Source organism: uncultured Nonlabens sp. (assembly GCF_947495285.1).
Lineage (GTDB): Bacteria > Bacteroidota > Bacteroidia > Flavobacteriales > Flavobacteriaceae > Nonlabens.
The window spans coordinates 57,672-115,342 of sequence record NZ_CANLXZ010000004.1 but is presented as its reverse complement, the minus strand read 5'-3'; the positions used below and the strand labels follow the sequence as shown (position 1 = coordinate 115,342).

Below are 57,671 nucleotides of genomic sequence, written 5' to 3'. Positions count from 1 at the left end.
AATGGATTGTTACGATACTGCATTAAGATATGCTAAGGAACGTATACAATTCGGTAAACGGATTGCTGCCTTCCAACTACAACAAAAGAAACTGGCTGAGATGATTACCGAAATTACCAAAGCACAATTACTCGCGTGGAGGCTAGGCGTATTACGTGAAGAAGGAAAAGCAACAAGCGCGCAAATATCTATGGCAAAACGTAACAACGTAGACATGGCTATTAAAATAGCTCGTGAGGCTAGACAAATTCTAGGCGGTATGGGAATTACTGGAGAATACAGTATCATGCGCCATATGATGAATCTAGAAAGCGTAATTACTTATGAAGGTACTCATGATATACATTTGCTAATTACCGGTTTAGACATTACTGGAGAGAACGCATTTAAGTAAAATACCATTAAAATAGTACTAAGTTGAAACCCCTTCACTTGAATTCAAGGGGTTTTAATTATCTTTGATGGTCAATAAAACAAAAAAAATATAAAAAATTTTAAAATTTTAAGTCTCGCAATTTTATCTCTTTTTATTTTCTCCTGTGAATCTGATGATGATAATGGACCTGCATTAACTAGAGCTAGTCTAGCTGGTACTTATAATGTAACTGCTTTTTCTGGAAACGCTACAGAGTCTGACACATCTGGAAGCACACCTGATATTACCGAAGCAGATTTTACCGGTAGTAACTTTAACAATGCGACTATTACATTTACAGAATCTGGACTAGTCACCTCAACGGGAACTTATACTGGAACAATTACTTATACAGAAGATGGAATGACAGAAACAGAAACAGATGTAGAAGATCTAGACATAAATGGCGCTTTTACTATTTCTGGCAACTCTTTAATCCTTCCAAACATCGACGATTTAAGTGTGACTATTAGAAACTTTTCTAGCAACGGTCTAGAGCTACACCTAGAAGAAACTGAAATAGATACTGATTACAGCTATGAGGTAGAGGCTACTTATACTTTAGTAAGACAATAAACGATCTACAATCAAAAAAAATTCAAAGGCTTAAGAATTAAATTTCTTAAGCCTTTTTTTATTATCAATTCGATAGGGTACACAACACTAGTTAATCCTATAATAATTTCTTTTCTGAAGATGGTTAAGATCTCTGCAGCAACTATTTTTGCACTTGAAAACACAGCGATGGAAGCCAATTTAATCTTGAATAAAATAAGTACGGTGCGTGAACAGTTATTGAATCACCAGTTATACAACCATATAAAAAATGATGAAGATCTAAGGATCTTTATGTCTTCACACATTTATGCTGTCTGGGACTTTATGTCTCTTTTAAAAGCACTACAAAACTCACTGACTTGCACCTCTACTCCATGGACTCCAGTAGGTGATCCTGATCTAAGGTATTTAATCAATGAAATAGTTCTTGCCGAAGAAACAGACATAGACCATCTAGGTAACAGAAAAAGTCATTATGAAATGTACTTAAACGCGATGCAAGCAATAGGTATAGATGTAAATATTACAATAAAAGAAATAGAAGGACTATCGATATCTAGTCACATCCTTAACGCCATAAATAACTCGTCGTTACCGCAGCATGTAAAACAATTTCTGACTACCACATTTACCATTATCAACAGAGGTAAAGACCATGAAATAGCTGCGGCATTTACATATGGAAGAGAAGATTTAATCCCTGAGATGTTTACAGAAATACTAGAGGGCATCTCTAGCTCTTCTTTTGATATAGATCTAGAACCTATTAAATACTATTTTGACAGGCATATAGAGCTAGATGGAGATGAACACGGGCCTATGGCTCATAAAATGGTAGCTATGCTTTGCGACGATGATCAATTAAAATGGGAAGAAGCTATACAAGTTGCAAAAGAGGCTCTACAATCAAGAATAGAACTATTTGATGGCATTTTAGAAGAAATAAAAGAGTCTGAACCAGAGCTAGTTTAAACAACAAAGCCGATTCTCACGAATCGGCTTTGTTGTTTAAAAGAACTATAAATCAATACTATCTCGCTGTTCTTCATTTAATTCTTGACCTGAAATATCGGTAACGGTTTCTATCTGTGGAGCATGCTTTTTAACAGTGAGCTCAACTCCAGACTTAAGAGTCATTTGATTTACATGACACCCTACACAAGTCCCCAACAAACGTACTTTAACAAACTTATCATCTTCTATAGAGACTAATTCTATGTCACCGTTATCCCTTTGTAAAAAAGGTCTTATCTCTTCTAATCCTGCTTCGACCGCTGTTTTTAATTCTGATCCAGTCATAATATTACTTATTTACGGCGCTACACCCTGCCATGGTAGTAATTTCAATTGCCTTTGTAGGTGGTAAAGCATCATTTCTACGTACCGTTTCTGACACTACTTTTTTAGTAATCTCGATAAATGCATTTTCTATATCTGTACCATCTTGCATAGCTGCAGGACGGCCTACATCTCCTGCCTCTCTAATAGATTGTATTAATGGTAATTCTCCTAAAAACGGAATCTTTAAATCATCAGCTAGGTTTCTTGCACCATCTTTACCAAAAATATGGTATTTATTTCCTGGCATATCTGGTGGTGTGAAATAAGCCATGTTTTCTATTATACCTAAGACAGGCACGTTGATACTTTCTTGTTGAAACATTGCTACACCTTTACGAGCATCGGCCAGTGCGACAGTTTGAGGTGTAGAAACTACAACAGAACCTGTTAACGGTAATGATTGCATGATACTTAAATGTATATCTCCAGTACCAGGTGGTAGATCTACTACTAAGAAGTCTAAATCTCCCCATGCAGCATCAAAAATCATTTGATTCAAAGCTTTGGCAGCCATAGGTCCACGCCACACTACCGCCTGGTCTGGCTGTGTAAAAAAGCCTATAGAGAGAATTTTAACACCATAGCTCTCTACTGGTTTCATTTTTGATTTACCATCTACCGTCACCGATAGTGGCTTCTCATTAACGATATCGAACATTATAGTAGCACTAGGGCCATAAATGTCTGCATCTAGAAGACCTACTTTAAAACCCATTTTTGCAAGAGTCACAGCTAGATTTGCCGTTACAGTAGATTTACCTACTCCACCTTTTCCAGATGCTACAGCAATAATATTATCTATTCCAGGAATAGCCTTACCTTTAATTTCTGGTTTTTTATCTATCGTTTCTGGTGCTTCTACCTTTAGGTTTACTTTGATTTGTGCTTTTTCATAAACTTCTTTATGAATAGCCTGTAAGATAGAGACTTCTGTTTTTTTCTTAGCTTGTAAACTATGGTTATTAATAGTAACATCTACCACAACCTCGTCACCAAAAACAAGTACATTTTTAATTGCTCCACTTTCTACCATATTTTGTCCTTCTCCAGGAACCGATATGGTTTCTAGTGCTTTGAGAACATCTTTCTTTTCTATTTTCATTTTGCCATTTAGAGTATTACAAAGATAACGATCAAAGACGTTAATTAAAAACCATTCTAAATAAAAGAGATAGATAAAAATATTCCGCTTTCGCGAAAGCGTATCACATATAAGAATACTCACATCTAATTATACAAAAGCGTTTAAAACAAACACTTAAAGCAACAGTTCTGTGTACACTATTCATAAATAGCAGTATTTAAAACGTATCAAATTACATATTTGCCCACGCAACATAAGTATGGCTGTAAAAACAAAATAAGAATGAAAGCTTTTAAAATCTAGAATTAATCCAACTAGAAATTAAATTTAATGTTCTTTGATCTATCGTCTCTTCTAACTGTCCGTACTCACCGGCACTACCTGTTTGCGCATTTTGAAAAAGATGGTTAAGTCCTTTTATTTTTTTAATAGTTACGTCTTTATTTTTAGAAAGTGCTGTTTCAAAACCTGGTAAATTGATTTCTGGGATTACTTGATAATCTAGAGATCCGTTAATAGCTAGAACTGGGCATTTTATTTTACTCAAATTAGGAGCTGGATCATAACTTAAAAAGAATCGCATCCACTTTTCAGAAAACTGTTTACTGAGAGCTGATATAACTTGATCAGTATATTTGGATTTTATTACATCTGGAGCGTTTGCAACCAGCTGCTTCATAAAGATAACAAGCTCATTTTCTAATAATGGAGAGGATAACTTTTTTGAATCTATTATTTTTAAAAACATAGCGTCCATAAGATTTTTTTCAAAATCCAACTGATGGCCCATCACACCTTGAAATCTGAGGCTTTTCTCTATTTGAGGTAGTAAAACATGATACCCATCAACGCCTGGTCCAGCTAGAGACACAAAAAATGCTACATCTCTTTTATTATCTGCTATAACCATAGGCGCGATTAAACCGCCTTCACTATGTCCTATAAGTCCGATTTTTTTTGCGTCTACATCTTTACGAGATTTAAGGTAAGTAATAGCTGCTTCTACATCTGTAGCAAAGTCTTTACTAGTTGCTCCTTTTTGAGCCCCTTGAGATTGTGCTACTCCACGGTCGTCGTACCTAAAAACAGCAATACCTTTTCTAGTCAAATGGTCTGCAAGAACTAAAAACGGTTTATGATCAAAAAGCTCTTCGTTACGATCTTGAGGTCCAGAGCCTGAAATAAGAATAGCAACTGCTGGATTGTTATTATTTTTAGGTAATGTTAATGTACCTGCTAGTTTAATATCATTTGCTTTGGGATTAGTAAACACCACGTCTTCTATATGGTAAGGAAAGGGTGCTTTAGGTTCTTGTGGCCTTTTAGGCTTTACTTCTACATATTCTTTTTTCTCTAAAATCATTTTTCCTGAGCCACTACCTTGAGTAAAGATCCCGATAAGTTTATCGTCCACTAATTCTCCTTGATATTTTATTTTATAGGCATCTAGCAGCATAGTAATTTGATTACCGTCTACCACAATACTATTCATAGGAAGGTAAGTTTTAGATTGGCTAGGGCTTTGCATCTTTGCTGAGTACTGACCATTAATATTTGAAATTTCAAAAACCAACGGCATTCCATAAATCCCTCCTGTCCAAGAACCGTTAAAATCTTGTGCATGGGTGATTGATGAGAATAATAGGCTTACTACCCATAAAACAAAATAGACAACAGTTTTCATAAATCTAAGATTTTTAATTTATATTGAAACTAGAGCATGAAGATAGTTATTTGTTACATAAAATTTAAGAAGATTAAATAAAGGGCATGGTATGCAACAAACTATTTACCAGAATGTTTATGCTTTTTGAATCTGCGCTTTTAATTCATGTAAGGGTTGTATTCCTGCAGCTTTCCATACTTGCTTACCATTTTTAAAAATCATGAATGCTGGCACGCCTCTGATAGCAAACTTTGTAGCAAGTGCTTTATTTTTATCCACGTCTATTTTAAGAATACGTACTTGATCACCTAGATCTTCTTTTAATTTATCTAGAACTGGCATCATGGTCTGGCATGGCCCACACCAGGTTGCAAAAAAATCTATTAACACTGGTGTATCACTATTAGTAAGTTCTTTAAAGCTAGACATAAAATTTTTATTTTAGATTATAAATAAACCTCGATACATTGCGCATCTATAGAATCTAGAGTGACTAAGTTAATTCCTGCAGGTAATAAAATACACTCTCCTTGTACCAGTGAATAATTTTCTTCTTTATATATTAAGGTAGCACTACCTTTTACACACATATAGATAGTAAAGGAATTGATTTCTGATAAGTCTCTTTCTAGCGTGCCTTTAATCTTCAAAAAATTAGTTTTAAAGTAAGGTGAATCAATAAGCTTATTAGGTTGATTTTTTTTACGGCTGTAATCCGTGTGATATTGCGTTTGTAAATTAAAATCTATTGCATCTAGCGCTAGATCGGTATGTAATTCTCTAGTTTTACCAGTTCTCACGTCTTTACGGTCGTAATCATAAATACGATAGGTCACATCAGAAGACTGCTGGATTTCGGCCAGCATTACTCCTGCTCCTATGGCGTGTATTCTACCGGTAGGTATGTAAAAAGCATCTCCCGCTTTTACTTTAAACTCATTGAGAACGTCTGTAAGTGTGTGATTTTTTAAATGTTTTTGATAAGAATCTTTGTCCACTTCTTCTTTAAAACCGACTGTTATAGTTGCATCTTTATAAGAAGGCATGATGTACCACATTTCATTTTTACCAAATGAACCGTGTCGTTCTCTAGCTATTTCATTATTAGGATGTACCTGTATAGAAAGTGGTTTTTTTGCATCTATAAATTTAATAAGTAATGGAAATTCTCCATTAAACTTATCATACACGGACTTCCCTAAAAACGCTTCTTTAAATCGCTCTATTAAATTATTGATAGTCGCACCAGCATAATCACCGTTTGCAACAACAGTTTCACTATCTGGAACAGCACTTATCTCCCAAGATTCACCTATGGACTCTTGATCGTATTCTTTATTAAGGCTAGTCTTCAACTGGTCACCACCCCAAATACGGTAGTGAAAAACAGGTTTAAATTTTAAGGGATATAATTTCATTAATGACCAGATGTTTCCATTGAGCTGCAATTTAAGATAACCGAGTGAATTTATCTATGTGATACCTTTAAATTGAAGATATCAGATACATTTTACGCAACCTTTTTCAATTTCTAGCATCTAAAAGAAGAATAACATAAATCATACATATGAAAATTAAACCTATAGTTCTATTATTCATCTTTGCAATAAGTTTTTTTTTAGTAAGCTGCAATACTGATGACGATGTAAATCAAAACTCTTTTAATGTTACCGTACTTAGACAAGGTAATAAATGTGGAATCGTTGATAATGATAATAGTACAGTTGACTATTTAATCGAGTTTGATCAAGTAACCACTAATCTACCTCTCTCAAATCATTATGTTTATTATGCTGCAAACCTTCCTCAAAACTTTAAGGTAGATGGACTTCAAATAACAATAGAGTACAGGGATTTAAATGACGATGATGCTGTAATTTGTGATGCTGCAATAGGCGGAGATGATTACCCCTTTGTTTACATTTTAAACGTCAATTAAATCTCGTGTATAGAGACTTTACTAGCATCATCCTACTTTATTTAGGTGAAGAATTATTAATTATTACGGTTGTATAAGAGCAAGTTCTACATAAACTTCTATTAAAATATATTTAACCCATTAAGCATAATACCTATCTTTACTGTGCTATGGAAATACCACCTTTAGAGGTTCAGATTAAAACCCTACCCTTATCACCTGGAGTTTACTTGTACTTTGATAAAAAAGACAAGCTACTTTATGTAGGAAAAGCTAAAAAACTTAAAAAAAGAGTCTCCTCTTATTTTAATAAAACACATGACAGCTATCGTATAAAAACGATGGTAAAGAATATTTATCGCATTGAACACATAGTTGTTGAAACAGAAACCGACGCTTTATTACTAGAGAACAGCTTAATTAAAAGTCGCAACCCCAGGTACAACATCATGTTGCGAGATGACAAAACTTATCCATGGCTGGTCATTAAAAAAGAACGTTTCCCAAGGGTATTTTTAACACGTAAAATGATCAAAGATGGCAGCGAGTATTATGGACCTTATACGAGTGTTAGAACAGTAAGAACACTCCTAGAACTAGTTAAAACATTGTACCCTATACGTACCTGTAACTACGATTTACAACAGGATAAAATAAATGAGGGAAAATTTAAACTTTGCTTAGAATACCACATAGGCAACTGTAAAGGACCATGTGCAGGACTGCAGCATGAAGTACAATACAACAGAAGTATAGAAGCTATAAGAGGCATCGTAAAAGGAGACTTTAAAGAAGCGGTACGTTATTTTACAGACTTAATGCAAGAGCACGCTGCAAATATGGAATTTGAAGAGGCGCAACTACTTAAAGAAAAATTAGAAATACTAACCAGATACCAGGCAAAATCTACGGTCGTAAATCCTAACATCTCAAATGTAGATATTTTTACCATAGTTAGTGATGAAGCCGCTGGATATGTAAATTACTTGCAAATTAATCATGGTGCGATTACACGATCACACACCATGGAACTTAAAAAGCAACTAGAAGAAGATGATAAACATTTACTTGAGCTTGCTATCGTAGAATTGCGCAATAGATTCGACTCTCAGTCTACCGAGATCTACACACAATTTGATGTAGATGTAGGTGAAAATATAAAGATTACAATCCCTAAATTAGGAGATAAAAAACGTGTAGTAGACCTATCAGAGCGCAATGCAAAATTCTTTAGGCAAGAACAATTTAAAACTATTAAAATAGTAGACCCTGATAGACATGTTACCAGATTAATGGCGCAAATGAAAGCCGATTTGAGACTGGGTGAAGAACCTAGACACATGGAGTGTTTTGATAACTCTAACATTCAAGGTACTAATCCTGTAGCTGCTTGTGTAGTTTTTAAGAATGGAAAACCTAGCAAGAAAGATTATAGAAACTTTAATATAAAAACGGTAGAAGGACCAGACGACTTTGCTAGTATGGAAGAAGTAGTTTATAGACGTTATAGAAGACTACTAGAAGAAGACCAGCCATTACCACAACTAGTCATAGTAGACGGTGGAAAAGGACAGTTATCTAGCGGTGTCACCGCATTAGAACGACTGGGTCTGAGAGGTAAAATACCTATAATAGGAATAGCAAAAAGACTAGAAGAGCTATTTTATCCTAATGATCCTGTACCTTTATATCTAGATAAAAGATCTGAAACACTTAAGGTTATTCAACAAATGCGTAATGAGGCACACCGTTTTGGTATCACCCATCACAGAAATAAACGTAGCAAACAGGCTATAGAAACTGAGCTAGATGAGATCGTTGGGATCGGAGAAAAAACAGTTGTTGAATTATTAAAACATTTTAGGAGTGTAAAACGAGTTAAAAATGCTACAAAGAAAGAGCTTACAGAAATAGTAGGCGTTTCTAAAGCACAAAAAATAATAGACTTTTATAAAGATGAAGAAGAATAGATTATTATTATTTTTTATTGTTCTCGCTTTCGCGAAAGCGGACTTCACACTAGCACAAGAAAAACAAAATAATCCTCAACCTAAAATAGGACTTGTCTTATCTGGCGGTGGTGCAAAAGGTCTAGCACATATAGGAACACTTAAAATAATAGATTCCCTAGGAATAAAAATAGACCACATAGCAGGAACGAGCATGGGTGCGATAGTTGGGTCGCTTTATGCATCTGGCTATACCGGGCAACAGTTAGATTCTATTTTCAAAACTATAGATTTTGACAAAATTATATCTGATGACATACCTCGCAAATCAAAAACATTTTACGAGCGTAGAAATACAGAACGTTATGCGGTCACCTTGCCTTTTAAAGATTTTAAAGTACAATTACCTTCTTCCTTAAGTAAAGGACAAAATATCTATGACCTTCTATCCAGGTTGCTCGCCCATGTAAAAGATGTTGACGACTTTAATCAATTGCCCATTCCATTTTTATGTATCGCCACAGAGATCACCACTGGAGAAGAAATCGTACTAGACAGCGGCTATTTACCCAAAGCAGTAAATGCAAGTGGTGCGCTGCCGTCACTCTTTGCCCCTGTTGAAATAGATGGCAAACTACTCATAGACGGTGGTGTAGTAGATAATTATCCTATAGAAAAATTAAAAGCAAAAGGTGTAGATATTATTATAGGTGTAGATGTACAAGATGATTTAAAATCGAGAAAAGAACTTAGTGGGGCTCTCGATATATTATCACAGATCAACAACTTCCTTACCATTAATGCAATGAAGTATAAAGCCCCCAAAACAGACATTTATATTACTCCAGACATTAATGATTTTACTGTTGTCTCTTTTGACCTAGGAAAAGAAATCATTAAAAGAGGTGAACAGGCCGGTAGAGATAAAATAGATCAACTTAAAAAGCTTGCCATAGACAGCTACATAAAACCAAATTTAAAAAACACGATAGGCGATAGCATATACCTTAACAAAATCAATGTAAAAGGAAATAAGAATTACACAAGAGCATTTATAGTAGGTAGATTTAAAATAAAGACACCAGGTAAGGTAGCGTACACCGATTTAAACACAGGGATTCAAAATCTACAAGCTACAGATAATTTTGCAAAGATAAATTATGAGATCCTTAATCAAGACAAAGGTGCGACTCTAGAAATAGATCTAGTTGAGAGTGAGGTACGTAACTATTTAAAACTAGGCTTACATTATGATGAATTAACACGCAGTGCCGCATTAGTTAATCTTTCTAGAAAAAAAGTGCTTTTTGATAACGACATAGTATCTGCAGATTTTATCGTGGGCGATAATTTGAGATACAACTTTGACTATTATATAGACAAAGGCCGTTACTGGTCTATAGGAATACACAGTGAATTTATAAGATTTGAAAAAGACGTGAATGCAAAATTTGCTGAAGATGCCGGCTTTCTAGGCCCATTAGGCGTTAATAGTCTTGAAGTGAAATATAGAGACTGGACTCAACAAATTTTCTTACAAACCAGACTCAATAGATCTCTAAACCTAGTAATCGGTACCGAGATTAAATCCCTCCATATATTTACAAAAACTTTGATCACTGCAGACCCAGATGATAGTGTTACAGATTTTACAAATGGCACTCTAGGCAGTTTATATGGCAAAGTATTACTAGACTCATATGATAACGCTCAGTTCCCATCGAGTGGCTGGAAGCTTGATGGTGACTTTAATCTTTACCTCTTAAACTCTCAATACAAAGAGCGTTTTAAAGAATTTTCTGTCGCGCAATTACAAATAGGTCATGCGCACAATTATGGCGATTTTACCCTGCGTGGTAACGCACACATAGGTATAACTATAGGTGATACTAATGATTCTTCTATGGATTTTTTGCTAGGAGGTTATGGGTCACGTAGAATTAATAATCTAATACCATTTTATGGTTATGATTTTCTAAGCATAACTGGTGACACTATGATAAAAGTACTACTAGAGGCAGATTATGAAGTATTCAAAAACAATCACATCATATTCAGTGCCAACATAGCAAATGCTCAAGATGATTTATTTAAACAAAACAAATGGTTTAGTGAGGCTAAATATACAGGATATGCGATAGGTTATGGATTAGAATCTTTTTTAGGACCTATAGAAATAAAATACAGCTTCTCTCCACAACAAAATGACGGACAAGTCTTTGTTAATTTAGGGTTTAAGTTTTAAAAACAAGGCAGAGAGTCTTTTAATCGTCCAGTTGCTTATTTCCCATAAATCATGAATAGCACTCACTGTATATATTCATTATAAAAATAAAATTACTTAAAAGATAAATAATCTCGGTTAGACATGGAATGGTCTCAAAAATTCACGAAATTTGAGAGATTCAACTTTTAACTATGCCTTTCTACCATAAATTGGGTAAAATACCACCCAAAAGACACACACAATTTAGAAAACCTGATGGCTCTCTATATTCAGAACAGCTTTTTGGAACTATAGGTTTTGATGGTATGTCTACAAATTCTTATCATGAATATAGACCTACCATGGTTAAAGAAATACGTAATCAATACAGTGTAAAGCCTGAGATTGCATTAGAGAATCATATGAAATCCTACAGGTTAAAAGGATTTAATATAAAACCAGAAGCAGACTATCTAGAAAGTCGCAAGACCGTTCTTATAAACAGTGATGTTGCAATTATACTTGCAGCACCTCAAGATGCTACACAAGACTATTTTTATAAAAATAGTGATGCAGACGAGTTGCTTTTTATCCATCGTGGTAGTGGAACCTTAAGAACTCATTTAGGAAATCTAGAATTTAAATATGGTGATTACCTTTTAATACCACGAGGTGTTATTTATAAGATAGATTTTGATACGACAGCAAACAGGCTGTTTATAGTAGAAAGTAGAAGACCTATCTATACACCTAAAAGGTATAGAAATCACTTCGGACAACTTTTAGAACACTCTCCTTTTTGTGAGCGTGATTTAAGAAGACCAGAAACACTAGAAACACACGATGAGAAAGGTGAGTTTTTAATTAAAGTAAAAAAACAGGACGATGTTTTTGATATGATCTATGCTTCACATCCATTTGATGTGGTGGGCTATGACGGTTATAATTATCCTTATGCATTTTCTATTCATGATTTTGAACCTATCACAGGACGCATTCACCAGCCGCCGCCAGTTCACCAGACGTTTGAAACAGACGCTTTTGTAGTATGTAGTTTTGTGCCTAGACTTTATGACTACCACCCTAATAGTATTCCTGCACCCTATAATCACAGTAATATAGATAGCGATGAAGTCCTTTATTATGTAGATGGAGATTTTATGAGTCGTAATGATATCGAGGCTGGACATATAAGTTTACACCCTGCAGGTATTCCACATGGACCACATCCTGGAACAGTAGAAAAAAGTATTGGAAAAATTAAAACAGAAGAACTAGCTGTTATGGTAGATACATTTAAACCACTTATGGTAACTAAAGAAGGACTGGAAATTGCTGATGATAGTTATCACAAAAGCTGGTTAGATTAATTAATATTGTAAAAAAAATAACATTGGAACAGAACAACCCAAATTACTCAAATCAACCACAGCAGTCTAATAACTTTGGACAGCAGCACCAATTTCAAAATCACAATCAAAACCAAAATAATTATCAATTCCCTTATCAAGGAGAGAAATTAGCAGGTGACCCTAGCGCTATTACACTGGGTATTATTTCATTAGTTCTTTTCTTTGTAGGGTGCTGGTGTTATGGACTCGTTGCTATAATTACATTAATCCTTAGTTTAATAGGACTCATTATAGCAAACAGAAGTTTAAAAGTTTATAAATCTAACCCTAGTAATTATAGTCAAAGCTCTTATAAGAGTGTAAATATTGCAAAAATTATAAATATAGTAGGAGCAGCTATTTCAGGTTTAGTTTGTTTAGTTCTATTGATAGTTGCTTTATTTTTCGGTAGTCTACTTGTAGCGGCAGTAAATGGAGAGTTAGATGGTTTTGACGATTTAGACCAGTACAATAACGAGTCTTATTATGAAGATGATTATGAAGACTCTTCAGAAGATGAGGACTGGCAGTATTATGAGGAAGAAACTGACTCTATAAAAACAGATCTAGATTCTATAGAAATAGAACAAATCGATATAGAAGAAATAATCTTAGAAGAAGCAGAAGGATAATGATTTTTAAAAGGAAAACAATAACGTTTCCTATAAGAGTAATGTGGTAATAAAGACTAGCACAACACCACCGATATCACAATTTATTTATACTTTTAAACAACTATCATGGCAGCTGGAATCAAAAACTTAAAAGACCTACAAAACACTGAATATTCACTAAAAAAACTTTTCAAAGAAGCAGAAGATTTTCTTCCGCTTTTAGGGACAGATTATGTAGAATTATATGTAGGGAATGCAAAACAAAGCGCACATTTTTATAAAACTGCATTTGGATTTCAGTCAGAAGCCTATGCTGGATTAGAAACAGGATTAAAAGATCGAGTTTCTTATGTTTTAAAGCAAGGTAAAATAAGACTTGTACTCACCACTCCTCTACAAAAAGATGGTGAACTTAATGAACATATCAACATACATGGAGATGGTGTTAAAGTGGTTGCTCTCTGGGTAGAAGATGCTCGTAAAGCTTTTAAAGAAACAACAAAAAGAGGTGCAAAACCATATTTAGAACCTACCGTTGAGTCAGACGAGCATGGAGAAATCGTAAAATCTGGAATCTACACTTATGGAGAAACAGTTCATGTGTTCATAGAACGTAAAAATTACAACGGTTTATTTTTACCTGGTTTTCAGAAATGGGAATCTCATTATAATCCAGAACCTGTAGGACTTAAGTTTATAGACCACATGGTAGGAAATGTAGGTTGGGACCAGATGAATACCTGGTGTAAATTCTATGGTGAAGTAATGGGCTTTGCTCAAATTATCTCATTTGCAGACGATGACATCGCTACCGACTACACGGCTCTTATGAGTAAAGTAATGAGCAACGGTAATGGTAGAGTGAAATTTCCTATCAATGAACCTGCAAAAGGAAAGAAAAAATCTCAAATAGAAGAATATCTAGATTTCTATAATGGCCCTGGTGTACAGCACATAGCTGTCGCTACAGATGATATAGTTGCTACCGTAAGTGCCATGAGAGATAGAGGTGTAGAATTTTTATACGTCCCAGACGAATATTATGACGACCTCATAGAACGTGTAGGAGAAATAGACGAAGATGTGGAGGTGTTAAAAAAACACGGTATTCTTATAGATAGAGACGAAGAAGGTTACTTATTACAATTATTTACAAAAACAGTAGTTGATAGACCTACTATGTTTATAGAAGTAATACAGCGCAAAGGTGCTCAATCATTCGGTGTAGGAAACTTTAAAGCATTATTTGAAGCTATAGAAAGAGAGCAAGCATTACGAGGTACCTTATAATGCGTTGATAAGAAATAAGTTATCGTTTTGGAACAGACTTTGCTTTAAAAGATCGTGACCTATTATTCACCATCAACTTTTATAGATATGAAAAAAATTATTTTTTTAATGATAGCTGTATTTGCAACTACTACAGCCTTTACTCCAGGAGTAGAATCTAACGGTATAGAGCAACAGGCTTTTAAAGATGGTGAATGGTTCAAATTTAGAATACATTACGGTGTCTTTAATGCCAGCTATGCAGAAATGAAAATAGAAAAAGCGAGATTAAAAGGTAAACCTGTCTATCACATTAAAGGTAAAGGAAAATCTACAGGACTACTGCACCTATTCTTTAAAGTAGATGACAAATATGAAACCTACATAGATCGTGAAACTGTAAAACCATATCGCTTTATACGTAAAATAAACGAGGGCGGACACACAAAAAATATTCAAATAGACTTTGATCATGAAGCAGGTACCGCCATGATTAATGATAAAAAACATAAGAAAAAGACTACTATAGAGATTAAGCCAGCTACACAAGATATGATGAGCGCCTTTTACCATTTAAGAAACATGGTAGATATAGAAACTATAAAAGCTGGTGATGAGTTTACACTACCTATGTTTTTTGATAAAGAAAACTTTGATTTTAAACTTAAATATCTAGGAGAAGAAGTCCTGGAAACAACATTAGGTGACGTAGCTTCTTTAAAATTTAGACCATACGTACAGTCTGGACGTGTGTTTAAAGAAGAAGAAAGTCTTACCGTATGGATATCAAAAGATAAAAATAAAATACCTCTAAAAATAAAAGCAAAACTAGCTGTAGGATCTCTTACCGCAGACTTAGAAGCCTATAAAGGCCTCAAACATCCCTTTAAAGCTATTCTAGAAGAATAAAAACTGCAATAACCTATAAAAATATTTTAAAAACTGCCTATTTATTTTATCCCTTAAGGTGAACTCTGTGCCTTGTAAAATTGATAGTGACCTAGAGGTTGATTACTTTTGCTAGTTATTATAAAAGAATTACATGTCTCAAGGATTCGACCCAGAAATAGCGCAGCGCATTAAATTATTAGAAAATAAATTTAAACACTCTGGTCAGGACATGCTATCCTACCTAGACGGCTTACTTTATGACAGGTACACAACCTATTGGGATTATATACGACTAGACACTTTACTAAGCCTACAAGTACCCTCTACAGATTTTCCTGACGAGATGATTTTTATAGGCTACCATCAAATTACCGAACTTTATTTTAAGCTTATTATACATGAGCAAACGCAAATTATAGAAAGCGATCAATTGAGCGGTAAGTTTTTTGAAGAAAAAATACTACGTATTAATCGATACTTTACCGTTTTAATCAATTCTTTTGAAGTAATGATTAACGGTATGGAGCGAGAGCAATTCTTAAAATTCAGGATGTCATTACTACCTGCGAGTGGTTTTCAAAGCGCACAGTATAGAATGATAGAGTTTTACAGCAGTGATTTAATAAATCTAGTTCATCCTTCTGTTAGGTCTCGCTTTCGCGAAAGCGAGAACAACACCACCATTGAAGACCTATTTGAGAACATCTATTGGAAAAAAGGTGGCATAGACATGAATACAAGAGAAAAAACACTCACACTAAAACAATTTGAAAAGCGTTACACACCTAGATTTTTGAGAATAGCAAATGAAGTAGAACACACAAACCTTAATCAACGCTACTTATCCTTACCTCAAGAAGAAAAAACACCACAACTCAAAAAAGCCCTGCGACTACTAGACCAAAACGCAAATATCAATTGGCTACTTATGCACATGGGTGCAGCACATAGATATTTAAGAAAAGAAGGAAAAGCGATAAAGGCAACAGGAGGCACTAACTGGAAAGAGTTTTTACCACCTAGTTTCCAGAAAATATCTTACTTTCCTACCTTGTGGACACAAGAAGAACAGGAGAACTGGGGTAAGCAATGGGTGGATCACATTTTAAACACAAAGTAATCATGTTAAAACATTTCATCGCTAGTGCGCTACTAGCACTAAGCTTTACCTCTTGTAAAGAACATGTAAAAGCTATTAAAGAAGTTCAAGAACCTATACCTGTAGTTATTGAACCAATAATGAAGTATGGCTATGACCTTAATGATTTTGAACTAGTTGCCGACACAGTAATTAGTGGCGCCACATTCAACGATTTAATCTCTGACCACATAGTCGAAGGTCAAAGCGCCTATCAAACCGCAAATAAACTTAATGAAGTCTACGACCTACGTAGAATACAAGCTGGAAAACCCTATAAAATCTTAAAAAGAAAAGACAGTCTAGGTACACCAGAAGCATTTATTTATGAGCCATCTAAGCTAGATTATGTCGTTGTTCATTTCAACGATACACTTGCCGCTTATAAAGATAAACACCCTATATCCTTTAAAAGAAAAACCGCAAGTGGAATTATTAACTCCACTCTATCTGAAGCTATGGCTCAAGAAGGACTGGGACTAAGTGCTATCTACGAATTATCTGACATATACAAATGGTCGATTGACTTCTTTAAACTTCAAAAAGGAGATCGATTTAAGATGATTTATAATGAACGTTATATTAACGACTCGATCTATGCTGGAATAGAATCTATAGAAGCAGCCGTTTTTGAAACTGATAAAACACCTTTTTATGCCTTTAATTATGTGACAGATTCCATTACTGGAATGAGCGATTACTATGATGAGAATGGTAAAACATTACGCAGTTTCTTCTTAAAAGCACCTGTTAATTATTCACGTATTTCTTCTAGATTTACAAGAAGACGTTTTCATCCCGTTCAAAAAAGATGGAAGGCACATAAGGGAACCGACTATGCAGCAGCATATGGAACACCTATAGTAGCTACCGCAAGTGGAATAGTTACAAAATCAAGTTACACCAGTGGTAATGGTAATTATGTAAAGATTAAACATAGCGGCACCTATTCTACACAATATTTACATATGACTAAGCGCAAGGTAAAAGTAGGACAGCGTGTAAAACAAGGTCAGGTAATAGGTACGGTAGGAAGTACTGGCCTGGCATCTGGACCACATGTTTGCTATCGATTTTGGGTAAATGGAAGACAAGTAGATCCTTACAAACAAAATTTACCTAGCGCAGACCCATTACCGCAAGAAAAAATGGAAGATTATTTGATGTCTATAGAATCTTTAAAAGAAGAAATAAATAAGCTTCCATTCAAAGAACAAGAACCAGTTCTATAAATTATTAATAAGCATATAGCAACCACCTATTAACTCTACCTGAGAATGAAAAATATCAATCCTACAACAACAGCGGCATGGCAGGAACTTGCAAAGCACTCTAAGACATTTCAAGATTTTAATCTAAAAGAAGCATTTGCAAATAATAACAGCAGGGCACAAGATTTATCTATAGAACAGAATGACTTCTTTGTAGATTTCTCAAAGAATTTATTTACTAAAGAAACACAACAGAAATTAATAAACTTAGCTGAAGAATGTGATTTAAAAAGTGCTATCACTGCATATTTTAATGGAACCGCTATTAACGCTACAGAAAATCGCGCGGTACTACATACAGCTTTACGTACTGAAGATGTTTCTACTGGCATAGCTGACAAAGTAACCGCAGCACTAGCAAGTAAAAAGAAGATGTTCACTTTTGTGGATGGAATAAACGCTGGAACGATTACTGCTGCAAATGGTAAAAAATTTGATACCATTGTAAATATAGGTATAGGAGGTAGTGATTTAGGCCCAGTGATGATTTATGAAGCCATGCAAGCCTATAAAAATGACCTCACCTTACACTTTGTTTCTAACGTAGAAGGAGATCATGTAGAAGAAGTACTGAAAAAAATAAATCCAGAGACCACACTTTTTGTCATCGTTTCAAAGTCCTTTGGTACTCAAGAAACCTTAACTAATTCTACTACTATAAGAAATTGGTTTAAAGAAAAAGTAAGCACAGAAGCCGTTGCTAAGCATTTTATAGCGGTAAGCAGCAATGTGGACAGAGCAGTAAACTTTGGTATTGATCAAGAAAACATTTTCCCCATGTTTGATTGGGTAGGTGGACGTTTTTCCCTTTGGAGTACAGTAGGAATGAGTGTTGCTTTAGGTATCGGGACTAAGAATTTCCAAAATCTACTTGATGGAGCTCAAGAAATGGACTCTCATTTTAAAACAGCTTCTTTTGAAAAAAATATCCCTGTACAGTTAGCCTTATTAGCTATCTGGTATAACAACTTCTTTAACGCTCAAAGTGAGGCCGTAATTCCTTACACTCAATATTTACATAGATTACCAGCATACTTACAACAGGCTATAATGGAAAGTAACGGTAAAAGTGTAGACCGTAACGGTAATCCAGTGTCCTATGAGACTGGAAACATAGTATGGGGAGAACCTGGAACTAATTCTCAACATGCGTTTTTTCAATTAATTCATCAAGGAACAAAATTGATTCCTGCACAATTTATTGCTTTTGCAAAAGCAAAATACGACCATCCTGATCACCATAATAAGCTCATGGCAAATTTCTTTGCACAAACTGAAGCATTAATGAATGGTAAAACACAGGAAGAAGTAATAGCAGATTTAAAGGCCTCAGGAAAATCTGCTACAGAAATAGAAAAACTAGCACCATTTAAAGTATTTACAGGTAATAAACCTACAACTACCCTATTAATAGATGAACTTACACCTAGAAGTTTAGGTAAGTTAGTAGCAATGTATGAACATAAAATATTTGTTGAAGGAGTAATCTGGAACATTTATAGTTATGATCAATGGGGCGTTGAATTAGGAAAGGTACTTGCTGACAGTATACTAAAAGACATAGAAAATGACAAATATGACGGTCATGATGCTAGCACAAGACAACTTTTACAGAGATTTTATCAAAAAAAATAGTAACACTCTTATTCACAGTTGCTTATAATTTACAAGAACTTTACTTCTTAATGTTAGCTTAATATTAGAATGGTTGTTTGCGATGTACTTTTGCAAAATCAAACTATAACTCATTCTGAAATGAACAGAACATTAAAATTTTTATTTGCAATTGGGCTTTTATTAAGCACCATGGCAGTTAATGCGCAGGTTACCACCTCAAGCATTAACGGGCGTATCATGGAAAACGTTGATAATAGCCAGGAACCCCTTTTAGGAGCCACTATCGTTGCGGTACACGGCCCAACAGGAACTAACTACGGTACTTCTACAGACATAGAAGGTTTTTATCGTATAGCAAACATGCGTGTAGGTGGACCTTACACGATTACTATTTCTTACGTAAGCAAGAAAGTAGAAAAATTAGAAAACATTTACCTACAGTTAGGAGAATCTGAAAAAATCAGTCTAACCTTAGTAGATGAGTCTAATGCGCTAGACGCAGTTGTTATTAATGCAGTAAGAGATGGAGTTTTTGATTCTGGAAAAACAGGAACTACTACTAACATTTCTACTCGTGAAATCAATACTATGCCATCTGTAACCAGGGGAATTGGTGATTTCTTGAGAAAAACTCCTCAAGCTCAGGTAACTGAAGGTGGAGCTATATCTATAGGTGGACAAAACAACCGTTACAACTCGATCTTTATTGATGGTGCGGTAAATAATGATGTTTTTGGTCTTTCGGGATCAGGTACAAATGGAGGTCAGATAGGTGTTAACCCTATCTCTATCGATGCTATCGAGTCTTTTCAAGTAAATATCGCTCCTTTTGATGTACGTCAGTCTGGATTTACTGGTGGTGCTATTAATGCAATTACTCGTTCTGGTACAAATGAATTTAAAGGAAGTGCTTATTTCTACACACGTAATGAAAAACTAGCTGGTAAAACACCTCAAGCGATCGTAGATCAAATAGATAGAAACAATGGTACAGATCCTGCTCCAGATCGTGAGAGACTAGATGAGTTTACAGCAAACTTGTATGGTGCACGTTTAGGTGGACCAATCATCAAAAACAAATTATTCTTCTTCGTAAATGCAGAGATTCAAAGAGAGGAAACTCCTAGAACTTTTGATCCTAATTTATATAGTGGAGATACATCTATTGCTGACCTACAGCAATTCAGACAAAATTTAATCAACACTTTTGGCTATGATCCAGGAAGTTTTGGTAATACTATTAGAGAATTGAATAGTGAAAAGTTTACAGTAAAACTTGATTACAATGTAGATGATAAAAACACATTAACATTTAAACACAACTATGTAAATGGTGAGTCCATCTCTCCTGGAGGAAGTGGATCAAGATCTATCAACTTTTCAAACAGTGGTATCTTTTTCCCATCTACTACTAACTTCTCTACTTTAGAGTGGAACACTTCCAACGGAAGTAACCTTTCTAATAACTTAATTTTAAGTTACACGACGGTAAGAGACGATAGAGATCCTATAGGGAATCCATTTCCTAGAGTATCTATCGGTGATGGTAATGGAAACATTACTTTAGGTTCTGAAGCATTTTCTACAGGAAATATTTTAGATCAAGACGTATTCACAGTAACAAATAACTTTGAAATCAATAAAGGAGCTCACAACATCACATTAGGTGGTAACTTTGAGCACTATGACATGAGAAACGTTTTTGTAAGACAAAACTTCGGACAATATACGTTTAACACATTAGCAGAATTTAATACTTATTTTGACAACGATGCTACTAATGATGCAGCGGCAGATAGTTATGACTACTCGTATTCTCTTCTTGATCCACTAGGAACTTCTGGAGATGATATCGTGAATGCAGCAGCAGCATTTGGTTACTCGCAGTTAGGTTTATATGCGCAAGATCAATGGGATATTACGGATAACTTCAAGTTAACTTACGGTGTACGTTTTGATGTTCCTTTCTTTGAAGATGGACTTGCAAACGAAGACTTTAATACAAGAACTGTAGATCTTCTTGAAGCAGCAGGTAGAGACTTACGTGGTGCAAGAGTAGGTAAAGCGATTAAAAGTCAGATACACGTGGCTCCTAGAGCAGGATTTAACTGGGACGTGAATGGTGATAACACTACACAAATACGTGGTGGATTAGGTATTTTTACTTCTAGAATTCCTTTAGTATGGCCAGGTGGTGCTTACAACAATAACGGACTTTCTGTAGGTGGTGTGGATGAGCGTAATTTTGTTGATGGGGCTTTCTTTGTAGCTGACCCTAATAACCAGCCTATCGGTGATGGTGCAGCTCCAGGTAGTGGGCAGCTAGGTGGTCAGATAGATATTTTTGATCCTAATTTCAGATTACCTCAAGTAATGAAGTACAACATAGGTATTGATCAAAAAACTAATGTTTGGGGATTAATCGCTAGTGCAGATTTCTTATATAACGATAATATCAATAATGTTACTTACCAAAACTTAAACATTGAAGGCGAAATAGGAAGATTAAATGGGGCTGATAATAGACCTTACTTCTCAAGAAGAACGATAGACAGAACCTATAGAGGTGTTTATTTAGGTACTAATACAAATGAAGGCTGGTCTTATAACGCTAGTTTTAGCCTAACTAAACCTTATGAAAACGGTTTCTCTGGTCAAGTTTCCTATACCTACGGACAAGGTAAATCTATTTTTGAAGGAACTTCATCTCAAAACAGTTCTCAATGGAGAAACGTGGTTACGGTCAATGGTAAGAACAATGCAGCTATCGGAAACTCAGCTTTTGCTTTAGGACACAGAATATCTGCAAATGCTTCATATGAGTTAAAATGGAATAATAATTTCAAAACTACGTTTGGTGTCTTCTATAATGGACAACAAGGCGGTACATTAAGTTACACTTACAACGACTTTAGAGCATCTGATTTATTAGGTGATGATTCACGTGATAACGCACTTATCTATATCCCTAGAGATGCTAGTGAAATTAACCTTATTGATGATGGAAGTGTAACAGCAGCTGAACAATGGGCAGCACTGGATGCATTTATTGAAGGGAATGATTACCTAAGAGAAAGAAGAGGAGAATATGCAGAAAGAAATGGAGATAGAGGTCCATGGAATCATATCGTAGACTTTAAAGTTTTACAGGACTTTAGTTTAGACTTCGGTGGTAAAAAACATACGTTCCAAGCATCAGTAGATATTTTTAACTTCTTCAACTTTTTAAATAAAGATTGGGGTAGACAAGAACGTATCAACAACCGTTTTGGTAGCGTTCAACTTCTTACTACAGAACGTGGTGGTCCAGATCCTGAATTTACATTTGACACTGATTTTGCTGAAGACTTTAAAGGTTTTGATGATGCTGGTACACGTTCTTCTAGATGGCAAATGCAAGTAGGTCTTAGATATATCTTTAACTAAGAAATACTTTTTACTTTTTATTTCAAGAACCCTACTCAAATCGAGTAGGGTTCTTTTTTTTGAAGTATTTTTGAATATAAAATAGTCATCATGTACAACATATTGAAAAACGCCCATTCTGGTTGGGCTTATTTACTTCTATTAGTTCTAGCAATTGCAACAATAAACGCTATTATAGGCTTTGCTGGTAAAAAAGAATTTGGCAATAAAGACTTTAGTCTAGCTCTAGTAGGACTTATCGTTACACATATTCAACTTTTATTAGGACTTGCTCTATGGGCATTCTCTCCGTACTCTAGTATGTTATTTAGCGATACATCTACCGTAATGAGCACTCCAGAGATAAGACTACTTGCTATAGAACATCCTTTCATGATGATCATCGCGGTTGCCCTACTCACAGTAGGATACTCTAAACACAAAAAGAAAATCGTAAGTAACAGTAAATTTAAAGTTCTTGCTATATTTTACACTCTTGCATTTTTAGTAGTTCTCTCTAGACTACCATGGAAACAATGGATGTAAGATTTTCGTAGTCTCGCTTTCGCGAAAGCGTAACTAATAAACAAAAATGCCTCGATCAGTAAATTGATCGAGGCGTTTTTATGTTAAAAGATATCTATAGTTTTCTACTTTTCTGAAAGCTGATTAGTAACCTCATATAATGAAATAGCAAGGCTATGAATGACATTCATACTGGAGTTCTTACCATACATGGGTATAGAAACCGTATGGTCTGCAAGGCTAGTGTTTTCAATGCCATTTCTTTCACTACCTAAAAGCAATACTATTTTTTCATAGTTTTTAAAATCAAATCCTTGAAGAGCATCACTCTTATCGGTAATTTCTATTCCTATAATCGTATTTCCTTCATTCTTTAATCTCAAAATTAAGGCTTCAAAATCAGAATAGATGTCATGCGCGATGTGAAGCTCTGTATTTCTTGCCGTGCGTTTTACATTTCTATTTTGAATAGTAGGAGAATCTTCATGTAAGTATATTTTCTCCACCCCAAAACTCTCTGATATACGGAAACACATTCCTATATTCTCAGGAGTTCTAATCGCATCACAAACGATGGTGATAGGAAATTGTTTCTTCTGGTTCTCTATGTCGTAATGTGTGAGTTGTTTCAAAAGTTTAATTTAAGGTAATTAGATATTCTGATGCTCTTTCTTATTCCCGATTTTCTTTATTAAAATCGATTGTCATTCCAGAAAATCTGTTTCTTAATATCTGTTATTTACAAAGGTAATTGATCAGATTTATCTGGAATCTGCTGGTCGTACCTCAGAGTTAGTAATTTATTTTACCGTATTTAAGAAGTCGTTACCTCAACTGGCATAATCACACTCAAAATATCATAAACACGATCCACGGTTTTTACATTTTCTACGGTAAGTAATAAGCGTAATCCAGCTCGTGTTTGTTTTTCTTTCATTTTTAAAATCTTAGGATTGTTTTGTACCGCTTTTAATACTTTCCCAAATGATTCACTTTGATAAAAACCACTTTGCTGGTCAGAGACAAAGTAACCTATAAACTTACCTTGTTTCATCACTATTTTTTCTAGTCCCAATCGAGTAGCAATCCATTTAACCCTAACACTAGTTAATAAATTCTCTGCCTCTTCTGGAAGCTCGCCAAAACGGTCTACGAGCTCCTTTTTATACACCTCCAGACCTTTTTCATCTTCTACATCATTGAGCTTTGCATATAAGGATAAACGCTCTGTAATGGAGTTGATATAATCATCTGGAAACAACAGCTCAAAATCAGAATCTATAGTTACCTCAGTAACATGCTTCTTCTCTTTATCGTTAGTCTCATAAAGGTCTGCAAACTCATTTTCTTTTAATTCTGTAATGGCTTCACTTAAGATTTTTTGATACGTATCAAATCCTATTTCATTAATAAAACCACTTTGCTCACCACCTAAAATATCACCAGAACCACGTATTTCTAGATCTTTCATCGCGATATTAAAACCGCTTCCCAGCTCGCTAAACATTTCTAATGCCTGGATGCGTTTACGTGCATCTTCTGTCATGACATCATACGGTGGTGTTATAAAATAACAAAATGCTTTTTTATTACTACGTCCCACACGCCCACGCATCTGGTGTAAATCTGACAGACCAAAGTTGTTTGCACTATTAATAAAAATGGTATTTGCATTAGGCACATCTAGACCACTTTCAATAATCGTGGTAGAAACTAATACATCAAACTCTCCATTTATAAAAGCAAGCATGAGTTCTTCTAGTTTCTTACCATCCATCTGTCCATGACCGATTGCTATTTTTGCTTCAGGAACAGATCGCTGGATCATCCCGGCTACTTCTTTAATATTTTCAATACGATTGTGCACAAAAAACACTTGTCCACCACGAGAGATTTCATAGCTCACCGCGTCCCGTATGATTTCTTCATTAAAACGCACTACTTTAGTTTCTACAGGATGCCTGTTAGGCGGTGGGGTTTTTATGACACTTAAATCTCGTGCTGCCATCAAGGAGAATTGTAAAGTTCTAGGTATAGGAGTGGCAGTTAAGGTAAGCGTATCAATATTTTCTTTAAGTGTTTTAAGTTTATCCTTAACAGCTACACCGAATTTTTGCTCTTCGTCTATAATTAATAATCCGAGATCTTTAAATTGAATGGATTTACTAACTAATTGATGCGTTCCTATAACTATATCAATAGAACCATTTTCTAGACCTTCTAGAACACCTTTGCGTTCTTTTGCTGTTCTAAAACGGTTGAGGTAATCAACCTTAACAGGTAAATCTGCTAGACGTTCTTTAAAAGTTTTGGCATGTTGAAAAGCTAGAATTGTAGTTGGAACCAGGACAGCAACTTGTTTTCCATTTACAGCTGCCTTAAACGCGGCACGTATTGCCACTTCTGTCTTTCCAAAACCTACATCGCCACAAACTAATCGATCCATAGGTCGGTCGCTTTCCATGTCTCTTTTTACATCTTCTGTAGCGCTGCTTTGATCTGGGGTGTCTTCATAAATAAAACTTGCCTCTAGTTCGTTTTGTAAATAACCATCTGGAGCGTACTGGAATCCTTTTTGCGCACGACGTTTTGCATAAAGTTTAATTAAGTCAAACGCTATTTGCTTGACCTTCGTCTTGGTTTTGGCCTTTAATTTTTTCCATGCTGGACTACCTAATTTGTATACCTTAGGCGCTTTTCCATCTTTACTGCTGTACCTAGTTATTTTGTGCAAAGAGTGAATAGATACATAAAGAATATCACGCTCGCCATAAATAAGTTTTATCGCCTCTTGCTTTTTACCATTTACATCTATCTTCTGTAAACCACCGAATTTACCGATACCATGATCGATATGAGTTACATAATCACCTATTACTAGAGTATTTAATTCTTTTAAAGTAATCGCCTGCTTCTTTGCATACCCATTCTTTAAATTAAACTTATGGTAACGCTCAAAGATTTGATGGTCTGTGTAGCAAACTGCTTTTAAATCATGACTTATAAAACCTCGATATAAAGACATAACGATAGTTTCATACTGTACCTGAGCATTCATATCTTCAAATATGTCGTGAAAACGTTTTGCTTGTTGCTCACTACTACAGTATAAATAATTCTTATAGCCTTTTTCTTCATTCTCCTTTAAATTTTCAATAAGTAAATCAAATTGCTTATTAAAAGATGGTTGTGGAGAGGTTTTATACACTAATACACCTTGTGCGGTGGTAAATTCAAAATGGTTAAATGACTTCAGTTGTGATTTAATCAACTTGCTATCACTAAATATTTCTTGAGGTGTTAACTGTCTTATTTCACCTTGCAACTCGTTGTATGCTTGTTCCGCTTTCGCGAAAAGCGAATCAACACGACCATATAATAGATCCATATTCATCGAGAATATAGCTGTGCTACTAGAAATATATTTTAAGAAGCTCTCTCGAGTTTCTTCTGACTGTTTATTCTCCACATTAGGAATAATGGAAATCTTTTTAGTTTGATCCTTTGATAATTGTGTTTCTACATCAAAGACCCTTATGGAATCGATTTCATTTCCAAAAAACTCAATACGATAGGGCTCATCATTTGAGAATGAAAAAACATCGAGAATACCACCTCTCACAGAAAACTCCCCTGGCTCGGTAACAAAATCTACACGTTTAAATTTATATTCAAAAAGGACCTCGTTTGCAAATTCGATGGAAATCTGATCTCCTACCGTAATTTTGAGCGTGTTTTTTTCTAACTCTTTACGAGTAACTACTTTTTCAAAAAGAGCATCTGGATAGGTAACTATCATTGCTGGCTTCTTGCGCGAGTTGATGCGGTTAAGAACCTCTGCACGCAATAACACGTTTGCGTTATCTGTTTCTTCTATTTGATAAGGACGTCTATAACTACCTGGATAAAATAGGACTTTATCTTCTCCTATCATCTTTTCTAGATCGTTTAAATAAAAGGCGGCTTCTTCTTTATCATTACAAATAAGTAAAAAAGGCTTATCTGCCTCTTGAAAAGCTGTTTTTAAAAGAATAGATATAGAACTCCCAAGGAGACCACTTATAGTAGTAGAACCTTGAGACTGCGCGACGATTTCCTTTAAGCTTTGCGTTTGCTCAGCTTTTGAAAATTGATTAAGAATAGTAGTAAAACTCATAATATAGTCACAAAGATACGTCCTGAATAAAGCATATCAAGAATATTGAGAATTCTTTAATACAACGACAGGATACACACACTTATCTTTAAATCATGAAGAAATTTGATGTGTTTATTTTTGGGACCGGTACGGCAGGAAAATTAGTAGCTACTAGATGTAAAAAAGCAGGGATGAGCGTGGCCATAATAGATAATCGAGCATATGGAGGCACTTGTTCCCAGCGAGGTTGTGATCCTAAAAAACTTATTCTTGCATCTGTAGAAGCATTTCATTTTGCAACAAATATGACCGGTAATGGTATCGATGGCAACATTAACATCAACTGGAATGATGCAATGAATTATGCTCATAAATATACCAAGGACATACCAGATAAGACAAAAAAAGAGCTCAAAAAGAATGGAATTACTTGTTTACATGGAGAAGCTACTTTTATAGATCCTGAAACTGTTATTCTAGATGGAGAAAAAATAAAAGCCACGCATTATGTTATTGCTACAGGAATGACACCTTTAAAACTAGGCATACCTGGAGAAAAATTCATGCGTACCTCAGGAGATTTCTTTAATTTGAAAGAAGTACCAGAGAAGGTAGTTTTTGTAGGTGCTGGATACATAGGTATGGAGTTTGGACAAATTCTAGCTAGAGCCGGATCTAAAGTTACCATGATACAAAAAGGAAAACAAATCCTTGCGCCATTTGAAGAATTTACTGCCCAACATGTTGAAAACACTTCTGAGCAATTAGGTATTAAAATAATTAAAAACGCCCAAGCATCTAGTGTTGAGCAAAAAGGCAGCCGTTATATCGTTAACTATTACATGGAGGACGGCATGCATCAAATCACTACAGATTGTGTTTTCAATACCGCAGGAAGAGTACCTGCAACGTCATCTCTAGATCTAGAAAAGGCAAATATAGTAAGTGATAAAAATGGCGTGGTAGTTAATGAATTTTTACAAAGTACTAGTCAGCCCCATATTTATGCTTGTGGTGACGTATCTAGTAAAAACCTACCCTTAACACCGTTAAGTAGTATAGAAGCAACCGTAGTCGCAAAAAATCTTACCGGTGAGAAGGTAAAAATAGATACACCAGTCCTACCTAGCACTGTATTTACCCTACCACAGTGTGCAGGTATAGGTCTTACAGAAGTACAAGCTGAAAAGGAAAACACAAAATACAAAGTATTAAAAGAAGATGCAAGCGAGTGGTTTAATAACAAACGTATCAATGCCACAGCATATGCTTATAAAATAATTATAGATAAAGACAACGGACTTATTATAGGCGCTCACATCGTAGGACCAGAAGCTAGTGAACAAATCAACATGATCGCTATAGCAATGAAAGCCAAAATGACTTTTAAAGAACTAAAAAAAACCATTTTTAACTACCCCAGTTGGGGAAATGATTTTAAAGGAATGTAACTTTTATCGAGAGGCATTCCACTCTTTCATTTTTTTCATAGGATTAGTTTTTGCATTTTTTATAGCATGAAAAGTTATTGCTAGCGTTAAAAGTATGGCGCAACCTAGAGAAAGGTATGCTATCTGATTAGTTCCTAACTTACTTATTCCTTCCATAGGTGATTTAAACCTCATAAATATAGCAACTAGCGCCCATACTCCTACTAGAGCAAATTCACGCATATTGCGATAAATAAGCATACTGATGTTTATCATAAAAGCTACAAAAATCATGACTAACGTGACATATACCTGTGTAGTTATAGCCATTTCATAAATCCCATTTAACCATGCAGCTATATTTGCAATAGTGGCGACACTTATCCATCCAGAATATAAACACAGTGGCCACCACACAAAGGCTATTACTGGAAATGGCGCATCCCATATCTCCATATCTAACTGTCGCACACACATTAATAAACAGAAAAGGATCCCTAACATCATCACTACAGATGCTGCAATATGTTCATCTAACCATAAAGCCACCCATAGGGTACAAAAAACATTTGCAGCTAGAAACCACGGACTCGTAGTTTTTACAAAGTCTGTTTTATAATCTTTATTTACCGCGAGATGCTTTTTAGCAAATGACACATAAACTCCATAGACAGCAAAGACTAGCAGCATTAAAAAAATTATACCCCAAATAGAAAACGCATACGATGCTGGAGTAAATAAATTATCATACTCTGCACTCAGTTCACCTACACTTTTACCGTTATAATTACCAGTATTTGCATACCCATTCCAAGCTATTAAAATGAGAACACTTATTAAATTTAGTATGGAGATTAATTTTCTAGACATCTTATAAAGATAGATCTTGCCGTTAGAATACCCTAGTAATTACAGAAAATTAGAATTATTTTAAGTAAACCGACCTAATGAAGCTCTATCACCTCATCACCTGCAATTGCAAAAACTCTATTACCTTTTTTAGGTTGTAAAGTGTAGGTGCCTGTAAAATCACCAAAAGCTGGTAAAATCATCCCGTAATCTGTACAAAAAAAACAGGACAGTTTTAATTGCTGTCTACCTTTACCACGTAATTTAACTGATGGATGTATGTGACCAGCTATGTTATAACTTCCTTCTACTTCTTCTGGATGATGGGTTAAAAGTACCTTTCCCATCTGTAAGGAATCATAGGTCTTCATACCCAAATTCTCAAAAGAATCCCGAGATATAACATCATGATTTCCCATTACCAGACCTATTTCTATGGTTTGGGACTTGACCCATTGTTCAAAGAAGTCCCATTCTGCATTTTTATATGAATGAAATAAATCGCCTAGAAACCATAATCGAGATGGTTTAAACTCTTCTATTAACGCACTTAATTTATCATATTCTTTGTCGTCTGCTTGCGTAGGTACAGCCATACCGTGTATTCTAAAATGAGCACTTTTGCCCAAATGAACATCGGCAAGAAGAATAACATCTTGTTCTACCCAATAGCATGCGCCACTGCGGTGCAATTGAAATGTTTGATCTTGGAGTTTTACTTCTAGTGCCAGCTTGCAGGGTAATTATTAATGATTAAAAGTATTTAGTATATAAATGGTTGGTTCATAATTCCGCTTTCGCGAAAGCGAAATAATTACAAACAATTATCTAAAAAGCATACCTCAACGCGAGTATAAGATTGCGACCAGCAGCTGCTATTCCTGATGAATACGTGCGGTAACGCTGGTCTGTAATATTTTCTAAAATTGCTGTTGCGGTAAGTCTGTTGTTAATTTTATAGCTAGAACGCAAATTTGCCGTGTACCAACTAGGTGAATAAGGATTACCATCCCTATCAAGTGCATACAAATGAGGACGTGATTGCTGGCTAGGCGCAAGATCATTAAAATCAAACTTGCCGTTAAACATCATATAACCATCCAGTTGCAGACTATTATTTTCAAAAACTACATGAATATCGCCAAAACTAGGCGACACGTGCCGCACAGCTACTTTAGAACCGTCTAATTCTTCCTGCTCGCCATCTAGCCAGTTGTAATGACCGTACAATTTAAGGTTTTTATTAAACTCATATTGAGTGCCTATTTCTATACCGTAAACAGTAGCTTTTTCTGCATTTTGAATGGCTTGTACCTGACTTAGTTCACCTTGATAAATAACCATATCCTGACCGTTAAGTTGAAAATCTCTAGCGACTAGTGCGTCTTTTAATTGCGTATAGTATGCAGAAATATCAAAGGTGAATTTATCATTCATACGTTTTTTAACCGCTACCTCTATATTATAAGAGTACTCAGACTCTAGATCTGGATTAGGAACAATAATGGTCCCAGGGCTAGGGTCAAATATTTTACCGATATCATCTACATTAGGTGCTCTAAATGCAGTACTAAAGTTTGCTCTAAGCTCCCATGTGTTATCTGGTAAATAGGTAGCGCCCAAAGCACCAGTTAATGCACCTGTACTGATACTTGCCTCTTCAAAAGGGAAGTTAAAAAAAACATTATCAAATTGTGTGTCTAACCATATATGATTATAGCGTAATCCTGACTGTATGGTAAGTTGAGAATCTAGTCTCCACTGGTAATTTCCATAGGCAGCGAGAGATCTCCATGAAGCGCCGTCTGGATATCTACTGGCAGCATCCTGACGTTCTTGAGTATCTATATTAAAAACACTACCTACTGACGCTACTCGGTTATGTAAAAATTCTGCTCCATAAAAAAGAACATTATTCTCGCGATTGCGTCTTTCAAAATCTATAGATGTAGTAAAAACATCTACTTTTTCTTTATTCTGAAAAAGCTCGACATCTTGAAAAGAGCGGTTATTGCGACTTTCTTCAAACTGTTGATATGCTTGAGAAAAGATCATTTTATCATACCACTTTCCATTACCTCTATGAATAGCTTTGGCATTTACCATTAACCATGTCTGTGGTCCATAATACCATTCTGACTCTCGAGGGATACCGTTATCATCAAATCTACTCAAAGAATCATACCTAGGAAAATCGCCTGTAGCGGTATAAATGATACCTAGATCAAACTCCCAGTTTTGCGTTACTTTGTATCTAAATTTTTGTAAGAGATTAATCTGGTCGTATCCTGTAGGAACTTGCTCTTTTGGATTTGGGTTATTAACGATCACATCTACTCCATCGATACGGTCTACATATTGATTTCTAAGATAGTCATCTGGACCGTGAGAACCCATCTTAAGGTCGCCGAAGGAATTAACACTTATACTCGTAGCAGATGCAAATCTTTTTGTCCCATAAATAAAATCTAGATGTGCGGTTTTTTCATTATTTGCTGTGGCATATCTCATCAGAGTATTTCCTGAGAATAAGATGGAATCTTGAGCAAACTTAGGTTTCAGCGTATAGAAATTCATGACACCACCTATGGCATCGCTGCCATAAACCACGCTACCTGGACCTAAAATAACCTCGGTACGCTCTATACTTAAGGGATCTATAGAAATTACATTTTGAAGATTACCACCCCTAAAAATGGCGTTATTCATACGCACTCCATCTACAGTTAACAATAACCTGTTAGTAGAAAAACCTCTTATTAATGGACTACCTCCACCTTGCTGAGATTTTTGCACGTAAACCTGCCCAGATTGTTGTAATAAATCTGCACTGGTCTGTGGATTATTAGATCGTATCTGAGCACTATTTTGTGAAATGATCTTTTGAGGTATGTCTTGTTTGCGCTGTGCAAATTTAGATGCAGATATAACAATAGGATTTATCTTCTCTGACCTAGGGACCATTTCTATTATTGTACCTTGCGGTAGAATATTTACTTTATAAATTACATAGGTCTGAAAAGCCATGCTTTGAAAATAAATACGATCTGTATCTGAAAAATTCTCTAGGGAGATTTTTCCATTAAAATCTGTAATACCACTAATGCTTTTATCTTTATTATAAACAGCAACAGAGAATAGCTTTTCCTTACTAATAGCATTGACTACAGTCACTGTTTGTGCCGTAGTATAAAAACATATAAAAAAACAAAGTATAGCGATTAATCTCACTGGTCGAATAACTGTTTTAGTATTGATAATGAATTAGGTTTTTTAAAGATTTGCAAATGTATTTGAAAATACTCAATGACCAAATTTAATAAGCCATTACGCTCTTCTCTATTCATTTTTACCTCATTAATTTGATCAAATTTCATGCCTAGAAAAGGCTTTAACAAGTTACTCTCTATGTCTGTTAAATGATATGGCTGCAACCCATTATTATCAAAGTTACCATTAAGCATATTAAAGTATGGTAAATCTATAGTATTAACATCTGGTTGGAAACCTAAAAAACGAGTCATATCTAGCAGCACTTTTATAGAAAAGTTTGCTACTTGATCAGATTGATCTAAAAATTGAAAAGCTGTAGAGACGTAATCAAAAAGCTCTTCGTCTGGTTGCTGCTCAGTTAATAGTTGTGACAGTACTTCAGAAAAGAACAGAGTAATACTAGTCTTAATAATATTCGTATGAATATTTTGATAAGGAAACAAAACTCTCGCCTCTTTAATGTATTCTAACGCACCTTTTCCCTTATGCTGTGTTTCTAATTCTAACTGAGTGAGTGGTTGAAAAAAAGAAATGCGCAATTTTCCTTTTCTAGACTTGCGTACTCCTTTTAAGATATAAGATTGTGTGCCTAACTCTTTAGTATACAATCTTGTTATAAGATCTGACTCTCCATATTTAAGGGAGGATAAAACAATTGCTTGTGTTTTTATAAGCATTTACCTCACTATCATTATTTTAGAAACAGCAGTCTCAATATTATCACTAGTAGAAATGAATAATAAATAGACCCCAGAGGCTACTTTATCACCAGAAAAACTTCTTGTGTCCCATGGTATGCTACCACCTTGAGAAACTGCTTCATAAACTAAGTTACCTTCTATGTCTGTTATTTTAACTCGTGCTCTATCTGTTAATCCATCGATAGTGACGTTTCCATCAAATCCTGGACGTACTGGATTAGGAAAAGCTCTCACATTTTCTAAATCATCTTGGGGCTTACTAGATCTTTGTCCTTGAAATGCAACAATGCCATTATTAGTTGCAAAATACACTTTACCAGTAGCCTCATCTATTGCGATATCATTAATAGAATTTGTAGGTAATGGAGAGTTATCTGTAGTAAACTGAAATAACGTCTCTCGTCCTGAAGGAGAAAACAAGAAAGCTCCAGAGCTAGCAGTAGCAACCCATTTATTATTATTACCATCTATCTCTATATCTAGTACTGCCTCATCCTGGAGTAACTCTCGGGCAATGCCGTTAGTATCTTCAATTATCACAGATCTTGCATCCCTAGGCGTGTCTGTAAACATACTATTAGGATTAAAGAGTATACGTAGTCCCAGATTAGAACCTATCCATAACTGCCCGTTAAGGTCTAATCTTAATGAGGCTATATAGTTGTTAACAAGATTATTATCTTCGTCAATATTTACCGCGACTGATGTTTCTGGATCAAAACCAACCAGACCAATATCTATAGTACCATAAATAATTTTACCATCATCTGTAATCACCATTTTTGTAGTACTTTGAGCTATTTCAGGTATCTGATCACTTAAATCAAAAGCTCTCCACTGACCAGATGGAGATCTTCTATGTAATGAATTATCTTCAAGACTTTGAGACACCCATAAATTACCTTGATTATCAAACTCACTATCTGGTAATCTTTGAAAATTAAAAGGACCATTATTAGTAGGAACTTCTGATAGGATTAAAGAGCTATTTGAATTATCGAACAGAGTGGCCGCTGCTCCGTCTACCAACTGTACTAAACCGTCATTCATAGAATTAAGAAAAATCTCTGATGAATTTGTTGGGTTAATAGTTATACTACCTAAACTTCTAACGTTAAGAATATCGTCAAATGAGAGGTTTTCCCAAGGGGCATCAATCGTTAAATGACTGATCCCAAACCTCTCTAATGGAAAGGGATTATAAAAAACATCATAATCACCATACCCTACCCACAACTCATCTGGAGATGTAGCTACTGTAAAAGCTGCGTTGCGAGCTGGCCCATCTGCCACGACAAATTCAAAATCATTTTGATTTAAAATATCTACGCGTATCATACCAGCGTCTTCTGTACCTATAAACAAGTCATTATCTACAGTAATCGCTTGTGTATAATTATAAGAAATACCTTCTACTGTTGTTATTCTAAGAATTTCTGTAAAACTTAAATCATACACTAGAACAGCACCTCTAGTGGCCACCGTAAAATATTGACCTGAAGAATGAAAATCTAGTGCTCTACCTGGAAATTGTAAAGGGGTTATTAAAAAATCTACTGGCCCTTCTTCATATAAAAATCTATTTACCGCTGTAGCAAATAGTCGGTTATTAAAATTCTCTACTTCGTCCCAAGAATTACCATTAATTTGGGTCCAATTTGCAAAGTCAATTAAAAAAGGATCTATAATACTGGCCCGTCTAATACCTCCATTAGCAGTACCTGCATATAGAAAATTATCAAATAACTCGATGGTTTTCACCTCTAATTGCTCTCCGTTATCTCCTATAAAATAAGTATCATCAAATTCTAGACGCTCTAGATTATAGATTGCGATCCCAAAATCTGTAGCCATGTAAATGAGATCACCACTCTCTTTAAACTCGTTAATCCTTTTATTATCTGGCGCTATAACCTGTTTATCTTGTATAGCCACAACGCTAGTTACATTCCCACGTGCATCAACTACTTGCAGCAGCCCATTTTCATACCCTATAACTAGCGTAGATTGAGACTCACTGTAGTGAATTTGACTTATATTATCGCCGCTCAATCCATTAACCGTAGTTAGAGTTGTAAAGGTTCCAGAACTAAGGTCATAAATAAAAACAGCGTTTTCACTAGCAGCATAAACGGCATCATCAGAGTCGACTATATCAATAATATTAGTGAACGAAAAAAGACCTTCCCAAGAATCAGAAAAATCTTGAGCCGCGCAATAATTGCTCACGAGGATTAATAAGAGTATTAGCTTTTTCATATATCTACAACGTACCCATCTTTATTATATGATGAATAAGAACAAAAATAACTTAATTAAGGGCCTGAAAAAACCTCTGTAGATTTTACAGAGGTTCTTGTTGATTATAATAACGCTTTCGCGAAAGCGATACTTATATAAATAAATAGTTCTTATACAATTCCTTGAGCTAGCATAGCGTCTGCAACTTTTACAAAACCAGCAATGTTTGCACCTTTTACATAGTCTACAAAACCATCTTCTTGTGTTCCATAAGTAACACAAGCCTCATGAATATCATTCATAATTGAGTGTAGTTTATTATCTACCTCTTCAGAAGTCCAGCTGTAACGCATAGAATTTTGAGACATTTCTAGACCAGATGTTGCTACTCCACCGGCATTAGACGCTTTACCTGGAGCAAATAATATCTTACTATCTACAAAATGCTCAACTGCATCTGGCGTGCTAGGCATGTTTGCTCCTTCACTAACACAAATACAGCCATTAGAAACTAATGTTTTTGCTTCATCACCGTTTAACTCATTTTGAGTTGCACATGGAAGAGCTATGTCACATTTTACAGACCATGGACGCTCACCTGCATGATAAGTAGCGCTAGGATATTGCTCTACATATTCAGAGATGCGACCACGTTTATTGTTTTTAAGGTCCATTATAAATTCTAGTTTAGCCTCATCGATACCATCAGCATCATGAATGTAACCACCAGAATCTGACATAGTAACGACTTTACCGCCTAGTTGCAATATTTTCTCTGCGGCATACTGTGCTACGTTTCCAGATCCAGAAATAACAACTGTTTTCCCTTTGATCTTTTGGTCTCGTGTCTTTAACATGTTTTGTGCAAAATATACGTTTCCATAACCTGTTGCTTCTGGACGAATTAAAGAACCTCCATAAGAACGTCCTTTACCTGTAAGAATACCTGTAAATTCATTTCTTAGTTTTTTATAGTACCCAAAAAGGTATCCTATCTCACGTCCACCTACACCTATATCTCCTGCAGGCACATCAGTATCTGCACCGATAACACGTTGCAACTCTACCATAAAGGACTGACAGAAACGCATCACCTCACGGTCTGACTTCCCTTTAGGGTCAAAATCAGCACCACCTTTTCCACCACCCATAGGTAGAGTAGTCAGACTATTTTTAAACACTTGTTCAAATGCCAAAAACTTAAGAATACTTAGGTTAACAGATGGGTGAAATCTCAATCCTCCTTTATAAGGACCGATAGCACTATTCATTTGAATACGGTATCCACGATTTACTTGTACCTGACCACTGTCATCAGTCCATGGCACTCGGAACATAGTTACACGCTCTGGCTCTGCCATTCTTTCTAACAGTTTATCAGACTGGTATTGCTTATTCTTTTCGATGAATGGTATAACGGTTTCAGCAACCTCTGTTACTGCCTGTATGAATTCAGGCTCGTTAGAATTCTTCTTTTTTATCAAATCGATAAAATCTTGGATGTTTTTTTCCATTATCTTTAATTTGTTCCTTTAAGAAAACGTTTGCGTTAATTATGCAAATATAATATTATCGCTGAACGTAATTTTTTTTTTACCAATAATTTAAGCTAACTTACGTTGTTATTACTCAATACACACATAAAAAACATGTATTTTATCTAATCTATTTAGTTTAAACACATCTAATAATGTCTCTATGAACTACATTTTGTTATATTTGTTCCCATCACTTAAGTCCTTATATTAATGACGTATCCACAAAAACACATTACAACCATTATCATTCTTTTGGGAATGGTTGTTACTAGTAACGCTCAATTAGGCTTTTCTCACGAATTAGGTTTTATCACTGGACCAGTTGCTTTTCAAAGTGATTATGGTGAGCGACATGACTTTGATACTAACAAAGGTAATGTAGGTATAGGAGTTGGCCTGATTCACTATATCAATTTTGCTTATCGCGCAGAATGTGATTGTTATACCGGTGACACTTACTGGAATGACCACTTTAAAATACGCAGTGAGATTAACTACCACGTAACGACACTTAATCACTTAGGTGATGAAGCTGATAAAAACTCTATAGGAGGTCTTCAATTAAGATCTATGCAAGGAAAAGCAAAAGTCTTTGAGTTAGGTGCACAAATAGAATGGTACCCTTTAAGCATTAGAGATTTTCAAAGCGGCCAACCTAAGATTGCTCCTTATGGAGGTTTTGGCGCACATTATGTTAATTATAGACCAGAAGCAACTAGCTCTTTAGGGCCGCTAGGTAATCCAGTCACTACATTCCCTACATTCTTAGACCGTATAGACACCTCACAAGGAAGCGCAATTGCTCTTGTAGGCGACCTAGGTTTTAGGTATAAAGTAAGTACTCTAAGTGATATATTAATATCTTCTAAGTGGCATTATTATGTAGACAGTAATTATGTAGATGGATTAAGCCCTAATAATGTCAACAATAGAGTAAATGACTGGATATGGTGGTTTAACGTAGGTTATATATTTTATCTATAAAACAAATTATTTAAAAAAAAGCCTGTCTATTAAATTTAATAGACAGGCTTTTTTTATACTTGAAACCCAAGCTCTTCTACTGGGTCCCAGTAAATATCTTTAAAGTTCTTGATTTGATCTTCTTCAATAACTAGCCCTTCACTTTCTAAAAGTTGTTGCATTAAGTTAGTGCCCGCAAAATGGTGTTTACCAGTCAACACTCCATTACGATTTACTACTCTATGCGCTGGTACATCTGGATTATTATGTGCCGCATTCATGGCATAACCTACAGTCCTACTACTACGTGGGGTCCCTAGTACCTTTGCTATTGCTCCATAACTAGTGGCTCTACCATATGGTATTTGTTTAACTACCTCATAGACTCTTAAATAAAAATCTTTTGTATTCATAAGTATAATCTAAAAATGGTAAATACCGCAATACATAAAGTAAGGCCTCCTAATAGGTAATTAATTTTACGGGCAAAGGTATTGCTCTCAAAGGCAAATTTATTCACAAAAGTAATATAGGATAATAACATTAAAAATGTACCACTAGCGGCGCCTAGAATAAATAAATGAGCCATAGGATAAGTAAACTCAAATAAACCACGACTGGCCAGAAAAGAACTAAAACCTATATAAAATGGAATAGGAAATATGTTTAAAACCGATAATACGATTCCTTGCGCAAAAATTTTAACAGGCGACCTGTTGACCTCTTTTACTACTGGTGCACCAGAATCACGTAACGCTTTAATAAAAAAGAAAGCAGATAATGCTAGAAAAACAACTACTGCAAATTTCTCTAACAGCAATAGGGTATCAGGGTCGTTATTCAATAATTTAGAAAAGAAAACCCCTACATAAACCTGAGCCACTACTATGAGTGATGCTCCTAGTGCAAATATTACAGCAGCTTTCTTATTTTGTTTCACACTAATTTTGGCCGCAGTAAGATTTAATAAACCAGGTGGAATAACACCAATAAAACCTATAATTAAACCAAATAATAAATGTAAAAGTCCTGCCATTACTTTAATTTAAACTTAATATAAGTTATCGCTTTACCTGTTTCTAGGTACTGCTTCTCATAAAAAGTCTGTGTACTGGTAACCTCTTCTGGAGATTCTGTATTTGAGTAAACATCGTGGTGCGCATATAATATTTGTTCTCCTCTAGCTTGCAGCAGCCCTAAAGTGTAGCCATGCATAAATTCAGAATCTGTTTTAAGATTCATAATTCCGTCAGCTTGTAAAATATGCTTATACTTTGCGAGAAAATCAGGATTAGTCATTCTATGTTTAGTACGTTTATATTTAATTTGTGGATCTGGAAAAGTGATCCATATCTCTTGTATTTCCGCTTTCGCGAAAGCGTCATCCACCAACTCAATTTGAGTACGTAAAAAAGCTACATTAGTAAGACCTTCTTCAATAGCTGTTTTTGCACCACGCCAGAAACGCGCTCCCTTTATATCTATACCTATAAAATTACGTTCAGGATACTTACGAGCTAGTGCAACCGTGTATTCTCCTTTACCGCAACCCAGCTCTAAGGTAATAGGGTTATCATTACCGAAAAATTCATTCCATTTACCCTGGTGTTTAAAACCAGCGGTTACTTCTTCTCGAGTAGGCTGTATAACGTTGTCGAATGTTTCGTTTTCGTTAAATCGTTTGAGTTTATTCTTGCTTCCCAATACAATTATTTAAAGATTAATTAATGACTACAAATATACCTGATTACAAAGTCATTGTATATTTACTGCATGCAAAAATCCAAAAACATTTTGGTCGCACCTTTAAACTGGGGCTTAGGTCATGCCACAAGATGCATTCCTATAATATTAGAAATTATTAATAATGGAGACAACCCTATTATAGGTAGTGATGGACAGGCACTTGCGTTACTTAAAAAGGAATTTAAGGGCTGTACTTTTATAGAATTACCATCTTATGACATTGAATATGCAAAAGAAGACCGCAGTTTAAAATTAAAAATGCTTAAATACTCTCCTAAAATATGGAAAGCTATACGCAATGAACACAAAATATTAAATCGCCTAATTCTAGAACATGAAATAACAGGTATCATATCAGATAACAGATTAGGACTATACAGTAATTTAATACCATCGGTAATCATAACACACCAGTTACAAGTTTTATCTGGAAGCACGACATGGTTCAGTACACAACTACACCTCCATTATATTAAAAAATTTGACTATTGCTGGATACCTGACGTTAGTAGTGTGGAAAATTTAACTGGTAAATTATCGCATAATGATGATTGCGATCTAGACAAAGTCTACCTAGGACCACTTTCTAGATTTAAAAATACCGGCCAGTATCAAAAAAAGTATGACCTACTTATTTTGTTATCTGGACCAGAACCTCAACGAGGACTTTTAGAAAAGAAATTACTTTCTGAAATTAAAAGATACCACGGTAAAGTTCTATTTATAGCAGGAAGAATAGAAAAAGAACAAAAAGTAGAAAAGAAAGGAAACGTAACTTTTTACAATTACCTCTCTACAGAAAGTTTACAAAAAGCTATGGATTTAAGTGAATGTGTGTTAAGCAGGAGTGGATATACCACTATTATGGATTTAAATGAACTAGGTAAAAAAGCGTTTTTCATACCAACACCTGGTCAGTATGAGCAAGAATACTTAGCACAATCATTAGAGAAAAAAGGTCTTGTTCCTTGTGCTACACAAAAAGAATTTAAAATAGAAATGTTATCTAGAATACCTAATTATAAAGGTTTAGGTACTATTCAATCCACTGCTACATCTATCTCTTCTATACTAGAAGAAACTTTTTCTAGAGTAAATGAAAACTCAGAACCTATCCCTATTTCACTATCTACATAAATACGCTCTTCATGAGCCTCTACTATATGTTTAACTATGGCTAGCCCAAGTCCAGAACCGCCTTCTCTGCGAGAGCCCGTTCTATCCACTCTAAAAAAACGCTCAAATAACCTAGGTAAAAACTCTTTCTTTATACCTTCTCCATTATCAGTAACACGTACTATTACTTTATTATTAATAAGATCCTCAATGGCAACCTCTGTGGTACCATTTTGCTTACCATATTTAATCGAATTAACTATAAGATTAGAAATTACTTGCTGTATACGTTCCTTATCTGCATGAACTTTAATTTTATTGTTATAATTCATGTCATAGACTAAGGAAATATTCTTTCTAGCAGCCTTCATTTCAAACTGATCAAACACTTGTCTAATCAGTTTTACTATATCAAAGTCATCTTTCTCCAGACGCATATCACCTACCTCTAGTCTAGTGATCATATCCATATCTTTTACTATATAGGTAAGGCGTTCTACCCCTTTTTGCGCTCTTTCTAAGTACTTTTTACGTATCACCTTGTCTTTATGCGCACCATCAATAAGAGTGTCTATATAACCTTGAACAGTGAACAGCGGTGTTTTAAGCTCGTGAGATATGTTACCTAAAAATTCTTTGCGATAATTTTCACGCACTTGGAGTGTTTCTATTTCTGTTTTCTTATTTCTAGCAAATCGCTGCACTTGATCCTTAAGCGTACGCATATCTGTCGCAATTTCTCTGTCATTAAAATTGCTCGATTCTAACAGCGCCACATCTTCATAAATACGTTTAATACGTCGGTAAATAAAACGTTGTACCCTAAATTGTATAATTGTAAAGCATATTAAAAAACTCGCAAAAGAAAAACAAACGATTATATACCAAGGTAACCTTACATGATCCATGGATGCTACACTTAATAAAAGAAAAAAGAGCAACATCGCGATATAAAAAGAAGATCTAATCGCAAATCGGTAACTATTTTTTTGAGGCGCGGTATTATTTGACATATTTATAACCTACACCTTTAACAGTCTTAAAACTGTCATCACCCAACTTTTCCCTTAGTTTTCTAATATGCACGTCAATGGTACGACCACCTACTATTACCTCATTGCCCCATACTACATCAAGAATCTCTTCTCTTTTAAAAACCTTACCAGGCTTAGTAGTCAATAAAGAGAGTAATTCAAACTCTTTACGAGGCAAGATCATTTCTTCCTTTTTATAAATAATCTTGTATTGATCTCTATCAATAACTAGGTTACCTAATTTGAGAATATTAGATGTTTCTGGAGCAACATTCTCTCTACGTCTTAAAAGCGATTTTACCTTAGAAACAAGAACTCTAGGTTTTACAGGTTTTGTAATATAATCATCTGCTCCTACATCAAAACCGGCGATCATAGAATAATCTTCACCTCGCGCAGTTAAAAATGTAATCACCGTATCGTCTAATTCTGGCATTTTACGCATTTTCTCACAAGCCTCGATCCCATCCATAACAGGCATCATTACATCTAATATTATAAGGTCAGGCTTTTTCTTCTTTGCAATTTTGAGAGCTTCCTCTCCATTCTCTGCCGTAAACACTTGATAACCTTCATTTTTAAGATTGTATCCTACGATCTCTAAAATATCTGGCTCGTCGTCTACTAGTAGAACTTTCGCTTTAGCGTCTTTCATTTCTTCTTTCATATTCTTAATGGGCTAAATTAAAAAGATAGCTACTCAAGCATTTTAAATCCATGTTAGCTTTAGGTTAACTCAATGTATTAAAAAAATAAAGTTAATAAATTATTTGTGATGATCTCGCTTTCGCGAAAGCGTAATTATTAAATTTATCTATACAGTTACAATTACTTAGCAAATCAAAGTACTATACAGCATGTTACCTAATGGTTAAATAACTGAAAGCCAAATATTACCCTGTTAAAGAAATTGTATATTTGCAAAAAAACTACATCAAGATGAAACAAATTTACTTTAATGTCGTAATGTTCTTTATTGCGGCTACTTCTTTTGCTCAACAACCTATAATTACCTCTATTGTAGACGGTGATTGTACTGGTGGAAACCCTAAATTACTAGAGATTTATGCCAGCGGTACAGTTGACTTTACTTTATTCTCATTAGAAAATCAAACTAACGGAAACACAACTTGGGGTAATGCATTTGATCTTTCTGAATTAGGTACTGTTACAGATGCTTTTATCTATGTAACAACTACAGATAGTGCAGGAGCGTTAACTACTGAATTTCCTGGTGTAGCAAGTGCTACGGTACTTACTGATAATGTAATTAACCTAAATGGTGATGACCGTATTAGAATTATTGAAACAGCTACTAGTACTGTAATTGATCAATATGGAGTAAGCGATGTGGACGGATCTGGTCAGGCATGGGAATATGCAGATTCTTCTGCAAAAAGAATTAACGGTACTGGACCAGATAATGGTTTTGTAGAAGCTAACTGGGTATTTGGTGGTGCAGGTTCTTTAAACAACCTTGGAATTTGTCAAGGTGGTGCAGATACTTTTGAAACTTTAATAGGTGGAATAGGAACCTACACAACTGTTATGTCTACCGTTCCTGCTGTTACCATTACTGCTCCTTCTGATGGATCTACACTTGCTGGTGGTACAACTACAACTGATATTACATGGAACTCTATGAACCTTCCTGCTGGAGCAACATTTAATGTATCAGTAAATGGTACTGATAATCTAGATGTTACTTCTCCTTATTCCATAACCGTAATAGACGGCGCTACTTATAATGTAACTGTCTCAATGGTAAACGGTGCTATGTTAGTCACTACTGACTCAACTAGTTTTGACGTTGCATTCCCATGTGACCTACAATTAGGCACAATCACTGAAACGTGTCAGACATCTACAGCTGGTGTAGATTTATATGATGTAACTATAGATTTTACAGGCGGTAGTACTTCTACTTATGTTATTGACACTGCTGGTAATGGAACTGTAGCTGGAGATGATCCTTCTACTGTTGCAGCTGGACAGATTACAATTACAGGTGTTACTGAAGGTGTAGACTTTACAGTTACAGTTACTGGTGATGCAGCAAATAGCTCATGTACTTTAACTCGCAACATCTCAAGCCCTGCGTGTCTAGGTAATGTAACTTGTGCAAACCCTGGAGATTTAATAATAACAGAAATCATGCAAAACCCTGGTGCGGTAAATGATAATGTTGGTGAATACTTTGAAGTATACAACACAACAGGAGCTGCAATAGACATGTTAGGTTATGAGATTGTAGATTTAACAAGTCCAAACGAAAATTTTACAGTAATTCTCTCTGTAGTTGTTCCTGCAAATGGATATGCTGTATTTGTTGCTAGCGCTGATCCACTTGCAAACGGTGGAATCACTCCTGATTATGTTTATGATGGTACTTCTACATTTTTAGGAAATGGATTTGATGAATTATCTATTCAATGTGGAGGAACTGTTATCGATGAAGTTTCTTGGGATAACGGTGCAACTTTTCCTGATGAAGTTGGTGAGAGCATGGAATTATCTCTAAACAGCTATAACTCTACAGATAATGACTTAGGTACAAACTGGGGTCTAGCTGTAACTGCTTATGGTGATGGTGATCTAGGTACTCCTGGAGCAGTAAATGACTTTACATTATCTAACGATACTTTTAACGCAAATACTTTTAAGATTTATCCTAATCCTGTAAATGGTTCTACAGTAAACATAGTTTCTACAAATGGAGAAGCCGTTGATGTAATTATCTACTCTACTTTAGGGCAGAGAGTATTAACTGCAGCTGGACTTACAAATGAATTAAATGTGAGTAACCTCAATTCTGGAATGTATATCGTTAAGGTTTCTCAAGGAGACGCAACTCAAACACGTAAACTAGTTATCAAATAATCGGATAACTTACCTTTATAATTTACTAAGCGCTGCAGTTTTACTGCGGCGCTTTTTTATTTACTTTTGTTTCAAATTCTTGATGTGATATTTTCTGTTTTTGATATAGACTCTAATGAAGCCTTTGAACAAATCGCTTTAAAAATTTACACATATCAAAGACAACACAATCCAGTCTATAAACAGTATTGCGATTTATTAAACATAAAAGAAGTGGACTCCATAGAAAAAATCCCTTTTTTACCAATTCAATTTTTTAAATCTCATCAGGTAATAAGCGATAAGAACCCTGCGCAAATTACATTTACCAGCAGCGGCACAACAGGCAGTATAGTTTCTAAACATCTTGTAACGGACTTAAAAGTTTATGACGACAGTCTAGATAACAGCTTTAAAACTACCTATGGAGAGATGGAAGATTATGTGGTTCTGGCCTTACTACCACATTATTTAGACCGTACAGGCTCTTCATTAGTCTATATGGCACAGCGATGGATTAATACATCTGGACACAAAGAAAGCGGTTTTTACCTCAACAATTTAGAGGACCTAGCAGCTGTTCTAAAAAGCTTACAAAAAACCAATAAGAAAGTAATTCTTATCGGTGTTACATTTGCTTTACTACAACTTGCAGAGCAGTATGCCATGCCGCTCGATAATGTCATTATTATAGAAACTGGCGGTATGAAAGGTATGCGCAAAGAAATCGTAAAACCAGAACTACACCAGATTCTAAAAACAGCTTTCCCACAAGCGAGTATTCAAAGTGAATATGGCATGACCGAACTTTTATCACAAGCCTATGCGAGTGATGGCATCAATTTTACCACACCGCAATGGATGAAGGTAATTACTAGAGACACAAATGATCCCTTATCGCTTATAGATAATAATAAAACAGGCGGCTTAAATGTTATAGATCTAGCAAATTACAATTCCTGTTCTTTTATCGCAACACAAGACTTAGGTAAAAGTTTTAAGAACGGCAGCTTTCAAGTTTTAGGAAGGTTTGACCACTCTGATATACGTGGTTGTAATTTAATGGCAGTTACTTAAGGTAGTAAATGAAAATATTATAAAATGAAAAAGATCACCTATTTCTAGATGATCTTTTTAGTGTAGTTGTAACGTAAGTTTACTTCAGTATAACCAAAAAGTAATTCTTCTTACCACGTTGTAATAAGATCATGTTTCCAGCAATTACATCTTCCTCGGTTATCACCTTATCTTCTACGATCTTATTTTTATTAACGCTTAGGCTATTTTCTTTAAGCGCTCTACGTACCTCAGCATTAGAGCTAAGAAAACCAGTAGTTTCGTTCATAAATGTAATGACATCCACACCATCTGAGATTGTAGTTCTTTCTATTTCCACTTGTGGCACTCCATCAAAAATCTCTAGTAAGGTTGCTTGATCCATTTTACCCCATTGCTCTGGAGTTACTTTTTTAGAAAATAATATTCCAGAAGCCTCGACGGCTGTTTCATAAGCTTCTTTCCCATGAACTAAAGTAGTTATTTCCTGGGCAAGGCGTTTTTGTAACACACGGTAACCAGGATCTTTTTGATGCTCTTCAATTAAAGCCTCACAAGTTTTTTGATCTAAGAATGTAAAAATCTTAATCCAGTTTACCGCATCGTCATCAGTTGCTGTAATCCAGAATTGATAAAATTTATAAACACTTGTTTTATCTGCATCTAGCCAGATATTACCTCCTTCTGTTTTACCGAATTTAGTTCCGTCAGTTTTAGTAACAAGAGGAGTTGTTAGAGCATATGCTTTACCTCTCGCCACGCGACGTACTAACTCTGTTCCGGTAGTAATATTTCCCCATTGATCAGAACCACCTATTTGTAATTTTACACCTTCATTTTGATAAAGGTGCAAGTAATCATAACCTTGAAATAATTGATAAGTAAACTCAGTAAAACTCATTCCATCACCTTCTCCAGAGACACGTTTCTTTACAGACTCCTTTGCCATCATGTAATTAACTGTGATGTGCTTACCTATATCACGAGCAAAATCTATAAGACTAAAATCCTTCATCCAGTCGTAATTATTCACTAATTTAGCTCTAGTTTCTTCTTTACCAGCTTCAAAATCAATGAATCTTGAAATAACACTTTTTACTCCTGCAATATTTTTATCTAGAATATCTTGTGTAAGTAAATTACGCTCTGCACTCTTACCACTAGGGTCACCTATCATACCAGTGGCACCACCTACTAGAGCTATAGGTCTATGACCAGAACGTTGTAAATGCATTAAAAGAATGATTTGCACCATACTACCTATATGAAGAGAGTCTGCAGTAGGGTCAAAACCTATATAACCAGACACCACTTCATTTTGTAACATTTCTTCTGTATCGGGCATGATATCGTGTATCATACCACGCCATTTTAACTCTTCTACAAAGTTGTAAGCCATAATTCCATTTTTACGATTGCAAATATATGTGTTTGGCTTTTTTTAAAGGTTTTTTAAGCCTTGTATTGTGTACTTTTACCGCATGATTTTAATCACAGGTGCAACAGGATTAGTAGGTGGACATTTGTTATACCGCTTTCGCGAAAGCGGAAACAATATCATTGCTCTTTATAGAGATCTAAAAACTCTTGATAAAACGCGTGAGATTTTTGAATCTTATGAAAAAGGCGCAAGTGTACAAGTCGATAATTTTCAGTGGCTACAAGCCGATATTCTTGAGATTCCAAGTCTTGAAAAAGCAATGGAAAACATCACTACCGTTTATCATTGTGCTGCCGCAATTGATGGGCTAGATTTTGAACACCTCAAAAGCATAAACATGCGCGGCACAGAGAATGTGATCAATGTAGCCATAGCGAGTGGTGTGAAGAAATTATGCCATGTAAGTAGCATTGCTGCTCTAGGAGAATCTATAAATGGTAGTACGGTAAATGAAGACGACTATTTTAATCTAGATGGCCTAAATACAGAATATGCGATCACAAAATTTGGCGCAGAAATGGAGGCCTGGCGGGCGACACAAGAAAAGCTAGAAGTAGTTATCGTTAATCCTGGAATTATTCTAGGGGAAGGTAATTGGGAAAATGGTTCTGGTCAACTATTTAGTAATACAGCGCGTAGCAACCGTTTCTACACAACTGGCAGTAGCGGTTTTGTAGATGTGAGAGATGTAGTAAAAGCAATGCAGGAGCTTACCGAGAGTGGTTATACTAATGACCGCATGATATTAGTGTCTGAAAATAAATCCTACAAAGATATCTTAGACTATATAGCGATCTCACTGAATAGAAAGAAACCTAGCATAAAGCTATCTAAAAGTTTGCTCACCGCTATTTCTTATTTATTGAAAATCCCCAATCTTTTAGGCTTAAAAAGAAAACTAAACACGGCAACTGTTAATTCACTTAGTTCAAAAACTTCGTATTCTAATGAGAATGCAAAAAAAACTCTAAGCTTTGATTTTATATCCACTCAGGAAACCATAGAAAGGGTTTGTAAATTTTACAAGCAAAGAAAGTACTAGAGCTCTTCTTCTATATTTTTTACTCTCTGCTTTTTACTATCTTTATCAATCTTGCTCTTAGGAATTAAGTTTTCTTGTTCTTTATTGATTCTTTCTTGCCTTGAATTTACAGAGTCCTGAAGGACTTTTAAATTATCTTGTACCTTTTTAATTACAAGCATGTATTCTTCTACCCTGTCTGAATAATAATTTAAGTTCTCTTGAAAACTTATACTATCCATATTGTATTTATTAAAAAGATAAGAACTGGGTTGCACACCTTTTTTAATAAAAGCAGCTCTATTAGAAGATATCGCTCCTTCAACAATGTATAAATCGGTGATAATAGCTGCCATTTTATCTTGATCAAACAGATTATCTGGCGCTACCGATTTCTCTACATTAGAACATGATAGAATAAAAAGGATTAAGAATAGGGCAGTTATTTTTTTCATCGTTTAAAAAAAAGTTCTTGAGCACTTTTATGATCGCTCACTTTAAAATTTTTATAAGCTTGCTCTCCATTTACAAAGGTTTGCATAACACGACTTTTAAATGTAACACCTTCAAATGGTGACCACCCACATTTTGCGAGCACATTTTCTTTAGTTACTGTCCATGGATTATTAGTATCTACTACCACAAGATCTGCTTTATAACCTTCTCTTATGAAACCACGTTTATCTATATCAAATAGTAATGCTGGATTATGACACATTTTCTCTACTACTTTTTCTATAGAAATTTTTTCGTCGTGAACAAATTGCAACATGGCAGGTAATGCATGCTGTACTAATGGGCCACCACTAGGACAACTAGTGTATGGATTTGATTTTTCTTCTAGCGTGTGTGGTGCATGGTCTGTAGCGATCACGTCTATACGATCGTCTAGTAGGGCTTGCCACAACTCATCTCTATCTTTAGATGTTTTCACTGCTGGATTCCATTTTATAAATTTGCCCTTTGTAGCATAATCCTTGTCACTAAACCATAAATGATGTATGCACACCTCTGCAGTGATTTTTTTATCTCGAATAGGTTTTTTATTAGAAAAAAGTGACGTCTCTTTTCCTGTAGACAAATGGAATACATGTATTCTAGCGCCGGTCTGCCTAGCTAGCTCTACGGCACCACTACTACTTATGTAGCAAGCCTCTTCACTTCTTATTTTAGGATGTTGGTCCATAGGGATATCATCTCCATAGGTATCCAAAGCTTCTTTGAAGTTAGCTTTAATCGTAGCCTCATCTTCACAATGTAGAGCGATACGCAATTTTACTTTAGAGAATATCTTGCGCAGCACCTCTTTATCATCTACAAGCATATTCCCTGTAGAAGATCCTAAAAATAATTTTAAAGCAGGTACTCTAGAGGTGTCGACTTTAAGAATTTCTTCTAGGTTATCATTAGTCCCACCAAACATGAAAGCATAGTTAGCATGACTATCATTTGCAGCCGTTTCCATTTTTTTCTCCCATTCTCTAATGGTAGTGGTTTGTGGGCTTGTATTAGGCATTTCCATAAATGTGGTGATTCCACCTGCTACAGCTGCTGCACTTTCTGTGAGTATAGTTGCCTTATGTGTAAGACCTGGCTCTCTAAAATGCACCTGGTCGTCAATTACTCCAGGTAATAAGTATTTACCTTCTATATCGATAACAATAGTATCTGCATTTTTTGCACTTATACTTTCTGCTATTTCTTTGATTGTATCTCCTTCTATATAAACATCACCTTCTTTAGTGACACCATCGGTTACGATTCTAGCGTTCTTAATTAATGTCTTCTTCATAATTCAAGCTTCCCTATTAAACTTTTAATTTTCATAATAAATACTCCAGTAACAGCTTCATGTATAATACCACCGCTCATTTTAGATTGCCCTTTAGAACGATCTGTAAAGATTACGGGAACTTCAATAATATTAGCTTTTAATAAAAAAGCTTTGAACTTCATTTCTATTTGAAATGCGTAACCTACAAATTTAATCTTATCTAAATTGATCTTACTTAGTAGTGATGCTTTATAACATTTAAATCCTGCAGTCGTGTCGTGAATCGACATTCTGGTTATGAATCTCACATACTTCGAGGCAAAGTAAGAAAGTAAAACTCTAGACATGGGCCAGTTAACAACATTCACACCACGTACATATCTACTACCTATAGCGAGGTCTGCACCTCTATTTTTACAAGTATTATACAACACAGAGATATCATTAGGATTATGAGAGAAGTCTGCATCCATTTCAAAAATGAATTCATAACCTCCTTTAAGTGCCCACTTAAATCCATGAATATATGCCGTACCTAAACCCTGCTTACCTTCTCGTTCTTCTAAAAATAATCTACCAGAATAATGAGAAAGATTATCTTTAACCACCTGAGCGGTACCATCTGGTGAATTATCATCTACTATAAGCAAGTGTAAATCATCACTTTGACTTAAAACAGCATCGATAATCAACTTAATGTTATCGATCTCGTTATAAGTAGGAATAATAATTACTGTATTTTTCATAACCAGCGGCAAAAATAGACAATTATTCTAGCAGCATACCCAACCTTTGATAAATCATATTAATTTTGCTAACCATTATGAACTTTGAATTACGCAACATATTAACAAATGACTGGATAACACTTACATTATTAGTAAGTATAGCGTTTCTAGCAATAGCAAAATGGTTTTCTTCTATTCTATTAAGTGATTTACTCAGTTCTTATTTTAAAGATAGATTCATAAAAATATCAAAATCTAATGGCGAGGGTACTAGTTTACTTATAGTATCTAGTCAGGTAGTTTACGGTATAAATCTCTCTTTATTTATCTATCTATATTATCAATCTAGGATGGCAAGCTCGCCACAATTTATCAACTTTATTCTAACCTTAACCCTTATCACTACTTTTTTATTAGGCAAACAATATCTAGGAAAACTAATTGCAAACTTGTGTGATTTTGAAAATATCGTTGAAGTGATAGATCATCATAGAAATATGAACAGGTCTATATTCTCGTTCGGACTACTTCTAATTAATTCTATGGTTATCTATGCCTTTCATATGGAGCAAATTCCATTCTTAATAGCCTTGATAATCGTTGCGATATTCTTGCTTACTTACAACTTAATTTTAATTTACACCTATCGTTCCTATTTAAAAACGGCTCCTTTATATTTTATTTTGTACCTTTGCGCGCTTGAAATCGCACCCTATCTACTTTTATATAAGTATTTTATGCTGTGAGGACTTGTGTTTAATAGAAAAATGAGTTTATGAAAGTGAAAACAATTTTGGTTTCCCAACCTGAACCTAAAATGGAAAATTCACCATACCAGAATTTGGTCGATAGAACAAAGGTGAAAATAGACTTCCGTTCCTTTATTCATGTTGAAGGAGCTGCAGCAAAAGAAGTGCGAGAGCAAAAGATTGATTTATCTCAGTTCACAGCTATTATTCTAACCAGCCGTAATGCGGTAGATCACTTCTTTAGAGTTGCTGAAGAAATGAGGTATAAGATACCTGATTCTTTAAAATACTTCTGTCAGAGCGAGGCGGTTGCTTATTATTTACAAAAATATGTGGTTTACCGTAAACGTAAGATTTATGTAGGTAAAAGAACTTTTCCAGAACTTTCTCCTCTTATTAAAAAACATAAAAACGAAACGTTCTTAGTGCCTAGTTCTGATAAATTAGGAAATTCTACTCCTGCAGAGTTAGATAAACTAGGTGTTAAATGGACTAGTGGTACTTTTTTCCGTACGGTAATTAGTGACCTTTCTGATCTTGCTGATGTGAAGTATGACGTATTAGTATTCTTTAGCCCTAGTGGTATAGAATCTTTATTTAAAAACTTCCCAGAGTTTACTCAAGAGCAAACTAGAATTGCAGTTTTTGGAAACACTACCATGAAGGCTGCCGAAGATAAAGGCTTAAGAATAGATATTCAAGCACCTACACCAGAGTCTCCATCAATGACTATGGCTATCGAGAATTATATTAAAGATAAAGCATAAGATAATATTCCCGCTTTCGCGAAAGCGGAATCACAACAAATAAAAAAGTCCTGAATAAATTATTCAGGACTTTTTTTATGCCACCTTATTAAAGGGTAAGCTTATAATTTTCTAGGTGGACCACCAGCTAGAATTTCTTCTGATGCTTCACTCTCAAATTGTTTAAAGTTATCGATAAAGAACTGTCTCAATTTTTCGGCAGTTTCATAATAACCTTTATCATTATTCCATGATTTACGTGGACTCAACACCTCTGTAGGTACATTAGGACAGGTTCTAGGCTGCGCTACACCGAACATAGAGTGTATATGGTAATTACCTTTATTAGCTTCTTCTAACGACCCATCTAACGCGGCAGTAATCATAGCTCTAGTATATTTTAACTTCATACGAGAACCTACACCATAAGGACCGCCAGTCCATCCTGTGTTTACTAACCACACGTTCACACCTGCTTCTTTCATTTTCTTACTCAACATCTCTGCGTATGCAGTAGGGTGTAATGGCATAAACGGCGCACCAAAACAGGCAGAAAAACTAGGCATAGGTTCTGTAACACCTGCCTCTGTACCAGCTACCTTTGCTGTATAACCGCTTATAAAATGATAGGCAGCCTGGCCAGGTGTTAATTTTGAAATAGGAGGCAGTACTCCAAAAGCATCGGCAGTAAGAAAGAAAATATTTTTAGGATTTTTTCCTTGAGACGGTACTTTTATGTTATCAATATGATGTATAGGGTAACTTACTCTTGTATTTTGAGTAATAGAAGTATCAGCAAAATCAACGGTGTTATCTTCTTTAAAAATAACATTTTCTAGAATGGCTCCAGGTCGTATTGCATTGAAAATTTCTGGCTCTCCTTTTGGGTCTAGATGAATCACCTTTGCATAGCAACCACCTTCAAAATTGAAGACTTGATTATCCTCGGTCCATCCATGCTCATCATCACCTATCAAAGCTCGATTAGGGTCTGTCGAGAGTGTTGTTTTACCAGTACCACTAAGGCCGAAGAATATTGCTGTACTACCATCCTTACCCACGTTTGCACTACAGTGCATAGGTAACGTTTTTTTATAAACAGGTAGGATAAAATTAAGAGCACTAAAAATTCCTTTCTTAATCTCACCTGTATAACCAGTACCTCCTATTAAGGCTATTTTTCTAGAAAAATTTAAAATAGCAAAGTTGTGCTGTCTTGTACCATCTTGATCTGGGACTGCCATAAATCCTGGTGCATTTATCACCGTCCATTCTGGATCAAAGCCTATAAGCTCTTCTTCTTCAGGTCTGATAAACATGTTATAAGCAAACATGTTAGACCATGGATACTCATTGATCACTCTTAATTTGAGACGGTAATCTTTATGAGCACATGCATACGCATCTCTCACAAAAAGCTCTTTACCATCTAGATAAGAAATTACTTTATCCAGTAATACATCAAATTTATCTGATTCAAAAGGAAGGTTGATATCTCCCCACCAGACTAATTTTTCAGTAACATCATCTTTTACAATGAATCTATCCATAGGAGAACGACCGGTAAATTCACCTGTATGAACCGCGAGCGTGCCATTATCAGTTTCTTTACCGCCATAATCCTTTACAGATTTCTCTTGTAAAATTTCAGGCGTGAGTTGGTAATTGATTTTGGAATTTTTGATTCCCCATTCGGTTAACGCAATCGATTGCGTAATAGAGGTGTTTGAATTCATGATAATCCTTTAATTAAGATTTATGCAAAAATATAACTCTCAAATGGCTCTCACTAATTATTAATAGAATTATGTGAAATGATTTTCCATAAGGCAAAGAACCACCCTGATATCAAGCTTAAACCACCTAGCGGTGTTATCGGACCAAGAAACTTTAAGCCTATTTTAAGCCATTTTGATACTGAAAGTCCATAAATACTAAATGAAAACAACACAATTCCGATAGCAAATAAATACAACAAAACGCCTTTTGAAGAATCTGATAAAATATTTACTTGAGAAAAAGCAATCAACGCAATGGCATGAAATAATTGATAACGCACACCTGTTTCAAAGCTTTTTAACTGCTGCGGCTCTAACACTTTCTCTAATGCATGAGCCCCTAGAGCTCCTAAAATTACCGCGATAACCGCAAAACTGCAACCCACGATTAATAACTTTCTCTCCATTGTTTCTTGAATTTTAATTAAGTCACTTAACTTGGCACTAAATTACAACAGCCATGCGTCATATCTTAATAATAGGAGCGGGAAAATCTACCGGAGTATTAGTAGATTATCTTCTTAATAAATCTAAAGAACATAACCTACATTTAATCATCGCTGATAAAAACGTGAAGAGCGCTCAATCGTTAAGTCAGAATCATAAAAATTCCACTGCGATAGAATTAGATATTTTCAATCCACAAGAGCGTAAAAAACAGGTTCAAAAAGCAGATATTGTTATATCCATGCTACCAGCAAGATTTCACATAGAAGTTGCCCGAGACTGTGTAACCTATAATAAAAACATGGTAACTGCGAGTTATGTAAGTCCAGAGATGGAAGCGCTGGATAAAGAAGTTAAAGAAAAAGGCCTCGTTTTTATGAACGAGATAGGCGTAGATCCTGGAGTAGACCACATGAGTGCCATGCAAGTAATAGATAGTATTAGAAATATAGGTGGTAAACTTTTATTATTTGAATCGTTTACCGGTGGACTACTTGCTCCAGAAAACGATAACAATCTATGGAATTATAAATTTACATGGAACCCACGCAATGTAGTCACGGCAGGACAAGGCGGCGCCGCAAAATTTATTCAAGAAGGTAAGTATAAATACATACCATACCATCGCCTTTTTAGAAGAACAGAGTTTCTAGATGTAGAGGGTTATGGACGTTTTGAGGCTCTAGCAAATAGAAATAGTCTCAAATACAGAAAGGTGTATGGCCTAGAAGACATCTCTACTTTATATAGAGGTACCATGAGACGCGTAGGTTTCAGTAAAGCATGGAACATGTTTGTACAACTAGGCATGACAGACGACACCTATACGATAGAAGGCTCTCAACACATGTCGTATCGTGATTTTGTCAATAGCTTTTTACCTTACTCTCCTACAGATAGTGTGGAACTAAAAATGCGTCACGAACTAAAAATAGATCAAGACGATATTATGTGGTTAAAACTAGAAGAGTTAAATATTTTTAATGGTGAAAAGAAAATAGGCCTTAAAGATGCTACACCTGCACAGATGTTACAAGCCATTCTAGAAGATTCATGGACATTACAACCTGGAGAAAAAGATATGATTGTGATGTATCATAAATTCGGCTATGAATTAAATGGAAAACAAAAACAAATAGACAGTACTATGGTATGTCTAGGCGATGGAAAACTTCAAACTGCTATGGCAAAAACGGTAGGATTACCTGTAGCTATTGCTGCTTTAAAAATATTAAATAAAGAAATTATGGAACCTGGAGTGCAAATTCCTATTAAAGAATCTGTATACCAGCCTATTCTTAAAGAATTAGAAGGATATGGCATTCGCTTTCGCGAAAGCGAGACAGACTACCTAGGTTATAATAAATTAAACCTTTAGTCATCTTTACAGTAACCTAAAAAAGCCACTTATTAACTAATTAGTAAGTGGCTTTTTGTTAGTTTTTAAAATATCATCTCCTCCTTAAAAAGATAGAAATAAAATAAAGTAAAGTAGCAAGTGACCCTATCGCTGCAACTAAGTAAGTCCTAGCCGCCCATTTTAAGGCATCCTTTGCGCCAGCATGTTCTTCTTGCGTCAGCATTCTTTCATTTTCTAACCAGGCGAGGGCACGGTTACTAGCATCATATTCTACTGGCAAGGTTACAAAAGCAAATAAAGTTCCCATACCATACATAATAATACCTGCTAGCAATACCCATTTACCAAAAAAAGTACTTGCAGCAAGAGCCACACCACCCATTATTACCCATTGAGAATATTTAGATGCAATACTAACTATAGGAACAAGTGAAGAACGCATACCTATCCATGAATAAGCCGTAGCATGTTGTATTGCATGACCTACTTCATGAGCGGCAACTGCAGCTGCAGCTGCATTGCGTTGTGAATAAACCACCTCACTTAAATTAACCGTTCTATTACTAGGATTATAATGATCGGTAAGCTGCCCAGCTACGGAGATTACTTTAACATCTGTGATACCGTTATCATCTAACATTTTTTGAGCAATCTCTGCACCACTCATTCCGTTTTTAAGAGTCAATTTTGAATAATATTCAAATTTTGATTTCAGTTTTTTACTTACCAATGTACTTACCAGCATGACTATACCACCGATAATATAATACCCCATTAAGCCGCCGCCTATCATATTTTTAAAGTTTAGTTCAATTTAAGAATATAAAGTTACACCTTTAAATTTAAAGTTCTTCACCCTTTAGATAAACTATAGAATTTAAAAAAACCGAGATGCTCCTTATAATACAGCGACGTTGACGTTCATACCGCCGCTAGCATACTTAAAAATAGAGAAGAGAAATCTCTATGACTTAATTTTAATGAACGATTAAGAACTCATACACGCATTTAGAACACCTAATAGATTTTTTTAACAAAGCAGTCCATGAACGAAGGCCTGTTATGGCACAAAAGACTAGAACCACAGGAAAATCGTACTACATAATAAAAGCCCAAAGTAAATTTACAGTGGCGATATAGCGGTTCTTGCATTGCGATGCACTATAAACAGAACGTGCACACTGAATAAAAGACGTTTGATACCAGATCTAAAACTATAGATCTATCTATCAAATGACCAGTTCATAATATCGGTGCGTAAACCTATATTTAACCACATCGTACTCTCAGCTCTGACTACTTCATTATTAAATTGTGGATTCTGACTGCGATAAATCAGTTGTCCAAAAACTTTTAATCTACTCGCAGGATTTATTACATAACCAGCCTCTAGATGTCCATAGAAAAAATCAGATGTATTACCTT

51 protein-coding genes (2 of these 51 cut by a window edge) are annotated in these 57,671 nt (G+C 35.2%); 24 read left to right on the top strand and 27 right to left on the bottom strand.

Annotated features, from left to right (window positions below):
- Positions 1-394, top strand: partial view of an acyl-CoA dehydrogenase family protein gene (locus Q0838_RS02615; protein WP_298950890.1) — the final stretch only. Its footprint begins 791 nt before the window's first position; the window shows 394 of its 1,185 coding nt (coding positions 792-1,185); its start codon lies beyond the left edge, outside the window; it ends in the stop codon at positions 392-394.
- Positions 395-594: 200 nt separating this feature from the next.
- Here the strand turns inward: Q0838_RS02615 and Q0838_RS02610 are convergent, their stop codons facing one another.
- Positions 595-732 carry a hypothetical protein gene (locus Q0838_RS02610; RefSeq protein ID WP_298950888.1) on the bottom strand — a complete coding sequence of 46 codons (138 nt, stop codon included), beginning with the start codon at positions 730-732 and terminating at the stop codon, positions 595-597.
- A 46-nt stretch (positions 733-778) separates the two neighbouring features.
- Between Q0838_RS02610 and Q0838_RS02605 the strand changes: the two genes are divergently transcribed.
- The gene (locus Q0838_RS02605; RefSeq protein ID WP_298950887.1) at positions 779-991 is read left to right on the top strand and encodes a hypothetical protein; all 213 of its coding nucleotides are present in this window, start codon (positions 779-781) and stop codon (positions 989-991) included.
- 120 nt (positions 992-1,111) lie between these two features.
- Positions 1,112-1,945, top strand: a complete 834-nt coding sequence (locus Q0838_RS02600) for a DUF3050 domain-containing protein (RefSeq protein ID WP_366942002.1) — start codon at positions 1,112-1,114, stop codon at positions 1,943-1,945.
- Positions 1,946-1,990: 45 nt separating this feature from the next.
- Here Q0838_RS02600 and Q0838_RS02595 read toward each other — a convergent pair whose 3' ends face one another.
- The 5 genes from Q0838_RS02595 to Q0838_RS02575 form a co-directional block, all read right to left on the bottom strand.
- A complete protein-coding gene (locus tag Q0838_RS02595; protein WP_298950885.1) occupies positions 1,991-2,272 on the bottom strand; it encodes a NifU family protein in 282 nt (93 codons plus the stop codon).
- A 4-nt stretch (positions 2,273-2,276) separates the two neighbouring features.
- Positions 2,277-3,416 carry an Mrp/NBP35 family ATP-binding protein gene (locus Q0838_RS02590; protein ID WP_298950883.1) on the bottom strand — a complete coding sequence of 380 codons (1,140 nt, stop codon included), beginning with the start codon at positions 3,414-3,416 and terminating at the stop codon, positions 2,277-2,279.
- A gap of 274 nt (positions 3,417-3,690) precedes the next feature.
- Positions 3,691-5,082 carry an alpha/beta fold hydrolase gene (locus Q0838_RS02585; RefSeq protein ID WP_298950881.1) on the bottom strand — a complete coding sequence of 464 codons (1,392 nt, stop codon included), beginning with the start codon at positions 5,080-5,082 and terminating at the stop codon, positions 3,691-3,693.
- Between the two features lie 117 nt (positions 5,083-5,199).
- Positions 5,200-5,493, bottom strand: coding sequence for a thioredoxin (trxA, locus tag Q0838_RS02580; protein ID WP_298950879.1), 294 nt, complete (start codon positions 5,491-5,493; stop codon positions 5,200-5,202).
- A gap of 17 nt (positions 5,494-5,510) precedes the next feature.
- On the bottom strand, positions 5,511-6,482 hold the full coding sequence (locus tag Q0838_RS02575) for a type I phosphomannose isomerase catalytic subunit (RefSeq protein WP_298950877.1): 972 nt from the start codon (positions 6,480-6,482) through the stop codon (positions 5,511-5,513).
- Positions 6,483-6,631: 149 nt separating this feature from the next.
- Here Q0838_RS02575 and Q0838_RS02570 point away from each other — a divergent pair, with 149 nt between their 5' ends.
- The 12 genes from Q0838_RS02570 to Q0838_RS02515 all read left to right on the top strand — a co-directional run bounded on the left by Q0838_RS02570 (position 6,632) and on the right by Q0838_RS02515 (position 23,279).
- A complete protein-coding gene (locus tag Q0838_RS02570; protein WP_298950876.1) occupies positions 6,632-7,003 on the top strand; it encodes a hypothetical protein in 372 nt (123 codons plus the stop codon).
- A gap of 149 nt (positions 7,004-7,152) precedes the next feature.
- A complete protein-coding gene (gene uvrC / locus Q0838_RS02565; protein WP_298950874.1) occupies positions 7,153-8,952 on the top strand; it encodes an excinuclease ABC subunit UvrC in 1,800 nt (599 codons plus the stop codon).
- Positions 8,939-11,176, top strand: a complete 2,238-nt coding sequence (locus Q0838_RS02560) for a patatin-like phospholipase family protein (RefSeq protein ID WP_298950872.1) — start codon at positions 8,939-8,941, stop codon at positions 11,174-11,176. The genes uvrC and Q0838_RS02560 overlap by 14 nt, the downstream gene beginning before the upstream one ends.
- Before the next feature lie 173 nt (positions 11,177-11,349).
- On the top strand, positions 11,350-12,507 hold the full coding sequence (locus Q0838_RS02555; protein WP_298950870.1) for a homogentisate 1,2-dioxygenase: 1,158 nt from the start codon (positions 11,350-11,352) through the stop codon (positions 12,505-12,507).
- 23 nt (positions 12,508-12,530) lie between these two features.
- Entirely contained in the window at positions 12,531-13,160 is a 630-nt protein-coding gene (locus tag Q0838_RS02550; RefSeq protein WP_298950868.1) for a CCC motif membrane protein, read from the top strand.
- Positions 13,161-13,268: 108 nt separating this feature from the next.
- The gene (gene hppD / locus Q0838_RS02545; RefSeq protein WP_298950866.1) at positions 13,269-14,432 is read left to right on the top strand and encodes a 4-hydroxyphenylpyruvate dioxygenase; all 1,164 of its coding nucleotides are present in this window, start codon (positions 13,269-13,271) and stop codon (positions 14,430-14,432) included.
- Between the two features lie 87 nt (positions 14,433-14,519).
- Positions 14,520-15,320 (top strand): DUF3108 domain-containing protein, encoded by an 801-nt coding sequence (locus Q0838_RS02540; RefSeq protein WP_298950864.1) that lies wholly within the window; start codon positions 14,520-14,522, stop codon positions 15,318-15,320.
- A 133-nt stretch (positions 15,321-15,453) separates the two neighbouring features.
- Positions 15,454-16,422, top strand: coding sequence for a tryptophan 2,3-dioxygenase family protein (locus Q0838_RS02535; protein ID WP_298950862.1), 969 nt, complete (start codon positions 15,454-15,456; stop codon positions 16,420-16,422).
- A gap of 2 nt (positions 16,423-16,424) precedes the next feature.
- The gene (locus tag Q0838_RS02530) at positions 16,425-17,672 is read left to right on the top strand and encodes a peptidoglycan DD-metalloendopeptidase family protein (protein ID WP_298950860.1); all 1,248 of its coding nucleotides are present in this window, start codon (positions 16,425-16,427) and stop codon (positions 17,670-17,672) included.
- Between the two features lie 45 nt (positions 17,673-17,717).
- Positions 17,718-19,346, top strand: coding sequence for a glucose-6-phosphate isomerase (gene pgi / locus Q0838_RS02525; RefSeq protein ID WP_298950858.1), 1,629 nt, complete (start codon positions 17,718-17,720; stop codon positions 19,344-19,346).
- A 120-nt stretch (positions 19,347-19,466) separates the two neighbouring features.
- A complete protein-coding gene (locus Q0838_RS02520; protein WP_298950856.1) occupies positions 19,467-22,754 on the top strand; it encodes a carboxypeptidase regulatory-like domain-containing protein in 3,288 nt (1,095 codons plus the stop codon).
- Positions 22,755-22,844: 90 nt separating this feature from the next.
- Complete coding sequence (locus tag Q0838_RS02515; protein WP_298950854.1) at positions 22,845-23,279, top strand: hypothetical protein; 435 nt, start codon at positions 22,845-22,847, stop codon at positions 23,277-23,279.
- Between the two features lie 104 nt (positions 23,280-23,383).
- Here the strand turns inward: Q0838_RS02515 and Q0838_RS02510 are convergent, their stop codons facing one another.
- The gene (locus Q0838_RS02510) at positions 23,384-23,890 is read right to left on the bottom strand and encodes a TrmH family RNA methyltransferase (RefSeq protein ID WP_298950852.1); all 507 of its coding nucleotides are present in this window, start codon (positions 23,888-23,890) and stop codon (positions 23,384-23,386) included.
- Positions 23,891-24,072: 182 nt separating this feature from the next.
- On the bottom strand, positions 24,073-27,414 hold the full coding sequence (gene mfd / locus Q0838_RS02505) for a transcription-repair coupling factor (RefSeq protein ID WP_298950850.1): 3,342 nt from the start codon (positions 27,412-27,414) through the stop codon (positions 24,073-24,075).
- A gap of 95 nt (positions 27,415-27,509) precedes the next feature.
- On the opposite strand from mfd, the gene Q0838_RS02500 reads away from it, so the two are divergent.
- On the top strand, positions 27,510-28,847 hold the full coding sequence (locus tag Q0838_RS02500; RefSeq protein WP_298950848.1) for an NAD(P)/FAD-dependent oxidoreductase: 1,338 nt from the start codon (positions 27,510-27,512) through the stop codon (positions 28,845-28,847).
- A gap of 3 nt (positions 28,848-28,850) precedes the next feature.
- Here Q0838_RS02500 and Q0838_RS02495 read toward each other — a convergent pair whose 3' ends face one another.
- The 6 genes from Q0838_RS02495 to gdhA form a co-directional block, all read right to left on the bottom strand.
- Positions 28,851-29,696 (bottom strand): hypothetical protein, encoded by an 846-nt coding sequence (locus Q0838_RS02495; protein WP_298950846.1) that lies wholly within the window; start codon positions 29,694-29,696, stop codon positions 28,851-28,853.
- A gap of 74 nt (positions 29,697-29,770) precedes the next feature.
- Positions 29,771-30,406 carry a ligase-associated DNA damage response endonuclease PdeM gene (gene pdeM / locus Q0838_RS02490; protein ID WP_298950931.1) on the bottom strand — a complete coding sequence of 212 codons (636 nt, stop codon included), beginning with the start codon at positions 30,404-30,406 and terminating at the stop codon, positions 29,771-29,773.
- Positions 30,407-30,503: 97 nt separating this feature from the next.
- Positions 30,504-32,849, bottom strand: a complete 2,346-nt coding sequence (locus Q0838_RS02485; RefSeq protein ID WP_298950844.1) for a TonB-dependent receptor — start codon at positions 32,847-32,849, stop codon at positions 30,504-30,506.
- Between the two features lie 53 nt (positions 32,850-32,902).
- A complete protein-coding gene (gene recO / locus Q0838_RS02480; RefSeq protein ID WP_298950842.1) occupies positions 32,903-33,625 on the bottom strand; it encodes a DNA repair protein RecO in 723 nt (240 codons plus the stop codon).
- Positions 33,626-35,908, bottom strand: a complete 2,283-nt coding sequence (locus tag Q0838_RS02475; RefSeq protein WP_298950840.1) for a T9SS type A sorting domain-containing protein — start codon at positions 35,906-35,908, stop codon at positions 33,626-33,628.
- A 152-nt stretch (positions 35,909-36,060) separates the two neighbouring features.
- The gene (gene gdhA, locus Q0838_RS02470) at positions 36,061-37,404 is read right to left on the bottom strand and encodes an NADP-specific glutamate dehydrogenase (protein ID WP_298950838.1); all 1,344 of its coding nucleotides are present in this window, start codon (positions 37,402-37,404) and stop codon (positions 36,061-36,063) included.
- 234 nt (positions 37,405-37,638) lie between these two features.
- Between gdhA and Q0838_RS02465 the strand changes: the two genes are divergently transcribed.
- Positions 37,639-38,412 (top strand): glutamate dehydrogenase, encoded by a 774-nt coding sequence (locus tag Q0838_RS02465; protein WP_298950836.1) that lies wholly within the window; start codon positions 37,639-37,641, stop codon positions 38,410-38,412.
- Between the two features lie 53 nt (positions 38,413-38,465).
- On the opposite strand, the gene Q0838_RS02460 is transcribed toward Q0838_RS02465, so the two are convergent.
- Genes Q0838_RS02460 through trmB form a run of 3 tightly spaced genes read right to left on the bottom strand, consistent with a single transcriptional unit; the run spans position 38,466 to position 40,095 of the window.
- The gene (locus tag Q0838_RS02460; RefSeq protein WP_298950834.1) at positions 38,466-38,804 is read right to left on the bottom strand and encodes an MGMT family protein; all 339 of its coding nucleotides are present in this window, start codon (positions 38,802-38,804) and stop codon (positions 38,466-38,468) included.
- A complete protein-coding gene (locus tag Q0838_RS02455; protein WP_298950832.1) occupies positions 38,801-39,427 on the bottom strand; it encodes a LysE family transporter in 627 nt (208 codons plus the stop codon). The genes Q0838_RS02460 and Q0838_RS02455 overlap by 4 nt, the downstream gene beginning before the upstream one ends.
- Positions 39,427-40,095, bottom strand: a complete 669-nt coding sequence (gene trmB / locus Q0838_RS02450; protein ID WP_298950830.1) for a tRNA (guanosine(46)-N7)-methyltransferase TrmB — start codon at positions 40,093-40,095, stop codon at positions 39,427-39,429. The genes Q0838_RS02455 and trmB overlap by 1 nt, the downstream gene beginning before the upstream one ends.
- 69 nt (positions 40,096-40,164) lie before the next feature.
- Here trmB and Q0838_RS02445 point away from each other — a divergent pair, with 69 nt between their 5' ends.
- Positions 40,165-41,274 (top strand): glycosyltransferase, encoded by a 1,110-nt coding sequence (locus Q0838_RS02445; RefSeq protein WP_298950828.1) that lies wholly within the window; start codon positions 40,165-40,167, stop codon positions 41,272-41,274.
- On the opposite strand, the gene Q0838_RS02440 is transcribed toward Q0838_RS02445, so the two are convergent.
- On the bottom strand, positions 41,178-42,266 hold the full coding sequence (locus Q0838_RS02440) for an ATP-binding protein (RefSeq protein ID WP_298950826.1): 1,089 nt from the start codon (positions 42,264-42,266) through the stop codon (positions 41,178-41,180). The genes Q0838_RS02445 and Q0838_RS02440 overlap by 97 nt on opposite strands.
- On the bottom strand, positions 42,256-42,942 hold the full coding sequence (locus Q0838_RS02435; RefSeq protein ID WP_298950824.1) for a response regulator transcription factor: 687 nt from the start codon (positions 42,940-42,942) through the stop codon (positions 42,256-42,258). Before Q0838_RS02435 ends, Q0838_RS02440 begins: the two co-directional genes overlap by 11 nt.
- 284 nt (positions 42,943-43,226) lie before the next feature.
- Here Q0838_RS02435 and Q0838_RS02430 point away from each other — a divergent pair, with 284 nt between their 5' ends.
- Together Q0838_RS02430 and Q0838_RS02425 are read left to right on the top strand one after the other, a co-directional pair.
- Complete coding sequence (locus tag Q0838_RS02430) at positions 43,227-45,167, top strand: T9SS type A sorting domain-containing protein (RefSeq protein ID WP_298950822.1); 1,941 nt, start codon at positions 43,227-43,229, stop codon at positions 45,165-45,167.
- A gap of 75 nt (positions 45,168-45,242) precedes the next feature.
- Complete coding sequence (locus tag Q0838_RS02425; protein WP_298950929.1) at positions 45,243-46,223, top strand: acyl transferase; 981 nt, start codon at positions 45,243-45,245, stop codon at positions 46,221-46,223.
- Positions 46,224-46,302: 79 nt separating this feature from the next.
- Here Q0838_RS02425 and tyrS read toward each other — a convergent pair whose 3' ends face one another.
- Positions 46,303-47,601 carry a tyrosine--tRNA ligase gene (tyrS, locus tag Q0838_RS02420; protein WP_298950819.1) on the bottom strand — a complete coding sequence of 433 codons (1,299 nt, stop codon included), beginning with the start codon at positions 47,599-47,601 and terminating at the stop codon, positions 46,303-46,305.
- Positions 47,602-47,683: 82 nt separating this feature from the next.
- On the opposite strand from tyrS, the gene Q0838_RS02415 reads away from it, so the two are divergent.
- Positions 47,684-48,685, top strand: coding sequence for an NAD-dependent epimerase/dehydratase family protein (locus Q0838_RS02415; RefSeq protein WP_298950817.1), 1,002 nt, complete (start codon positions 47,684-47,686; stop codon positions 48,683-48,685).
- Here Q0838_RS02415 and Q0838_RS02410 read toward each other — a convergent pair.
- From Q0838_RS02410 to Q0838_RS02400, 3 genes are read right to left on the bottom strand one after another with little or no spacing between them, the layout of a single operon-like run.
- Complete coding sequence (locus tag Q0838_RS02410; RefSeq protein WP_298950815.1) at positions 48,682-49,119, bottom strand: DUF4296 domain-containing protein; 438 nt, start codon at positions 49,117-49,119, stop codon at positions 48,682-48,684. The two genes, Q0838_RS02415 and Q0838_RS02410, sit on opposite strands and share 4 nt — an antisense overlap.
- Positions 49,116-50,456 (bottom strand): dihydroorotase, encoded by a 1,341-nt coding sequence (locus Q0838_RS02405; protein WP_298950813.1) that lies wholly within the window; start codon positions 50,454-50,456, stop codon positions 49,116-49,118. Before Q0838_RS02405 ends, Q0838_RS02410 begins: the two co-directional genes overlap by 4 nt.
- On the bottom strand, positions 50,453-51,184 hold the full coding sequence (locus tag Q0838_RS02400) for a polyprenol monophosphomannose synthase (protein ID WP_298950812.1): 732 nt from the start codon (positions 51,182-51,184) through the stop codon (positions 50,453-50,455). The genes Q0838_RS02405 and Q0838_RS02400 overlap by 4 nt, the downstream gene beginning before the upstream one ends.
- A gap of 77 nt (positions 51,185-51,261) precedes the next feature.
- Here Q0838_RS02400 and Q0838_RS02395 point away from each other — a divergent pair, with 77 nt between their 5' ends.
- Together Q0838_RS02395 and Q0838_RS02390 are read left to right on the top strand one after the other, a co-directional pair.
- Positions 51,262-51,912, top strand: a complete 651-nt coding sequence (locus Q0838_RS02395; RefSeq protein ID WP_298950810.1) for a DUF4271 domain-containing protein — start codon at positions 51,262-51,264, stop codon at positions 51,910-51,912.
- Between the two features lie 29 nt (positions 51,913-51,941).
- Positions 51,942-52,682 carry a uroporphyrinogen-III synthase gene (locus Q0838_RS02390; RefSeq protein ID WP_298950808.1) on the top strand — a complete coding sequence of 247 codons (741 nt, stop codon included), beginning with the start codon at positions 51,942-51,944 and terminating at the stop codon, positions 52,680-52,682.
- Positions 52,683-52,783: 101 nt separating this feature from the next.
- On the opposite strand, the gene pckA is transcribed toward Q0838_RS02390, so the two are convergent.
- Both pckA and Q0838_RS02380 read right to left on the bottom strand, forming a co-directional pair.
- Entirely contained in the window at positions 52,784-54,397 is a 1,614-nt protein-coding gene (gene pckA, locus Q0838_RS02385; protein ID WP_298950807.1) for a phosphoenolpyruvate carboxykinase (ATP), read from the bottom strand.
- A 53-nt stretch (positions 54,398-54,450) separates the two neighbouring features.
- Positions 54,451-54,846 carry a DUF423 domain-containing protein gene (locus Q0838_RS02380; RefSeq protein ID WP_298950805.1) on the bottom strand — a complete coding sequence of 132 codons (396 nt, stop codon included), beginning with the start codon at positions 54,844-54,846 and terminating at the stop codon, positions 54,451-54,453.
- Positions 54,847-54,899: 53 nt separating this feature from the next.
- Between Q0838_RS02380 and Q0838_RS02375 the strand changes: the two genes are divergently transcribed.
- Positions 54,900-56,264 carry a saccharopine dehydrogenase C-terminal domain-containing protein gene (locus Q0838_RS02375; RefSeq protein WP_298950803.1) on the top strand — a complete coding sequence of 455 codons (1,365 nt, stop codon included), beginning with the start codon at positions 54,900-54,902 and terminating at the stop codon, positions 56,262-56,264.
- Positions 56,265-56,337: 73 nt separating this feature from the next.
- On the opposite strand, the gene Q0838_RS02370 is transcribed toward Q0838_RS02375, so the two are convergent.
- Together Q0838_RS02370 and Q0838_RS02365 are read right to left on the bottom strand one after the other, a co-directional pair.
- On the bottom strand, positions 56,338-57,039 hold the full coding sequence (locus tag Q0838_RS02370; RefSeq protein ID WP_298950801.1) for a zinc metallopeptidase: 702 nt from the start codon (positions 57,037-57,039) through the stop codon (positions 56,338-56,340).
- Between the two features lie 429 nt (positions 57,040-57,468).
- On the bottom strand, positions 57,469-57,671 hold the end of the coding sequence (locus Q0838_RS02365; protein ID WP_298950799.1) for a hypothetical protein. The gene runs 1,912 nt beyond the window's last position; the window shows 203 of its 2,115 coding nt (coding positions 1,913-2,115); its start codon lies beyond the right edge, outside the window; its stop codon occupies positions 57,469-57,471.

Coding starts and splice junctions, on each gene's coding strand:
- Q0838_RS02605 (WP_298950887.1), top strand. CDS start 779: ATGACAGAAACAGAAACAGATGTAGAAGATCTAGACATAAATGGCGCT.
- Q0838_RS02600 (WP_366942002.1), top strand. CDS start 1,112: ATGGTTAAGATCTCTGCAGCAACTATTTTTGCACTTGAAAACACAGCG.
- Q0838_RS02595 (WP_298950885.1), bottom strand. CDS start 2,272: ATGACTGGATCAGAATTAAAAACAGCGGTCGAAGCAGGATTAGAAGAG.
- Q0838_RS02590 (WP_298950883.1), bottom strand. CDS start 3,416: ATGAAAATAGAAAAGAAAGATGTTCTCAAAGCACTAGAAACCATATCG.
- Q0838_RS02585 (WP_298950881.1), bottom strand. CDS start 5,082: ATGAAAACTGTTGTCTATTTTGTTTTATGGGTAGTAAGCCTATTATTC.
- trxA (WP_298950879.1), bottom strand. CDS start 5,493: ATGTCTAGCTTTAAAGAACTTACTAATAGTGATACACCAGTGTTAATA.
- Q0838_RS02575 (WP_298950877.1), bottom strand. CDS start 6,482: ATGAAATTATATCCCTTAAAATTTAAACCTGTTTTTCACTACCGTATT.
- Q0838_RS02570 (WP_298950876.1), top strand. CDS start 6,632: ATGAAAATTAAACCTATAGTTCTATTATTCATCTTTGCAATAAGTTTT.
- uvrC (WP_298950874.1), top strand. CDS start 7,153: ATGGAAATACCACCTTTAGAGGTTCAGATTAAAACCCTACCCTTATCA.
- Q0838_RS02560 (WP_298950872.1), top strand. CDS start 8,939: ATGAAGAAGAATAGATTATTATTATTTTTTATTGTTCTCGCTTTCGCG.
- Q0838_RS02555 (WP_298950870.1), top strand. CDS start 11,350: ATGCCTTTCTACCATAAATTGGGTAAAATACCACCCAAAAGACACACA.
- hppD (WP_298950866.1), top strand. CDS start 13,269: ATGGCAGCTGGAATCAAAAACTTAAAAGACCTACAAAACACTGAATAT.
- Q0838_RS02540 (WP_298950864.1), top strand. CDS start 14,520: ATGAAAAAAATTATTTTTTTAATGATAGCTGTATTTGCAACTACTACA.
- Q0838_RS02535 (WP_298950862.1), top strand. CDS start 15,454: ATGTCTCAAGGATTCGACCCAGAAATAGCGCAGCGCATTAAATTATTA.
- Q0838_RS02530 (WP_298950860.1), top strand. CDS start 16,425: ATGTTAAAACATTTCATCGCTAGTGCGCTACTAGCACTAAGCTTTACC.
- pgi (WP_298950858.1), top strand. CDS start 17,718: ATGAAAAATATCAATCCTACAACAACAGCGGCATGGCAGGAACTTGCA.
- Q0838_RS02520 (WP_298950856.1), top strand. CDS start 19,467: ATGAACAGAACATTAAAATTTTTATTTGCAATTGGGCTTTTATTAAGC.
- Q0838_RS02515 (WP_298950854.1), top strand. CDS start 22,845: ATGTACAACATATTGAAAAACGCCCATTCTGGTTGGGCTTATTTACTT.
- mfd (WP_298950850.1), bottom strand. CDS start 27,414: ATGAGTTTTACTACTATTCTTAATCAATTTTCAAAAGCTGAGCAAACG.
- Q0838_RS02500 (WP_298950848.1), top strand. CDS start 27,510: ATGAAGAAATTTGATGTGTTTATTTTTGGGACCGGTACGGCAGGAAAA.
- Q0838_RS02495 (WP_298950846.1), bottom strand. CDS start 29,696: ATGTCTAGAAAATTAATCTCCATACTAAATTTAATAAGTGTTCTCATT.
- recO (WP_298950842.1), bottom strand. CDS start 33,625: ATGCTTATAAAAACACAAGCAATTGTTTTATCCTCCCTTAAATATGGA.
- Q0838_RS02475 (WP_298950840.1), bottom strand. CDS start 35,908: ATGAAAAAGCTAATACTCTTATTAATCCTCGTGAGCAATTATTGCGCG.
- gdhA (WP_298950838.1), bottom strand. CDS start 37,404: ATGGAAAAAAACATCCAAGATTTTATCGATTTGATAAAAAAGAAGAAT.
- Q0838_RS02465 (WP_298950836.1), top strand. CDS start 37,639: ATGACGTATCCACAAAAACACATTACAACCATTATCATTCTTTTGGGA.
- Q0838_RS02460 (WP_298950834.1), bottom strand. CDS start 38,804: ATGAATACAAAAGATTTTTATTTAAGAGTCTATGAGGTAGTTAAACAA.
- Q0838_RS02455 (WP_298950832.1), bottom strand. CDS start 39,427: ATGGCAGGACTTTTACATTTATTATTTGGTTTAATTATAGGTTTTATT.
- Q0838_RS02445 (WP_298950828.1), top strand. CDS start 40,165: ATGCAAAAATCCAAAAACATTTTGGTCGCACCTTTAAACTGGGGCTTA.
- Q0838_RS02440 (WP_298950826.1), bottom strand. CDS start 42,266: ATGTCAAATAATACCGCGCCTCAAAAAAATAGTTACCGATTTGCGATT.
- Q0838_RS02435 (WP_298950824.1), bottom strand. CDS start 42,942: ATGAAAGACGCTAAAGCGAAAGTTCTACTAGTAGACGACGAGCCAGAT.
- Q0838_RS02430 (WP_298950822.1), top strand. CDS start 43,227: ATGAAACAAATTTACTTTAATGTCGTAATGTTCTTTATTGCGGCTACT.
- tyrS (WP_298950819.1), bottom strand. CDS start 47,601: ATGGCTTACAACTTTGTAGAAGAGTTAAAATGGCGTGGTATGATACAC.
- Q0838_RS02415 (WP_298950817.1), top strand. CDS start 47,684: ATGATTTTAATCACAGGTGCAACAGGATTAGTAGGTGGACATTTGTTA.
- Q0838_RS02410 (WP_298950815.1), bottom strand. CDS start 49,119: ATGAAAAAAATAACTGCCCTATTCTTAATCCTTTTTATTCTATCATGT.
- Q0838_RS02405 (WP_298950813.1), bottom strand. CDS start 50,456: ATGAAGAAGACATTAATTAAGAACGCTAGAATCGTAACCGATGGTGTC.
- Q0838_RS02400 (WP_298950812.1), bottom strand. CDS start 51,184: ATGAAAAATACAGTAATTATTATTCCTACTTATAACGAGATCGATAAC.
- Q0838_RS02395 (WP_298950810.1), top strand. CDS start 51,262: ATGAACTTTGAATTACGCAACATATTAACAAATGACTGGATAACACTT.
- Q0838_RS02390 (WP_298950808.1), top strand. CDS start 51,942: ATGAAAGTGAAAACAATTTTGGTTTCCCAACCTGAACCTAAAATGGAA.
- pckA (WP_298950807.1), bottom strand. CDS start 54,397: ATGAATTCAAACACCTCTATTACGCAATCGATTGCGTTAACCGAATGG.
- Q0838_RS02380 (WP_298950805.1), bottom strand. CDS start 54,846: ATGGAGAGAAAGTTATTAATCGTGGGTTGCAGTTTTGCGGTTATCGCG.
- Q0838_RS02375 (WP_298950803.1), top strand. CDS start 54,900: ATGCGTCATATCTTAATAATAGGAGCGGGAAAATCTACCGGAGTATTA.
- Q0838_RS02370 (WP_298950801.1), bottom strand. CDS start 57,039: ATGATAGGCGGCGGCTTAATGGGGTATTATATTATCGGTGGTATAGTC.